The sequence below is a fragment of the Halomonas sp. NCCP-2165 genome (assembly GCF_023708045.1).
GTDB classification, from domain to species: domain Bacteria; phylum Pseudomonadota; class Gammaproteobacteria; order Pseudomonadales; family Halomonadaceae; genus Bisbaumannia; species Bisbaumannia pacifica.
This window is the reverse complement of the sequence record NZ_BRCY01000013.1, coordinates 1-52,096: the sequence shown is the minus strand read 5'-3', so window position 1 is coordinate 52,096 and position 52,096 is coordinate 1. Positions and strand designations below refer to the sequence as shown.

At 68.3% G+C, this 52,096-nt stretch carries 55 protein-coding genes and 5 tRNA genes; 31 read left to right on the top strand and 29 right to left on the bottom strand.

All coding sequences use genetic code 11. The annotated features are described in order from the left end of the window. Nucleotides 1-1,088, bottom strand: a 1,088-nt coding sequence (gene cfa / locus NFU04_RS08815) for a cyclopropane fatty acyl phospholipid synthase (RefSeq protein WP_251309087.1), incomplete at its 3' end; no start/stop codon positions are given. 113 nt (nucleotides 1,089-1,201) lie between these two features. Here cfa and NFU04_RS08810 point away from each other — a divergent pair. Both NFU04_RS08810 and fdhA read left to right on the top strand, forming a co-directional pair. Further along, nucleotides 1,202-1,504 carry an MTH1187 family thiamine-binding protein gene (locus NFU04_RS08810; protein ID WP_251309086.1) on the top strand — a complete coding sequence of 101 codons (303 nt, stop codon included), beginning with the start codon at nucleotides 1,202-1,204 and terminating at the stop codon, nucleotides 1,502-1,504. Nucleotides 1,505-1,613: 109 nt separating this feature from the next. Beyond that, the gene (gene fdhA, locus NFU04_RS08805; RefSeq protein WP_251309085.1) at nucleotides 1,614-2,807 is read left to right on the top strand and encodes a formaldehyde dehydrogenase, glutathione-independent; all 1,194 of its coding nucleotides are present in this window, start codon (nucleotides 1,614-1,616) and stop codon (nucleotides 2,805-2,807) included. Nucleotides 2,808-3,038: 231 nt separating this feature from the next. On the opposite strand, the gene NFU04_RS08800 is transcribed toward fdhA, so the two are convergent. Then, nucleotides 3,039-3,974 carry a LysR family transcriptional regulator ArgP gene (locus NFU04_RS08800; protein ID WP_251309084.1) on the bottom strand — a complete coding sequence of 312 codons (936 nt, stop codon included), beginning with the start codon at nucleotides 3,972-3,974 and terminating at the stop codon, nucleotides 3,039-3,041. A 96-nt stretch (nucleotides 3,975-4,070) separates the two neighbouring features. On the opposite strand from NFU04_RS08800, the gene NFU04_RS08795 reads away from it, so the two are divergent. The 6 genes from NFU04_RS08795 to NFU04_RS16385 all read left to right on the top strand — a co-directional run bounded on the left by NFU04_RS08795 (nucleotide 4,071) and on the right by NFU04_RS16385 (nucleotide 10,877). Continuing rightward, a complete protein-coding gene (locus NFU04_RS08795) occupies nucleotides 4,071-4,679 on the top strand; it encodes a LysE/ArgO family amino acid transporter (RefSeq protein WP_251309083.1) in 609 nt (202 codons plus the stop codon). Between the two features lie 233 nt (nucleotides 4,680-4,912). Then, nucleotides 4,913-6,019 carry a 4-hydroxyphenylpyruvate dioxygenase gene (gene hppD / locus NFU04_RS08790; protein ID WP_251309082.1) on the top strand — a complete coding sequence of 369 codons (1,107 nt, stop codon included), beginning with the start codon at nucleotides 4,913-4,915 and terminating at the stop codon, nucleotides 6,017-6,019. 160 nt (nucleotides 6,020-6,179) lie between these two features. Continuing rightward, a complete protein-coding gene (locus tag NFU04_RS08785; RefSeq protein ID WP_251309081.1) occupies nucleotides 6,180-7,640 on the top strand; it encodes a sodium-dependent transporter in 1,461 nt (486 codons plus the stop codon). Nucleotides 7,641-7,858: 218 nt separating this feature from the next. Next, nucleotides 7,859-8,725, top strand: a complete 867-nt coding sequence (gene cobA / locus NFU04_RS08780; RefSeq protein ID WP_251309080.1) for a uroporphyrinogen-III C-methyltransferase — start codon at nucleotides 7,859-7,861, stop codon at nucleotides 8,723-8,725. Nucleotides 8,726-8,918: 193 nt separating this feature from the next. Next, nucleotides 8,919-10,724, top strand: coding sequence for an acyl-CoA dehydrogenase C-terminal domain-containing protein (locus tag NFU04_RS08775; RefSeq protein WP_251309079.1), 1,806 nt, complete (start codon nucleotides 8,919-8,921; stop codon nucleotides 10,722-10,724). A gap of 24 nt (nucleotides 10,725-10,748) precedes the next feature. Beyond that, nucleotides 10,749-10,877, top strand: coding sequence for a hypothetical protein (locus NFU04_RS16385; protein ID WP_285835134.1), 129 nt, complete (start codon nucleotides 10,749-10,751; stop codon nucleotides 10,875-10,877). A 94-nt stretch (nucleotides 10,878-10,971) separates the two neighbouring features. Here NFU04_RS16385 and NFU04_RS08770 read toward each other — a convergent pair whose 3' ends face one another. The 4 genes from NFU04_RS08770 to NFU04_RS08755 are packed head-to-tail and all read right to left on the bottom strand — an operon-like array spanning nucleotide 10,972 to nucleotide 14,682. Beyond that, nucleotides 10,972-12,054: an ABC transporter substrate-binding protein gene (locus NFU04_RS08770; protein WP_251309078.1), complete on the bottom strand. Its 1,083-nt coding sequence runs from the start codon at nucleotides 12,052-12,054 to the stop codon at nucleotides 10,972-10,974. Continuing rightward, the gene (locus tag NFU04_RS08765; RefSeq protein WP_251309077.1) at nucleotides 12,051-13,427 is read right to left on the bottom strand and encodes a sensor histidine kinase; all 1,377 of its coding nucleotides are present in this window, start codon (nucleotides 13,425-13,427) and stop codon (nucleotides 12,051-12,053) included. The genes NFU04_RS08770 and NFU04_RS08765 overlap by 4 nt, the downstream gene beginning before the upstream one ends. Beyond that, the gene (locus NFU04_RS08760) at nucleotides 13,424-14,086 is read right to left on the bottom strand and encodes a response regulator transcription factor (protein ID WP_251309076.1); all 663 of its coding nucleotides are present in this window, start codon (nucleotides 14,084-14,086) and stop codon (nucleotides 13,424-13,426) included. Before NFU04_RS08760 ends, NFU04_RS08765 begins: the two co-directional genes overlap by 4 nt. Continuing rightward, a complete protein-coding gene (locus NFU04_RS08755; protein ID WP_251309075.1) occupies nucleotides 14,083-14,682 on the bottom strand; it encodes a helix-turn-helix domain-containing protein in 600 nt (199 codons plus the stop codon). Before NFU04_RS08755 ends, NFU04_RS08760 begins: the two co-directional genes overlap by 4 nt. 182 nt (nucleotides 14,683-14,864) lie before the next feature. On the opposite strand from NFU04_RS08755, the gene NFU04_RS08750 reads away from it, so the two are divergent. The 12 genes from NFU04_RS08750 (at nucleotide 14,865) to NFU04_RS08695 (ending at nucleotide 25,772) form a co-directional block, all read left to right on the top strand. After that, nucleotides 14,865-15,851: a Bug family tripartite tricarboxylate transporter substrate binding protein gene (locus NFU04_RS08750; RefSeq protein ID WP_251309074.1), complete on the top strand. Its 987-nt coding sequence runs from the start codon at nucleotides 14,865-14,867 to the stop codon at nucleotides 15,849-15,851. Next, nucleotides 15,851-16,303, top strand: coding sequence for a tripartite tricarboxylate transporter TctB family protein (locus tag NFU04_RS08745; RefSeq protein ID WP_251309073.1), 453 nt, complete (start codon nucleotides 15,851-15,853; stop codon nucleotides 16,301-16,303). Before NFU04_RS08750 ends, NFU04_RS08745 begins: the two co-directional genes overlap by 1 nt. Beyond that, complete coding sequence (locus tag NFU04_RS08740; RefSeq protein ID WP_251309072.1) at nucleotides 16,303-17,829, top strand: tripartite tricarboxylate transporter permease; 1,527 nt, start codon at nucleotides 16,303-16,305, stop codon at nucleotides 17,827-17,829. Before NFU04_RS08745 ends, NFU04_RS08740 begins: the two co-directional genes overlap by 1 nt. Nucleotides 17,830-18,129: 300 nt before the next feature. Beyond that, entirely contained in the window at nucleotides 18,130-19,017 is an 888-nt protein-coding gene (locus NFU04_RS08735; RefSeq protein ID WP_251309071.1) for an urease accessory protein UreD, read from the top strand. A gap of 19 nt (nucleotides 19,018-19,036) precedes the next feature. Continuing rightward, complete coding sequence (locus NFU04_RS08730; protein ID WP_251309070.1) at nucleotides 19,037-19,339, top strand: urease subunit gamma; 303 nt, start codon at nucleotides 19,037-19,039, stop codon at nucleotides 19,337-19,339. A 10-nt stretch (nucleotides 19,340-19,349) separates the two neighbouring features. Continuing rightward, nucleotides 19,350-19,745, top strand: coding sequence for an urease subunit beta (locus tag NFU04_RS08725; RefSeq protein WP_251309069.1), 396 nt, complete (start codon nucleotides 19,350-19,352; stop codon nucleotides 19,743-19,745). Continuing rightward, entirely contained in the window at nucleotides 19,745-21,460 is a 1,716-nt protein-coding gene (ureC, locus tag NFU04_RS08720; RefSeq protein WP_251309068.1) for an urease subunit alpha, read from the top strand. Before NFU04_RS08725 ends, ureC begins: the two co-directional genes overlap by 1 nt. A 23-nt stretch (nucleotides 21,461-21,483) precedes the next feature. Then, a complete protein-coding gene (gene ureE, locus NFU04_RS08715; protein WP_251309067.1) occupies nucleotides 21,484-21,999 on the top strand; it encodes an urease accessory protein UreE in 516 nt (171 codons plus the stop codon). Next, nucleotides 21,989-22,684 carry an urease accessory protein UreF gene (locus NFU04_RS08710; RefSeq protein WP_251309125.1) on the top strand — a complete coding sequence of 232 codons (696 nt, stop codon included), beginning with the start codon at nucleotides 21,989-21,991 and terminating at the stop codon, nucleotides 22,682-22,684. The genes ureE and NFU04_RS08710 overlap by 11 nt, the downstream gene beginning before the upstream one ends. Nucleotides 22,685-22,932: 248 nt before the next feature. Continuing rightward, nucleotides 22,933-23,574: an urease accessory protein UreG gene (gene ureG, locus NFU04_RS08705; protein WP_251309066.1), complete on the top strand. Its 642-nt coding sequence runs from the start codon at nucleotides 22,933-22,935 to the stop codon at nucleotides 23,572-23,574. 44 nt (nucleotides 23,575-23,618) lie between these two features. Then, complete coding sequence (locus NFU04_RS08700; RefSeq protein ID WP_251309065.1) at nucleotides 23,619-24,212, top strand: HupE/UreJ family protein; 594 nt, start codon at nucleotides 23,619-23,621, stop codon at nucleotides 24,210-24,212. 141 nt (nucleotides 24,213-24,353) lie between these two features. Beyond that, nucleotides 24,354-25,772 carry a phospholipase D-like domain-containing protein gene (locus NFU04_RS08695; RefSeq protein WP_251309064.1) on the top strand — a complete coding sequence of 473 codons (1,419 nt, stop codon included), beginning with the start codon at nucleotides 24,354-24,356 and terminating at the stop codon, nucleotides 25,770-25,772. A gap of 107 nt (nucleotides 25,773-25,879) precedes the next feature. On the opposite strand, the gene NFU04_RS08690 is transcribed toward NFU04_RS08695, so the two are convergent. The 6 genes from NFU04_RS08690 to bioB all read right to left on the bottom strand — a co-directional run bounded on the left by NFU04_RS08690 (nucleotide 25,880) and on the right by bioB (nucleotide 30,492). Continuing rightward, nucleotides 25,880-25,964, bottom strand: a tRNA-Leu gene (locus NFU04_RS08690). Between the two features lie 59 nt (nucleotides 25,965-26,023). Next, complete coding sequence (gene bioD / locus NFU04_RS08685) at nucleotides 26,024-26,728, bottom strand: dethiobiotin synthase (protein ID WP_251309063.1); 705 nt, start codon at nucleotides 26,726-26,728, stop codon at nucleotides 26,024-26,026. Nucleotides 26,729-26,766: 38 nt separating this feature from the next. Next, a complete protein-coding gene (locus tag NFU04_RS08680) occupies nucleotides 26,767-27,579 on the bottom strand; it encodes a methyltransferase domain-containing protein (RefSeq protein ID WP_459382076.1) in 813 nt (270 codons plus the stop codon). Next, complete coding sequence (locus NFU04_RS08675; RefSeq protein ID WP_251309062.1) at nucleotides 27,576-28,274, bottom strand: alpha/beta fold hydrolase; 699 nt, start codon at nucleotides 28,272-28,274, stop codon at nucleotides 27,576-27,578. Before NFU04_RS08675 ends, NFU04_RS08680 begins: the two co-directional genes overlap by 4 nt. Then, on the bottom strand, nucleotides 28,271-29,431 hold the full coding sequence (gene bioF / locus NFU04_RS08670; protein WP_251309061.1) for an 8-amino-7-oxononanoate synthase: 1,161 nt from the start codon (nucleotides 29,429-29,431) through the stop codon (nucleotides 28,271-28,273). The genes NFU04_RS08675 and bioF overlap by 4 nt, the downstream gene beginning before the upstream one ends. Beyond that, a complete protein-coding gene (gene bioB / locus NFU04_RS08665) occupies nucleotides 29,431-30,492 on the bottom strand; it encodes a biotin synthase BioB (RefSeq protein WP_251309060.1) in 1,062 nt (353 codons plus the stop codon). Before bioB ends, bioF begins: the two co-directional genes overlap by 1 nt. Before the next feature lie 77 nt (nucleotides 30,493-30,569). On the opposite strand from bioB, the gene NFU04_RS08660 reads away from it, so the two are divergent. Both NFU04_RS08660 and NFU04_RS08655 read left to right on the top strand, forming a co-directional pair. After that, complete coding sequence (locus NFU04_RS08660; RefSeq protein ID WP_251309059.1) at nucleotides 30,570-31,271, top strand: ComF family protein; 702 nt, start codon at nucleotides 30,570-30,572, stop codon at nucleotides 31,269-31,271. A 118-nt stretch (nucleotides 31,272-31,389) separates the two neighbouring features. Continuing rightward, a complete protein-coding gene (locus tag NFU04_RS08655) occupies nucleotides 31,390-32,385 on the top strand; it encodes a serine/threonine protein kinase (RefSeq protein ID WP_251309058.1) in 996 nt (331 codons plus the stop codon). A gap of 85 nt (nucleotides 32,386-32,470) precedes the next feature. Here NFU04_RS08655 and NFU04_RS08650 read toward each other — a convergent pair whose 3' ends face one another. Further along, entirely contained in the window at nucleotides 32,471-33,019 is a 549-nt protein-coding gene (locus NFU04_RS08650) for a TraB/TrbI/VirB10 family type IV secretion system protein (protein WP_251309057.1), read from the bottom strand. Nucleotides 33,020-33,368: 349 nt separating this feature from the next. Between NFU04_RS08650 and folE the strand changes: the two genes are divergently transcribed. From folE to NFU04_RS08630, 4 genes are all read left to right on the top strand, one after another. Further along, complete coding sequence (folE, locus tag NFU04_RS08645; protein WP_251309056.1) at nucleotides 33,369-33,926, top strand: GTP cyclohydrolase I FolE; 558 nt, start codon at nucleotides 33,369-33,371, stop codon at nucleotides 33,924-33,926. 14 nt (nucleotides 33,927-33,940) lie between these two features. Continuing rightward, nucleotides 33,941-34,357: a dihydroneopterin triphosphate 2'-epimerase gene (folX, locus tag NFU04_RS08640; protein WP_251309055.1), complete on the top strand. Its 417-nt coding sequence runs from the start codon at nucleotides 33,941-33,943 to the stop codon at nucleotides 34,355-34,357. An 88-nt stretch (nucleotides 34,358-34,445) separates the two neighbouring features. Further along, nucleotides 34,446-34,922 carry a hypothetical protein gene (locus NFU04_RS08635; protein ID WP_251309054.1) on the top strand — a complete coding sequence of 159 codons (477 nt, stop codon included), beginning with the start codon at nucleotides 34,446-34,448 and terminating at the stop codon, nucleotides 34,920-34,922. Between the two features lie 67 nt (nucleotides 34,923-34,989). Then, entirely contained in the window at nucleotides 34,990-36,447 is a 1,458-nt protein-coding gene (locus NFU04_RS08630; RefSeq protein ID WP_251309053.1) for an NAD-dependent succinate-semialdehyde dehydrogenase, read from the top strand. 125 nt (nucleotides 36,448-36,572) lie between these two features. Here the strand turns inward: NFU04_RS08630 and groL are convergent, their stop codons facing one another. The 3 genes from groL to NFU04_RS08615 form a co-directional block, all read right to left on the bottom strand. Further along, nucleotides 36,573-38,210 (bottom strand): chaperonin GroEL, encoded by a 1,638-nt coding sequence (groL, locus tag NFU04_RS08625; RefSeq protein ID WP_195859677.1) that lies wholly within the window; start codon nucleotides 38,208-38,210, stop codon nucleotides 36,573-36,575. Nucleotides 38,211-38,276: 66 nt separating this feature from the next. Beyond that, on the bottom strand, nucleotides 38,277-38,570 hold the full coding sequence (locus NFU04_RS08620) for a co-chaperone GroES (RefSeq protein WP_146802801.1): 294 nt from the start codon (nucleotides 38,568-38,570) through the stop codon (nucleotides 38,277-38,279). A 211-nt stretch (nucleotides 38,571-38,781) separates the two neighbouring features. After that, entirely contained in the window at nucleotides 38,782-39,288 is a 507-nt protein-coding gene (locus tag NFU04_RS08615) for an FxsA family protein (protein WP_251309052.1), read from the bottom strand. Between the two features lie 172 nt (nucleotides 39,289-39,460). Between NFU04_RS08615 and NFU04_RS08610 the strand changes: the two genes are divergently transcribed. Then, nucleotides 39,461-40,222 (top strand): SDR family oxidoreductase, encoded by a 762-nt coding sequence (locus NFU04_RS08610; protein ID WP_251309051.1) that lies wholly within the window; start codon nucleotides 39,461-39,463, stop codon nucleotides 40,220-40,222. A 142-nt stretch (nucleotides 40,223-40,364) separates the two neighbouring features. On the opposite strand, the gene NFU04_RS08605 is transcribed toward NFU04_RS08610, so the two are convergent. Then, nucleotides 40,365-40,631 (bottom strand): ComEA family DNA-binding protein, encoded by a 267-nt coding sequence (locus NFU04_RS08605; RefSeq protein ID WP_251309050.1) that lies wholly within the window; start codon nucleotides 40,629-40,631, stop codon nucleotides 40,365-40,367. Nucleotides 40,632-40,826: 195 nt separating this feature from the next. Between NFU04_RS08605 and pyrF the strand changes: the two genes are divergently transcribed. Continuing rightward, a complete protein-coding gene (gene pyrF / locus NFU04_RS08600) occupies nucleotides 40,827-41,528 on the top strand; it encodes an orotidine-5'-phosphate decarboxylase (RefSeq protein WP_251309049.1) in 702 nt (233 codons plus the stop codon). Between the two features lie 38 nt (nucleotides 41,529-41,566). Here pyrF and lapB read toward each other — a convergent pair whose 3' ends face one another. Genes lapB through NFU04_RS08585 form a run of 3 tightly spaced genes read right to left on the bottom strand, consistent with a single transcriptional unit; the run spans nucleotide 41,567 to nucleotide 43,402 of the window. Then, nucleotides 41,567-42,748, bottom strand: a complete 1,182-nt coding sequence (lapB, locus tag NFU04_RS08595) for a lipopolysaccharide assembly protein LapB (RefSeq protein ID WP_251309048.1) — start codon at nucleotides 42,746-42,748, stop codon at nucleotides 41,567-41,569. Then, on the bottom strand, nucleotides 42,749-43,054 hold the full coding sequence (locus tag NFU04_RS08590) for a LapA family protein (protein WP_251309047.1): 306 nt from the start codon (nucleotides 43,052-43,054) through the stop codon (nucleotides 42,749-42,751). A 51-nt stretch (nucleotides 43,055-43,105) separates the two neighbouring features. Then, nucleotides 43,106-43,402 carry an integration host factor subunit beta gene (locus tag NFU04_RS08585; RefSeq protein WP_146802808.1) on the bottom strand — a complete coding sequence of 99 codons (297 nt, stop codon included), beginning with the start codon at nucleotides 43,400-43,402 and terminating at the stop codon, nucleotides 43,106-43,108. Between the two features lie 191 nt (nucleotides 43,403-43,593). Between NFU04_RS08585 and NFU04_RS08580 the strand changes: the two genes are divergently transcribed. Further along, nucleotides 43,594-43,887 carry an FAD assembly factor SdhE gene (locus NFU04_RS08580; protein ID WP_459382075.1) on the top strand — a complete coding sequence of 98 codons (294 nt, stop codon included), beginning with the start codon at nucleotides 43,594-43,596 and terminating at the stop codon, nucleotides 43,885-43,887. After that, nucleotides 43,847-44,248: a protein YgfX gene (locus NFU04_RS08575; protein ID WP_251309046.1), complete on the top strand. Its 402-nt coding sequence runs from the start codon at nucleotides 43,847-43,849 to the stop codon at nucleotides 44,246-44,248. The genes NFU04_RS08580 and NFU04_RS08575 overlap by 41 nt, the downstream gene beginning before the upstream one ends. Here the strand turns inward: NFU04_RS08575 and nadB are convergent. From nadB to uvrY, 8 genes are all read right to left on the bottom strand, one after another. Next, on the bottom strand, nucleotides 44,245-45,816 hold the full coding sequence (gene nadB, locus NFU04_RS08570) for an L-aspartate oxidase (RefSeq protein WP_251309045.1): 1,572 nt from the start codon (nucleotides 45,814-45,816) through the stop codon (nucleotides 44,245-44,247). The two genes, NFU04_RS08575 and nadB, sit on opposite strands and share 4 nt — an antisense overlap. Before the next feature lie 49 nt (nucleotides 45,817-45,865). Next, entirely contained in the window at nucleotides 45,866-46,984 is a 1,119-nt protein-coding gene (locus NFU04_RS08565) for an FUSC family protein (protein WP_251309044.1), read from the bottom strand. A gap of 40 nt (nucleotides 46,985-47,024) precedes the next feature. Next, nucleotides 47,025-47,111 (bottom strand) — tRNA-Leu (locus NFU04_RS08560). A gap of 29 nt (nucleotides 47,112-47,140) precedes the next feature. After that, a tRNA-Cys gene (locus NFU04_RS08555) sits at nucleotides 47,141-47,214 on the bottom strand. 39 nt (nucleotides 47,215-47,253) lie between these two features. Next, nucleotides 47,254-47,328, bottom strand: a tRNA-Gly gene (locus tag NFU04_RS08550). A gap of 62 nt (nucleotides 47,329-47,390) precedes the next feature. Beyond that, nucleotides 47,391-47,939: a CDP-diacylglycerol--glycerol-3-phosphate 3-phosphatidyltransferase gene (gene pgsA, locus NFU04_RS08545; protein WP_146802813.1), complete on the bottom strand. Its 549-nt coding sequence runs from the start codon at nucleotides 47,937-47,939 to the stop codon at nucleotides 47,391-47,393. A gap of 62 nt (nucleotides 47,940-48,001) precedes the next feature. Continuing rightward, on the bottom strand, nucleotides 48,002-49,816 hold the full coding sequence (uvrC, locus tag NFU04_RS08540) for an excinuclease ABC subunit UvrC (protein ID WP_251309043.1): 1,815 nt from the start codon (nucleotides 49,814-49,816) through the stop codon (nucleotides 48,002-48,004). 117 nt (nucleotides 49,817-49,933) lie between these two features. Next, a complete protein-coding gene (uvrY, locus tag NFU04_RS08535) occupies nucleotides 49,934-50,584 on the bottom strand; it encodes a UvrY/SirA/GacA family response regulator transcription factor (protein ID WP_146802814.1) in 651 nt (216 codons plus the stop codon). Nucleotides 50,585-50,825: 241 nt separating this feature from the next. Between uvrY and NFU04_RS08530 the strand changes: the two genes are divergently transcribed. Continuing rightward, a tRNA-Ala gene (locus NFU04_RS08530) sits at nucleotides 50,826-50,901 on the top strand. A gap of 165 nt (nucleotides 50,902-51,066) precedes the next feature. Here the strand turns inward: NFU04_RS08530 and argF are convergent. Further along, nucleotides 51,067-51,987, bottom strand: coding sequence for an ornithine carbamoyltransferase (gene argF, locus NFU04_RS08525; RefSeq protein ID WP_251309042.1), 921 nt, complete (start codon nucleotides 51,985-51,987; stop codon nucleotides 51,067-51,069). Between the last annotated feature and the right edge of the window lie 109 nt (nucleotides 51,988-52,096).

Here is a 52,096-nt window from a genome sequence, read left to right as displayed (position 1 = left end):
TGGCGGGCGCGAAAGCCACCGGCGCAGGCGGACAGGTAGTAGCGGAACATCCGCCGGGTGCGCTCGTTGTAGTTGGCGGCGATCTCGTGCCAGCGTTCATCCACATTGGCCAGCCAGGCCATCAGGGTACGGTCGTAGTCGGCCCCGAAGTTCTGCCAGTCTTCCATCAACAGCCGGGCCTCGCTGGTGGCGGTGATATCCGCCGCGGAGGGCAGTACCCCATTGGGAAAGATATACTTGTTGATCCAGGGGTCGGCGGTGATCTCCGAGCTGTTGGAGCCGATGGTGTGCAGCAGGAAGAGGCCGTCCTCGGCCAGCAGGCGCTCCACGGTGGCGAAGTAGGTGGGGTAGTTGCGGTGACCGACATGCTCGAACATGCCGATGGAGACGATGCGCTCGAAGTGGCCCTCCAGTTCCCGGTAGTCCTGCAGGCGAATTTCCACCGGCAGCCCCGCGCAGCGCTCCCGAGCCAGGGCGGCCTGCTCCCGGGAGATGGTGATGCCGGTGACCTCGACGCCATGGTGGCGGGCGGCATGTTCGGCGAAGCTGCCCCAACCACAGCCGATATCCAGCACTCGCATCCCGGGGCGCAGCTCCAGTTTGCGACAGGCAAGCTCCAGCTTGGCCCGCTGGGCCTCGTGCAGGGTCTTGGCCTCTTTCCAGTAGCCGCAGGAGTAGCACATGGTGGGATCGAGCATGCGCTCGAAGAGGTCATTGCCCAGGTCGTAATGGGCCTCGCCGACGATATAGGCGCGGGCCTTGCTCTGCAGGTTGAAGAAGCCCGACTGCAGGCGATACATCAGCCGCTCGGTGGGGGTATGGGCGCGCTCGCCCAGGCCATGCAACAGCAGTCGGCAGGCCATCTCGTCGATGCGTTCGCACTCCCACCAGCCATCCATATAGGCCTCGCCGAGCCCCAGGGTGCCCTGATGCAGCACCCGGGAGAAGAAATCGGGGTGGTAGACCCGCAGGTCCCAGGGCTGGTTACCGTTGAGGGTGACGCCGGACCCGGCCAGCAGCTGCTCGACGATGCGTCTGGCGCGGGTATCGGGCAGGGTGAGGGGGGCGATGCGGCTATCACTGGTCATGGCGTCCTCCTGAGCCGGGTCGGCTGTACGGCTGCCGTCGACTTAGGATTGAGCATAGTTCAAGGCGCTAAGCCTTGGTAATCAAGGCACTTCCAACGTTAGGAGTAGTGAAAATGCATGTCATGGTGGACCTCTGTGTCGTTCCCCTGGGGGTGGGTGTCTCGGTGTCGCCCCAGGTGGCGGCCTGCCAGAAGGTGATTCGGGACGCCGGCCTGAGTCATCGTATGCACGCCTATGGCACCAATATCGAAGGGCCCTGGGACGAGGTGATGGCGGTGGTCAAGCGCTGCCATGAGGTGGTGCACGAGATGGGCGCGCCGCGCATCACCTCGACGCTCAAGGTGGGTACCCGCATCGATCGCGCGCAGAGCCTGGATGACAAGGTGGCCAGCGTGGAGGCGCTGCTCGAGCGCTGAGTGTCTCTTATGGATATGGCGATGCCTTATCCTGACACTGTCCGGGGGACGATAGTGGCTAGGCTGATGGCGCGGAAACCGCACTGACAACAACCAAAGGAAGCCAGCCATGAGTCAAGCCAACCGCGGAGTCGTCTACAAGGGCCCGGGTGAAGTCGCCGTCGAGTCTATTCCCTATCCGGAACTCGCCATCGGCAACCGCAAGTGCGATCACGGCGTGATCCTCAAGGTGGTCACCACCAATATCTGCGGCAGCGATCAGCATATGGTGCGTGGCCGCACCACCGCGCCGTCCGGCCTGGTGCTGGGTCACGAGATCACCGGCCTGGTGGTCGAGTGCGGTCGCGATGTCGAATTTATCCAGCCGGGCGACCTGGTCTCGGTGCCGTTCAATATCGCCTGCGGTCGCTGCCGCAACTGCAAGGAAGGCAAGACCGGGATCTGCCTCAACGTCAATCCGGCGCGGCCCGGCGCGGCCTATGGCTACGTGGACATGGGTGGCTGGGTCGGCGGCCAGACCGAGTACGTCATGGTCCCCTATGCGGACTTCAACCTGCTGAAGTTCCCGGACGCCGATCAGGCCATGGACAAGATCCGCGACCTGACCCTGCTCTCGGATATCTTCCCCACCGGCTTCCACGGCTGCGTGACCGCCGGCGTCGGGCCCGGCAGCACCGTTTATATCGCCGGTGCCGGCCCGGTGGGCCTGGCCGCGGCGGTCTCCGCCCAGCTGCTGGGGGCGGCCTGCGTGATCGTCGGCGACATGATCGAGGATCGCCTGGCCCAGGCCCGCAGTTTCGGTTGCGAGACCATCGACCTGACCCAGGACGGTGACATGGCCGACAAGATCGAGGTGATCCTCGGCGAGCGGGAGGTCGATGCCTTCGTCGACTGCGTCGGCTTCGAGGCCCATGCCTGCGGCTGCAACCATGGCAAGGAGGCGCCGGCCACGGTGCTCAACTCGGCCATGTCGCTGACCCGCGCCGGCGGCCAGATCGGTATCCCCGGCCTCTACGTGACCGAAGACCCGGGCGCCGCCGACGACGCCGCCAAACAGGGGGCGTTGAGCATGCGCTTCGGCCTGGGGTGGGCCAAGTCACACAGCTTCCACACCGGCCAGTGCCCGGTGATGAAATACCACCGGCCGCTGATGCAGGCGATCCTGTTCGGCAAGGTCAAGATCGCCGATGCGGTCAATGTCCAGATGATTACCCTGGATCAGGCGCCGCAGGGCTATGCCGACTTCGATGGGGGGGCGGCGAAAAAATTCGTCATTGACCCCCACGGCAGCGTGGCGGCGTAAGTCAGAGGCACCTGCGCCGAGGATGGCCCGCGCCGATGCGTGGCGCGGCCAGCTTATTCATAGGATTGACCCCCATGGCAGCGTGGCGGCGTAAGTCAGAGGCACCTGTGCCGAGGATGGCCCGCGCCGATGCGTGGCGCGGCCAGCTTATTCATAGGATCGACCCCCACGGCAGCGTGGCGGCGTAATTGCTTTAAGCCGCGTAATAAAGCGGGCGGTTTGACCGCCCGGTTATCGATGCCCCGCCCGGTGCGGGGCATCGTCGTTGGTGGACAGGGGTTCCAGGTGGTCGCCGGCCTGGCGCAGCAGATGTCGGGTCAGGGCCGCCAGGGTCTCGCCCCCCTGGCGCCAGTGGTGCCAATAGAGGGGAACCTCGATCCGGCGTGCCCGCGGTTCGGGGCTGGGCAGCTCCACCAGGCGACCCTCGGCCAGCTCGCGGGGCACCTGGCGTTCGGGAATCATGCCGTAGCCGAGCCCGGCCAGGGCCATGCCCACGAAGCCCTCGGAGGAGGGGCAGAGGTGGTGGGGAAAGGGCTCATGGAAATCGTGCCGGGCCAGGTAGCGATGCTGGAGGCGATCGTCCGGTCCATAGACGATGGCCGGGGCGCGGCGCAGGGCGGCGTGATCGAGGCCCCGGGCGAAGTGCCGGGCGACGAAGTCGGGGCTGGCCAGGGCGCGATAGTGCATCTGCCCCAGGGCATGACTGCGGGCGCCCTGGACCGGACGCGGGCTGTCGCAGAGGCAGCCCGCCACCTCGCCGTCGCGCATGCGCTTGAGCGCCACCTCCTGATCCTCCACCAGCAGCTCGAAGAGCAGTCGCTGTTGGTGACAGAAGCTGGCCATGCTGGCGGGCCACCAGGTGGCCAGACTATCGGCATTGATGGCCAGGCGCAGGCGCGTATCCGCCTCGCCCAGGGTCGGTACCTGATCCAGCAGGTCATGCTCCAGCAGGCGTACCTGGCGAGCATGGTTGAGCAGGCGCCGTCCCACCGGCGTGGGGGCGGGGCGGGGGCCGCGTACCAGCACCGCTTGGCCGAGGCGGGCCTCGAGCAGCTTGATGCGTTGGGAGACCGCCGATTGCGTCAGTCCCAACCGCTGGGCGCCGCGCTCGAAGCCGCCCTGGTCCACCACCGCGGTCAGGGCCTCGAGGAGTTTGTAGTCGAGCATCAGTTCGGCTTATTGAATATTCGGTGAATTAATTTCATTAATTTCAAGTCGCACTCTAGCCTCGGGGCCTTCGCTTTGCCATCGAGGAAGAGTCCGGTGTGGACGTCACTATTGCATGGGCTGGCGGTAGGCGCCGGCCTGATCATCGCCATCGGGGCCCAGAACGCCTTCGTGCTCAACCAGGGCTTGCGTCGCGAGCACGGTTACCTGGTGGCCGCGATCTGTGCCCTCTGCGACTGGCTGCTGATCGGCCTCGGCGTACTGGGCGTCGGCACCCTGCTGGCACAACAACCGGCACTGATCGCCGTGGCGCGCTGGGGCGGGGCGCTATTCCTGGCCTGGCAGGCGGGGCTGGCGCTGCGTCGAGCCGGCGCGGCCCAGGGGCTGGTGGGGCGGGGCGCGACGCCGCGTTCCCGCCGCATGGTGATCCTCACGACCCTGGCGGTGACCCTGCTCAATCCCCAGGTCTATCTCGACACCTTGCTGTTGCTCGGCGCCCTGGGTGCCCTGCAGCCCAGTCCCGGGGCCTTCGTGGTCGGCGCGGCCCTGGCCTCCTGTGCCTGGTTCTTCGGCCTGGTGGGGGCCGCCGCCTGGCTGGCGCCACGGCTCGCCAGCCCCTTGACCTGGCGGCTCGTCGACCTGGGCATCGCCGCCATGCTGGGCTGGATCGCCTGGCAGCTGGCCAGCGGGGCCCTGCTGGCTTAGTCCGTCATGTTTTCTTTACGCCCTGTCAGGGCAGCGCACCACCCGGGGGGCGGGATAGCGGTGGGGGGGTCGCCTGTCACGAAATATTTACACATGGTGGTCATCGGCCTGGGGGAGGGGCCGCCCCGCGGTGCCTTGGTGGCATTCCCGTCGCGCCTCCCTGGCCCTAGCCTGTAGCCATCCCGCCTGGCCGAGGGCCGGGTCAAGACGACACAACAACCGGAGGCTCCATCATGAACGCCGTGGCACAGACCCAGACGACCGCCGAGATCTCATCCCACAACCCCATCGGCACCAACGGTTTCGAATTCGTCGAATTCACCGCCCCGGATGCCGAGGGCATCGATGCCCTGCGCGGGCTCTTCACCCAGCTCGGGTTCACCGAGACCCGCAAGCACCGCTCCAAGCAGGTCTTCCTCTTCCAGCAGGAGGGCGTGAACTTCGTGCTCAACGCCGAGCCGGGCAGCCATGCCGCGGAATTCGCGCGCATTCACGGTCCCAGCGCCTGCGCCATGGCCTGGAAGGTGGCCGACGCCAAGCAGGCCTACGAGCACGCCCTGGCCAACGGCGCCGAGGCGGCGGAGAATCCGGTGGGCCCCGGCGAGGTGGGCATCCCCGCGGTCAAGGGCATCGGCGGCTCGCTGCTCTATTTCGTCGATGACAAGCTCGACGACCAGGGCCGCAGCATCTATGACATCGACTTCGCGGCCATCGATGGTCGCACGCCCCAGGACAACAGCGTCGGCCTCAAGGTGCTGGATCACCTGACCCACAACGTGGATCGCGGCCAGATGGACGTCTGGGCGGGCTTCTACACCCGTATCGCCAATTTCCGCGAGATCCGCTACTTCGATATCGAGGGCAAGATGACCGGGCTCTTCTCCCGGGCCATGACCGCCCCCTGCGGCAAGATGCATATCCCCATCAACGAGTCCGCCGACGACAACTCCCAGATCGCCGAATTCCTGCGCGAATACAACGGCGAGGGGATCCAGCACCTGGCCATGGCCACCGACGACATCTATGCCACCGTCAAGGCCCTCAAGGCCAAGGGCGTCAAGTTCCTCACCACCCCGGACACCTACTACGAGAAGGTCGACGCCCGGGTCCCCAACCATGAGGAAAACGTCGATGACCTGCGCGAGCTGAGCCTGCTGGTCGACGGCGCCCCGGATCAGGGCGTGCTGCTGCAGATCTTCACCGAGACCGTGATCGGCCCGATCTTCTTCGAGATCATCCAGCGCAAGGGCAACGACGGCTTCGGCGAGGGCAACTTCAAGGCCCTGTTCGAATCCATCGAGGAGGATCAGATCCGCCGCGGCGTGCTCAAGGGCGAGTAAAGCGATACCGCCGCCTCGACTCGAGGCGGCGTTTTTGCTACAAGACAGGCCTTAGTGTCAAGCCTGGCGAAAAAAACAGACTTTCCATTTGGTCTAATGGCTAGATAGCAACAAATAACGCTAGAATTCCCGACAACAACAAGCGCTGTAAGGTATCCCGATGACGACGACAAATGACGCTCCCAAGACCCTCTGGCTTGGGCGATGGGGCTTCGTGCTGGCGGCCACCGGTTCGGCGGTAGGCCTCGGCAATATCTGGAAGTTTCCGTATATCACCGGCGAGTTCGGTGGTGGCGCCTTCGTGCTGGTCTACCTGGCCTGTATCCTGGCCGTGGGCGTGCCCATCATGATGGCCGAGATCAGTTTCGGACGCCGCGGCCGCGGTAGTCCCATCGATGCCATCCGGCGGGTGGTACAGGAGTCCGGCGGCAGTGGCTTCTGGTCGCTCTTCGGCTGGATGGCCATGCTCTGCGGCTTCATGATCCTGACCTTCTATGTGGTGGTGGCCGGCTGGTCCTTCTCCTACCTGTGGAAGATGCTCAGCGGCGGCCTGGTAGGCTCCAGCGTCGATGACATGGCGGCGATCTTCGGCGCCAACAACGCCAACCCCTTCAACTTGGGGGCCTGGAGCACCCTGGTCACGGTGCTGACCATGCTCATCGTCGGCAAGGGCGTGCAGGCGGGTATCGAGCGCAGCGTCAGCTGGATGATGCCGGGCATGGTGGTGATGCTGGCGATCCTGATCGGCTACGGCGTCTATTCCGGCGGCTTCGGCGAGGCCTTCGCCTTCCTGTTCTCCTTCAATACCGAGGGCCTGAGCAGCGAAGGCTTGCTGGCGGCCCTGGGCCATGCCTTCTTCACCCTTTCCCTGGCCTCCGGTGCCATCCTCACCTACGGCGCCTACCTGCCCAAGGGTCACTCCATCGCGCGGACTACCTTCAGCGTGGCCATCGCCGATACCGTGGTGGCGCTGATGGCCGGCCTGGCGATCTTCCCGATCATCTTCGCCAATGGCATGAGTCCGGGCAGCGGCCCGGGGCTGATCTTCATGAGCCTGCCGCTGGCCTTCCAGGCCATGCCTTTCGGTACCCTGTTCGGCGTGCTGTTCTTCCTGATGCTCTCCATGGCGGCCCTGACTTCCTCCATCTCGATGATCGAGGCCACCGTGGCCTGGCTCACCGACAACAAGGGCGTCTCGCGCAAGCAGGCCTCCTGGGGCGTGGGGATCCTGCTGTGGGTGGTCAGCACCCTGGCGATGCTCTCCTTCAATATCGGTGCCGACTGGACCCTGGGCGGGCGTAACTTCTTCGACTGGCTCGACTACCTGACCTCGCGCTGGATGATGCCCCTGGGTGGCCTGGGCATGGCGCTGATGGCCGGCTTCCTGCTGCGCAACGAGCTGTTCAAGGAGGAGCTGGGACTCTCCAACGCCCAGCACGCCCTGTGGCTGTTCATGGTCCGCTACGTCAGCCCCCTGGGCATCGTGCTGATCTTCGTCGATGCCCTAGGCCTGGCCAGCCTCAACCTGGCCGCCCAGTGGCCCTGGCTGCTGGCCCTGCTGATCGCCATCACCCTGGTCGGCGAGTTGGCCAGCCCGCGACTCAAGCGCCAGTTCTCCTGAGTCTGACGCTTACCCCGGACGCCTGGCGTCCCGCGACCCCCGCCCGGTGCGGGGGTCGTTCGTTTTAGGGCTTCGTCCGAGCACCTCGTCCAAGCACTCGGCCGCGACGACGGGGGGATTGGCCGGCAGGGACACGAGACCTTATATTTGGCTATAAGAAATCCTCTCTATCGATTAAAATAGAATATCTCGTGCCGTTATTTTCAGGAGCCCGCCCCATGATCGCCAGCGATGAGTCCCCTGCCGATGCCCAGCGCCTGGCGCTGCTGCGCGACTTTCCCCGGGGGCAGGTGAGCCTGGTGGGCGCCGGCCCCGGCGATCCGGAGCTGCTGACGCTCAAGGCCCTCAAGCGGCTGCAGGCGGCGGAGGTGATCCTCCATGATCGCCTGGTCAGCGCCGAGATCCTCGCCCTGGCCAATCCCCAGGCGCGACGCCTCTATGTGGGCAAGGCGCGCTCGCAGCACAGCCTGCCCCAGGAGGGGATCAACCAGGCCCTGGTGGAATGGGCCCGCCAGGGCAAGCGGGTGGTGCGCCTCAAGGGCGGCGACCCCTTTATCTTCGGTCGCGGCGGCGAGGAGCTGGAGACCCTGGTCGAGGCCGGCGTGGCCTTCGAGGTGATCCCCGGCGTCACCGCCGCCGCCGGCTGCGGCGCCTATGCGGGGATTCCCCTGACCCACCGCGACCATGCCCAGTCGGTGCGCTTCGTCACCGGCCACCTCAAGGACGGCAGTTGCGACCTGGACTGGCCGGCCCTGGCGCGGCCGGGGCAGACCCTGGTCTTCTATATGGGGCTGGGCAGCCTGGAGATTATCCGCGCCCGGCTACAGGAGCATGGCCTGCCCGGCGACACCCCCTTGGCCCTGGTGGAGCAGGGCACCACGGCGCGCCAGCGGGTGCACCGGGGGACCCTGGCCAGCCTGCCCGAGGCACTGCGCTCGGGGGCGGTGCGCCCGCCGACGCTGATCATCGTCGGCAGCGTGGTCCGCCTCCATGACCGCCTCGCCTGGTTCCGCGGCGAGAGCGCCAGCCAGGGCTGGGACGAAGGCAAGCACCCCACGCCGCGAGCCGGTAGCCGGAGCGCCTGAAGGGGGGCGTCTCGCTCGCCCGCGGGACCATCGAGGAAAGGCCACGACGGGGTCGCGCTTAGCGCGGCCCCGTTATCGTTTGGGCCCGCTGCCTTAGGCCAAGGTCGGTATGACAGTGGCGCTCGGGGACGCTATGATTTAAAACAGTTGTTTTAAATCATCCATTGCTTTCAACCGCTCCGAGGAGAGTTCCATGGCCAGCTACCGTGCCCCGCTTCGCGATATGCGTTTTATCCTCAACGAGGTCTTCGCGGCGCCCGAGACCTGGGCCGCCATGCCCGCGACCCAGGCCCTGGATGCCGACCTGGCCGAGGCGATCCTCGAGGAGGGAGCCCGGGTCACCGGCGCCGAGCTCTTGCCCCTCAACCAGAGCGGCGACGCCGAGGGCTGTCGCTTCGAAGACGGCGAGGTGCATACCCCGGCGGGCTTCAAGGAAGCCTTCGCGACCCTGGCCGAGGGCGGCTGGTTCGGCCTGGGGGGCAATCCGGAGCATGACGGCCAGGGTATGCCCAAGCAGCTCACCGTGGCCTTCGAGGAGATGCTCTACGCCACCAATACCGGCTTCGCCCTCTACCCGGCGCTGAACAGCGGCGCCACCCTGCTGCTCGACAGCCACGCCGATGCGGCCACCAAGGCGTGTTATCTGCCGAAGATGTATGCCGGCCAGTGGCTGGGCACCATGTGCCTCACCGAGCCCCACTGTGGCACCGACCTGGGATTGATCAAGACCCGCGCCGAGCCGCTGGATGAGCGGCGCTACGCCATTACCGGTACCAAGATCTGGATCACCGGCGGCGAGCACGACCTGGCCGAGAATATCGTCCACCTGGTGCTGGCCAAGCTGCCGGACGCCCCGGCGGGCTCCAGGGGCATCTCGCTGTTCCTGGTGCCCAAGTTCAGGGTCGACGAGCGGGGCGAGCTCGGCGCGCGCAATGCCCTGAGCTGCGGCGGCCTGGAACACAAGATGGGCATCAAGGGCAGCGCCACCTGCGTGATGAACTTCGATGGCGCCGAGGGCATCCTGATCGGCGAGCCCCACCAGGGCCTGGCCGCCATGTTCACCATGATGAACTACGAGCGCCTCTCCATCGGCATCCAGGGCCTGGGCCTCGGCGAGGTGGCCTACCAGAGCGCCATGGACTTCGCCCGGGAGCGGCGCCAGAGCCGCGCCCCGAGCGGGCCCGCCGAGCCCGAGGCCGCCGCCGATCCCATCCTGGTGCATCCCGATGTGCGGCGCATGGCCCTGGACGTGCGGGCCTGGAACGAGGGGGGCCGGGCCTTTACCGCCTTCGTCGCCGGCCAGCTCGACCTGGCCAAGTTTCACCCCGAGGCGGCGGTGCGCGACCAGGCCGATGAGATGGTGGCGCTGCTGACCCCGGTGGCCAAGGCCTTCCTCACCGATCGCGGCTTCGAGGCCACGGTCACCGCCCAGCAGCTCTACGGCGGCAACGGCTACTGCGTGGAGTGGGGCGCCGAGCAGTATGTGCGCGACGCGCGCATCGCCATGATCTACGAGGGCACCAACGGCATCCAGGCCATGGACCTGGTGGGGCGCAAGCTGGCCCGCAATCGTGGCGCCTACCTGGCCCGCTTCGCCGCGGCCATGCGCGCCGACCTGGCGGAGGGGGGCGACGCCGAGATCGCCGATTTCCGCGATGCCGCCACCCGGGCCCTGGCGCGTCTGGAGGCGGTCGTCGACGGCCTGCTGGCGCGCGCCGGCGACAATCCCGACGAGCTGGGCGCCGCCGCCACCGATGTCCTGGAGCTGCTGGGCCTGGTGGCCTACGCCTGGATGTGGTGGAAGATGGCCCGGGCGGCGCGTCACGGCCTGGCCGCTGAGGGCGCCAGTGGCGAGGCCCTCTATCGCGCCAAGCTGGCGGTGGGTCGGTATTTCCTCTCCCGCCAGCTGCCCAAGACGCTGAGCCTGGAGGCGCGCATCCGCGGCGGCGCCGAACCGCTGATGAGCCTGACCGAGGAGGCCTTCTACCCGGTCGATTGATGCGGGACTTACCAGGAGCGTCCCTTGTGGGCCGGCTCTTTATCTGGCCTCTCCCGCCAGCTGCCCAAGACGCTAAGCCTGGAGGCGCGCATCCGCGGCGGCGCCGAGCCGCTGATGAGCCTGACCGAGGAGGCCTTCTACCCGGTCGATTGATCGGGCCCCTGGTGCGCCGCTCGGCGATGGCGGCCCAAGCGAGACACGCCGATGCCCCGCCTGGTGCGGGGCATCGGCGTGTTGGGTTCTGGGTTCAGGGAGAGGGGGCGGTATCGATACCGCGGGAAAACTCCCGGCGCCAGCGGGCCAGCAGGGCCTGGCGCTTGAGGTCGTCCAGGGTAGCCAGCAGGCTCGGCCCCAGCGGGATGGGGTGCAGCGCCTCACCGTGGGCATCGCGCAGGGCCTCGGCGGTGCCGGGGCCGCGCAGCGAGGGGTGCAGGGCCCCCAGCGGCGTGGCGTCGGCGATCACCCGCTGCCCCGGCTCGCCGATCAAAAAGTTCAGGAAGCGCCGGGCCTGCCGTGGGTGGGGGGCCTGCCGCGGGATCAGCGCCAGGCGCCGGGTGACCAGGGTGTAGTCGCTGGGAATCACCAGGGTGAGCGCCGGGTTCGCCGCCACGGTGGCGCTGGCATAGCTGCCCAGCAGGTTGTAGCCCAGCCAGTAGCGCCCCTCGTCGAGTCCCCTCAGCATCTCGCCGGTGGTGGTCGCCAGGACGCTTTGCGCCTCGCCCAAGGCCGCCACCAGGTCCCAGTAGCGGGGCGAGCGGCGCGCCTCCTCGATGGCATAGGAGTAGCCCGCCCCGCTGCGCCTCGGGTCATAGGTGACGACCCGGCCACGCAGGGCGTCGCCGTGACGCTCCAGCAGCTCGAGCAGGGCGGCGTGGCTGTCGGGGCGCCCGAAGCGCTCGATCAGTTCCCGGCGCACCACCATGACCACCGGCTCGAAGGTGAAGGCGAACAGCTCCTGGCGCCAGCGGGCCCAGCGCGGCCAGGCCGCGGCGGCGTCGCTCTCCAGGGCCTGCGCCTGACCGTCGTTGGCGAGGTGATACTGCCAGGGCATGGCCGAGGAGATCAGCAGGTCCGCCTCGTCCGGGGCCGCCAGGAAGCGCTGGTGCAGCGTCAGGGTATCGAGATTGCGGTAGGTGAGGGCGATCTCCGGGTGGCGGGCGTGGTAGGCCTCGAGGAGCGGGCGCATATAGGGCAGGTCCAGGGCGCCATGCACGACCAGGGCGTCGTGGGCCGGGCTCCCGGCCTCGGCCGGATAGTGGAGCGACTCCTCGGCGAGGGCGAAACGCCCCAGCAGGAGCAGCAGCAGGCAGGCCGTCGCGAGGGGCTTCATGGCGTGCCTCCCGGGAAGCGCAGGCCGATTCTCAGGCCCCGTCCCGCATCGCCATCCTCCATAAAGAGGCGCGCCTGGTGGCGGCGGGCGATACCGTCGACGATGGCCAGTCCCAGCCCCGACCCATCGCCGCCGCCGTCGCCGCCGCGATGGAAGGGGCGCAGCATCAGCAGGCGCTGCGCGGCAGGGATGCCCGGCCCGTCGTCTTCCACCTCCAGGGTCGGCGGGCTGGCATGGACCCTCAGGGTGATGCGCCGGGCGCCGTAGCGTCGGGCATTGTCGATCAGGTTGCTCAGCGCCTCCTCGAGTTGCCAGTCGATGCCCGAGATCATCACCGCCGTCTCCGGACTCTCCACGCCCAGGTCGATGCCCTCCCGGTGACAGCCGGTCCAGTGGTGGCGTACCGCCTCCCGGGCCAGGGGGACGAGGTCGAGGCGGACCCGCTCCGGGTGGTATTCGGGGTTGTTGAGTCGCGTCAGGGAGAGCAACTGGACGGCCAGGCGCGAGATGCGGTTGCCGCTGGCCCGGATCGCCTCCAGGGCCTCCCGCCAGCGCTCGGGGTCGTCCTGGCGCAGGGCCAGCTCGGCCCGCGCCGTCAAGCCGGCCAGGGGGGTGCGCAGCTGGTGGGAGGCATCGCCGATAAAGCGCTCCTGATTGGCGCGGACTCGGCGCATGCGCGCCAGCAGCTCGTTGAGCGTCTCCCGCAGCTCCGCCAGCTCCCGGGGCAGCGGCAGCTCCAGGGGCGCCAGGGTGCGCGGATCCCGGGCCTGAATCGCCCGGCGCAGGCGGGTCAGCGGCGCCAGGGCGGCGCGGATCGCCAGCAGCAGGATGGCCACCGCCAGGGCCGCCATGCCGAGGATATAGGCCAGGCTGGAGCGCAGCAGCTCCCCGGCCAGGCGTTCGCGCCCCTCGCGACTATGGGCGACCCGCACCTCGAAACGCTCGCCGCGGCGCCAGTCCTCGAGCCGCACACGGCCCACGCCCTGGCGAAGGGGCAGCTCCCCCCGCTGGATATCGCGATACAGCGGGCCGTCACCCTCGGGTGGCGGATCCCGGGGATCCCCGGGCAGGGGGGCGTTGCCGGTGATGAAGTTGTCCTCGGCGTCATAGAGGGCATAGAAGACCCGCTCCTCGGCATCGGTGGCCAGCATCTCGAGGGCCGCCGGCGGCAGATCGAGCCACAGGCGGTCGTCCAGCCACTGCACCTGCTCGGCGATCGCCAGGATGGCCGCCTCCAGCAGGCGGTCGTGGGCACGGTCGGCGGTGCGCCGGGCCTCGACCCAGGCCTGCAGGATCATTATCCCGCCCAGGGCCAGCAGCGGCAGCAGCAGCCAGGTCAGCAGGCGGCGGTAGAGGCTGTCGCGGCGAATCACCGGGCCTCCAGCAGGTAGCCGAGGCCGCGCACGGTGCGCACCGCGATCTCCTCGTGTGCGAGGCGCTTGCGCAGGCGATGCACATAGACCTCGATGGCATTGTCGCCCATGGCTTCTCCCTGGAAGGCCTCCTCGGCGAGGCGCGCCTTGTCCACCGGCTCGCCGGCATGGCGCAGCAGGCAGGCCAGCAGGCGCTGCTCCCGGGGCGGCAGCGCCAGCGTCTGCCCCGCCAGGGTGAAGCGCTGGGCCAGGGCGTCGAAGTGCAGCGGGCCCAGTTGCAGGACCTGGCCACGCTCCCGGCGGCGCAGCAGGGCGCGGACCCGGGCCTCCAGTTCGTCGAGGGCGAAGGGCTTGGCCAGGTAATCGTCGGCGCCCAGGTCGAGGCCGCGGACCCGGTCCTCCACCGCCCCGCGGGCGGTGAGGATCAGCACCGGGGTGTCGCCGTCATGGCGGCGCAGGGTGGCCAGCACCTCCAGCCCGCCGCAACCGGGCAGGTTGAGGTCGAGCAGGATCAGGTCCTGACCATGGTCCGCGGTGTCGAGGCGGGCACGGGCGGCGTTGCCATCCTCCAGCCGCTCGACCCGGTGTCCCTCCAGGCGCAGGGCATCGCCCAGGGTCTCCGCCAGCAGGGGGTCGTCTTCTATCAGCAGGAGTCTCATGGGGTCGCCTCCGCGTCGCCGGCGAGGGCCCGACAGGCCGTGGCCAGGGCCCGGCGCGCCGCCTGGGGAGCCAGCCGGCCGGCGGGGCCGGAGAGCGACAGCCACAGCGCCTCGGCGCCCAGCGGCTCGGGAAGCGCCTGGCAGATCATGGTGCCGCCGGGCAAGGCGAGGCGCGGGTCGTCCGGCGCGGGCAGCGGCCAGCGGCGCCCGGGACTGAGCTCATGGCGCAGTTCCTGATTCGGCAGCGCCACCAGGCGGCACTCGGCCTCGTCGCCGCGACTCGCCAGCAGGGCGGCGGTCTCGCCGGTGGTGGCGGCCAGCCGGTCCAGCGCGGGCTGGATGCGCGCCGCCAATTCCCGGGAAGGGGCATGACGCCGGGCCAGGCGCGCCGGGCTGGCCCCCAGGCGCCAGCGGCCATCGGCGTTGCGCTGGACATAGTCGAAGCGCTCTAGCGAGCCCAGCAGGCGCAGCAGGGTGCTCTTGTAGAAGCCGGTGACCTGGGCGAGTTCGGCCAGGCTCAGCGTCTCTCGGTCGGTGTCGAAGGCCTCGAGCGCCGTCAGCGCCCGCTCCACGGCCTCCACGCGATCCTGTGCCATGACGACGTCTCCGGGGCAAGGGGTGCAACTTTGGTCGTAAATTCACGGCGCGGCGTTGACCCCGTCGAAGGGGACGCCTAGCTTTCTGTTCTGAGGAATGAGGTTCTGCCTTACAGAATTGTAAGCTAGCCCGTTCGATTCGACAAGTGCCATCTCAGGCGCATCCAAGGGAGACCACAACAATGTCCAAGACCACGCCACTCAAGCTCTTCGCCATCGCCGCTCTCACCGTTAGCGCCGGGGCCGCCCAGGCCTTCGAGCCCCAGGGACGGGTCGAGTGCATCGCTCCCGCCGATCCCGGCGGCGGCTGGGACTTCACCTGCCGCAGCGTGGGCAATGTGCTGGAGGCGCTGGACCTGGTGCCGGCCAGCGTGCAGACCATCAACATGGCCGGTGCCGGCGGCGGCGTGGCCTTTGCGCATACCGTGAGCCGGCGGGCCGGCAACGAGCAGTTGCTGGTGGCGGCCTCCACCGCGACCACCACCCGCCTGGCCCAGGGGCAGTTTCCGGGCATGACCGCCGAGATGGTCAACTGGATCGGTGCCCTGGGGGCCGACTACGGGGTCATCGCCGTGGCCACGGACTCGGAATACGACGACCTGCCCGAGCTGATGGCCGCCATCGATGAGGACCCGCGCAGCGTCAAGTTCGCCGGGGGCAGTGCCAAGGGGGGCTGGGATCACCTCAAGGTGCTGATCGCCGCCCAGGCCGCCGGCGTCGATGAGCTGCCGCGCATTCCCTACCTGTCGTACAACAACGGCGGCGAGGCCATGACTCAGGTGGTGGGTGGCCATGTGGATGCCTTCACCGGGGATATCACCGAGGCCCAGGGCTTTCTGGAGTCCGGCGACCTGCGCGTGCTGGCGGTGCTCTCCGAGGAGCGACTGCCGGGGGAATTCGCCGATATTCCCACCGCCCGGGAGCAGGGCATCGATGCCCTCGGCCCCAACTGGCGTGGCTTCTACATGCCGGCGGAGATCTCCGCGGAGGCGCGGCAGTACTGGATCGATGCCATGGACACCCTCTACGCCAGCCAGGAGTGGCAGGACGTCATGACCAATAACGGCCTGATGCCCTTCCATATGAGTGCCGGCGAGTTCGAGCGCTTCGTGACCGAGCAGATCGACGATATCCAACAACTCTCCCAAGACATCGGGCTGATTCAGTGATGACCTTCAACGACCGCATCTTCGGGGTGCTGCTGATCGTCCTGGCCGTTGCCTACGGCTGGGGCGCCACCCAGTTTCCCGAACCGTTCGGCGGGGCCGAGGGCGTCGGCCCCGAGACCTTCCCCTACCTGCTGGCCGCGGTGCTCGGGGTGGCGAGCCTCTACCTGATCGTGCGCCCCGACCCGGATAACGCCTGGCCCTGGAGCCGCACCGGAATCGAGATGGTCATCGCCGTGCTGGTGCTGATCGTCTACACCGCGCTGCTGCAGCCGCTGGGCTTTATCCTCAGCACCCTGCTGGCGGTGGGCACCCTGTGCTGGCGCATGGGGGCCACGCCGATCCGGGCCTATGTCACCGGCGGCATCGCCGGGGTGGTGGTGTTCGTGATCTTCAATTATGCCCTCCACCTCGCCCTGCCGCTGGGCCTGCTCTCCTTCCTGGAGGTGAACTGATGGAAACCCTGGGCTATCTGATCGACGGCTTCGGCGTGGCCCTGGCGCCACACAACCTGATGTTCGCCCTGCTGGGGGCCTTCCTGGGGACCCTGATCGGCGCGCTGCCCGGGCTGGGCCCGGCCAACGGCGTGGCGATCCTGATCCCGCTGGCCTTTACCCTGGGGCTGGCTCCGGAGACGGCACTGATCATGCTGACCTCGGTCTATGCCGGGGCCATGTATGGCGGGCGGATTTCCTCCATCCTGCTCAATATTCCCGGCGACGAGCCGGCGATGATGACCTGCCTGGATGGTTACCCCATGGCCCAGCAGGGCAGGGCCGCCGAGGCGCTGGCGATCTCCGCCATCGCTTCCTTCATGGGCAGCCTGATCGCCACCGTGGGCCTGATCCTGCTGGCGCCGATCCTCGCCGACTTCGCCCTGACCTTCGGTCCCGCCGAGTACTTCGCGCTCTTCCTGCTGGCCTTCGCCACCCTCGGCGGCATCACCGGCAAGAACCCCGTCAAGACGGTGGTCGCGGCCTGCCTGGGGCTGATGATCGCCACCATGGGCATCGACAACACCGGGGTGCAGCGTTACACCTTCGGCGTGCTCGAGCTCTACGAGGGCGTCGACTTCATCATCGCCATCGTCGGGCTCTTCGCCATCTCCGAGCTGCTGTTCTTTATCGAGGAGAAGGCGGGGGGCGGCAAGGAGAAGATGGCCGTCAACAAGCTGTCGCTCTCCTGGGCGGAGATTCGCGGGATCATGCCCTCGAGCATCCGCGGCGGCGTGCTGGGCTTTATCGCCGGCGTGCTGCCGGGCGCGGGCGCCTCCCTGGGCAGCTTTATCGGCTATACCCTCGAGAAGAAGATGGTGGGCAGCAAGGGCTACTTCGGGAAGGGCGACCCGCGTGGCGTGGCCGGCCCCGAGGCCGGTAACAACGGCGCCTCCAGCGGTGCCCTGGTGCCCATGCTGACCCTGGGCGTGCCGGGCAGCGGCACCACCGCGGTGCTGCTGGCGCTGCTGATCTCGATGAACATCACCCCGGGGCCGCTGATGTTCACCCAGAACGCCGATATCGTCTGGGGTGTGATCGCCGCCCTGCTGATCGGCAACTTCCTGCTGCTGGTGCTGAATATCCCCCTGGTGGGAATCTTCGTCAGGCTGCTGTCGGTGCCGCCGAAGTACCTGTTGCCGATCGTCACCATGATCGCCTTCGTCGGCATCTACTCGATCAGCAACACCACCTTCGATCTCTACTTCATGGTGGCCTTCGGCGTCGCGGGTTATGTGCTGCGCAAGCTGGAGATTCCCCTGGTGCCGGTGATCCTCGGCCTGCTGCTGGGGCCGGAGATGGAGAAGAACCTGCGCCATGCCCTGGATATCTCCGGGGGCGACTGGGGCATCTTGTGGAACAGCGGCCTGGCCGTCGGCCTCTGGGTGTTCGCCGGCCTGGGCCTGATCCTGCCCTACCTGGTCGGTCCGCTGCTGCGCCGTCGCATGAAGGTCGCCACCGGTAGCGGCGGCCCCGAAGGGGACTGATAACGGAAGCAATATTCCGTCGCCTCGGGGGCATCGGCAGCGCCGATGCCCCCTTTTCTTGCCTGCTTCTCCGGCGTGGGTCGAGGTGCCCAGCCAATAGGCGCCACCATGGTGCAGGCCGCCATGGCGACGCCCTCCGTTGGTGCCGTGCCCCGCGGGAGGGCCCCTGCCGAGGCCCTGGTGTACGTCATCGTATACAAAATAACTATTTGTTTATCATTAATAAATTAGAGAATTTGCGTGCTCTGGTATGGGCCTTGCCTGGTGTGGGGTAACGCCACCAGCCAGGAAGCCTCGCCGATGCCGGCCCGCCTCGATCTCAGCGCCCCTTGCCCCGATTCGGGGCACCGTTTCGATGCCGGCCGCCGCTGGATGGCCTCGCTGGAGCTCGGCTTCGCGGCGCGCCAGGGGGCCACGCGGATGGTCGGGGCGCGTCACCAGGGCCCCCTGCGGGTCCAGCGTCCCTTCTATCCGGAGGGGCGGGGCGAGGCCTGCCATGTCTACCTGCTGCACCCTCCCGGTGGCCTGGTCAGCGGCGATGCCCTGACCATTCGGGCCCGAGTCGAGGCGGGGGCCCGGGCGCTGCTGACTACCCCGGCGGCCAACAAGCTCTACCGGGCCGACAGCCATGGCGTGGCCTGGCGGCAACATACCCAGCTCGAGGTGGCCGATGGCGGCGTCCTCGAATGGCTGCCCCAGGAGACGATCGCCTTCGATGGCTCCTGGGGCGAGCAGGCCACCAGGGTCGACCTCACCGGCAATGCCCGCTGCCTGGGCTGGGAAGTGCTGGCGCTGGGGCGTCCGGCGAGCCACCTGCCCTACGTCAGCGGGCGCATCGAGCAGCGCTTCGCCCTGCGCCGGGACGGTCGGCCGTTGTGGCTGGAGCGCCAGCCGCTGGACCCGAGGCATCCGCGCTTTCGCGGGCGCTGGGGGCAGGGCGGCGCCAGCGTCCAGGCGACCCTCTGGGCGGTGGGGCTCGACGACGAGGCGCGCGCCGTGGAGGCGCTGCGCGAGGCCCTGCCGGCCGCTCCTTGCTGGGCGGTGACGCTGCGCCACGGGGTGCTGCTGCTGCGCTACCTGGGCCAGGAGCGCAACGCGGCCTGGGCGCTCTGCGAGACCGCCTGGCGAGTGCTGCGGCCACGGCTTATCGGCCGCGAGGCGCATCCGCCACGCATCTGGTTTACCTGACACCTACCCGGAGAGGCCCATGGAACTCACCCCCAGAGACAAAGACAAGCTGATGCTCTTCCTGGCCGCCCAGTTGGCCGAGCGGCGCCGCGCCCGTGGCCTGAGGCTCAACTACCCCGAGGCGCTGGCGCTGATCAGTTTCGAGATCCTGGAAGGCGCCCGGGACGGGCGCACGGTGGCGGAGCTGATGAGCCATGGCCGCGAGATCCTCGGCCGCGACGAGGTCATGGAGGGGGTGGCCGAGATGGTGCAGGAGGTGCAGGTGGAGGCCACCTTCCCCGATGGCACCAAGCTGGTCACCGTCCACGACCCGATTGTGTAAGGAGTGTCCGATGATTCCTGGCGAATATCAGTTAAGGGATGCCGAGATCGCGCTCTGCGAGGGGCGCGAACGGCTCGCCGTCGAGGTGGCCAATAGCGGCGACCGGCCGATCCAGGTCGGCTCCCACTACCACTTCGCCGAGGCCAATCCGGCGCTGCTCTTCGATCGTGCCAAGGCGCGCGGCCACCGCCTGGACGTGGCCGCCGGCACGGCGATCCGCTTCGAGCCGGGGCAGACCCGGGAGGTGATCCTGATTCCCTTCGTCGGCCGCCGGCATATCTATGGTTTTCGCGGCGAGATCATGGGCGGGCTCTCTACCGCGCCCGACGCCGCGCGAAGGTCGTCTACCGCGCCCGACGCCGCGCGAAGGCCGCCTTTGGGTGATGCAGATCAAGGAGGGCAGTAATGACGTCTCCCACTACCATCAGCCGCCAGGCCTATGCGGAGATGTATGGCCCCACGGTGGGCGACCGGGTGCGCCTGGGCGATACCGAGCTGTGGATCGAGGTGGAGCGGGATGCCACCCACTACGGCGAGGAGGTGAAGTTCGGCGGCGGCAAGGTGATCCGCGACGGCATGGGCCAGAGCCAGCGCCATGACGCGGCCGTGATGGATACCGTGATCACCAATGCCCTGATCCTCGACTGGTGGGGCATCGTCAAGGCCGACGTGGGGCTGCGGGGCGGGCGTATCGCCGCCATCGGCAAGGCCGGCAATCCGGATACCCAGCCCGGCGTGGAGCTCGTGATCGGCCCGGGCACCGAGATCATCGCCGGCGAGGGCAAGATCCTCACCGCCGGCGGCATCGACGCCCATATCCACTTTATCTGCCCCCAGCAGGTGGAGGAGGCGCTGGCCAGCGGCATCACCACCATGCTGGGCGGCGGCACCGGCCCCGCCACCGGCTCGAATGCCACCACCTGCACGCCGGGGGAGTGGCACCTGGGCAAGATGCTCCAGGCCGTCGACGACCTGCCCATGAATATCGGCCTGCTCGGCAAGGGCAACGCCAGTCTGCCGGAGGCCCTGGCGGCGCAGCTCGAGGCCGGGGCCATGGGCCTCAAGCTTCACGAGGACTGGGGCACCACCCCGGCGTCGATCGATACCTGTCTGGCGGTGGCCGAGCAGTACGATGTGCAGATCGCCATCCACACCGACACCCTCAACGAGTCGGGCTTCGTGGAGGACACCCTGGCCGCCTTCAAGGGGCGCGGCATCCATACTTACCACACTGAGGGGGCCGGGGGCGGCCATGCGCCGGATATCCTCACCGCCTGCGCCAAGCCCTATGTGTTGCCGTCCTCCACCAATCCGACCCGCCCCTATACGGTCAACACCATCGACGAGCACCTGGACATGCTGATGGTGTGCCACCACCTGGACCCGAGCATCCCCGAGGACGTGGCCTTCGCCGACTCGCGGATCCGCCGCGAGACCATCGCCGCCGAGGATATCCTCCAGGACCTGGGGGTGATCTCGATGATCGCTTCCGACTCCCAGGCCATGGGGCGGGTCGGCGAGGTGGTGTGCCGCACCTGGCAGACCGCTCACAAGATGAAGGTGCAGCGGGGCCTGCTGCCGGAGGATCAGGCGCTTGGCGCCGACAACTTCCGCGCCCGGCGCTATATCGCCAAGACCACCATCAACCCGGCGATCACCCACGGCATCGCCCACGAGGTGGGCTCCATCGAGGTAGGCAAGCTCGCCGACCTGGTGCTCTGGAGCCCGGCCTTCTTCGGCGTCAAGCCGGCGCTGATCCTCAAGGGCGGCATGATCGCCATGGCCCCCATGGGCGACCCCAACGCCTCGATCCCCACGCCCCAGCCGGTGCACTACCGGTCGATGTTCGGCGCCCTGGGCCGCGCCGCCAGCCAGACCCGGGTCAGCTTCGTCAGCCAGGCGGCACTGGAGGGTGGCATCCGTGAGCGGTTGGGCCTGCAGAGCCGGCTGGTGGCCTGCCGCGATGTCAGAGGGGTCAGGAAGGGGGATATGAAGCTTAACGACGCCTGCCCGGAGCTTAGCGTCGATCCCCAGACCTACGAGGTGCGCTGCGATGGCGAACTCTTGACCTGCGAGCCGGCGACGGAATTGCCGCTGGCGCAGCGTTACCACCTGTTCTAGCGCGCCGAGGAGCCAAGAGAATCATGTTGAAACTGACCGAACGCCTGGGGCCCATCCCGGCGGACCAGGCCACCGATACCCTGACGCTGCCCTATGAGCGGCGGGTGCTGGGCCGCTTCAAGGCGGAAAGCGATAGCGGCCGCGCGCTGGGACTGTTCCTGGCGCGTGGGCCGGTGCTGCGCGATGGCGAGGGGCTACGCGCCGAGGGCGGCGAGATCGTGCGGGTAAGGGCGGCCGATGAGCCAGTGGTGACCGCCCGGGTCGCCGCCGGCCTGCCCCTGGCGCGCCTCGCTTACCACCTGGGTAACCGCCATGTGCAGCTGGCCCTGGGCGAGGACGCGCACTCTTCACAAGGCCAGGGGTACGTGCGCTTCCCGCCGGACCATGTGCTGGAGGCACTGGCCGAGCGGCTGGGCGCCAGCCTGGAGCGCCACGAGGCCCCCTTCGATCCGGAGCCCGGGGCTTACCAGCAACTGGATGGTCATTCCCATGCACCTGGGCATCACCACCAGGAGCATCGGCATCACCATGCTAACTGAGCCGGGGAGCGGGCAGGGCGACGACCTGGCGCTGCTGGGCCTGCTGCAGCTGGTCAGCCCGGCGCTGCCGATCGGCGCCTTCGCCTTCTCCCAGGGGCTGGAGAGCGCCTTCGAGCTGGGCTGGGTCAGCGACGAGGCGAGCCTCGGCGACTGGCTCGAGGGCGTGCTCGCCGATGGGCTGACCCGCTGCGAGCTGCCGGTGCTGGCGCGCCTTTATGCCGCCTGGGCCGAGGGCGATCACCAGGCGCTGGTGGCCTGGGACCGGTGGCTCGCCGCCAATCGCGAGACGGCGGAATTGGCCGCCGAGGATCACCGTCTGGGGGCGTCGCTGGCGCGGCTGCTGGGCAGCCTGGGGCAGTTACCCGATGAGCCGACGCTTCCGGCGGAGGCGGGCCATGTGACGGTCTTCGCCTGGGCGGCCCGGGGGCGCGGCATCGCCCCGCGCCAGGCGCTGCTCGGCTTCGCCTGGGCCTGGCTGGAGAACCAGCTGGCGGTGGCCTGCAAGGCGTTGCCCCTCGGCCATACCGCCGCCCAGCGACTCGTCGAACGGCTGCGCCCGGCCCTGATCCACGCGGTGGACGAAGCGCTCTCGCTGGGTGATGACGAGCTCGGCCCGGCGCTGCCCGGCCTGGCACTGGCCAGCGCCCTGCACGAGACCCAGTACTCGCGGCTGTTTCGAAGTTGACAGATAACCTGCCCGGGCCAGCTCGCTGCACTCACCACGCACGCGTCCGAAACCCTGGCACCTCGGCCGGTCTCCCGCGGTCGGAGAGACGGTACTTCCCTGTACCGACTCTCCTTGATCTTCATCCTTGAAGATCAACCGCGTCGCCTCGACCGAGTCGCCAGCGGCCGCGCGAAGTGGATTCGGCAGCGACTGGCCTGGCATCGCAAACCTGACGGCGCCGCCCTGGCGGCCAAGGAGAGATCGATATGACCCATTGTTTACGCGTTGGCGTCGGCGGCCCGGTGGGCTCCGGCAAGACGGCGCTGCTCAAGCAGCTCTGCCTGGCGCTGCGCGACCACTACGATATCGCCGTGGTCACCAACGATATCTATACCCGCGAGGACGCCGACTTCCTGCTCAGGCACGAGGCGCTGGCCGCGGATCGCATCCTCGGCGTGGAGACCGGCGGCTGTCCACACACCGCCATTCGCGAGGATGCCTCCATGAATCTCGCCGCCATCGACGAGCTGCAGGCGCGCCATCCGGGCCTGGAGTTGGTGCTGGTGGAGTCTGGCGGCGATAACCTCTCGGCCACCTTCAGCCCCGAGCTCTCGGACCTGACCCTCTATGTGATCGATGTCTCCGCCGGCGACAAGATCCCCCGCAAGGGCGGGCCGGGCATCACCAAGTCGGACCTGCTGATCATCAACAAGATCGATATCGCCGACCGGGTGCATGCCTCCCTGGAGGTGATGGAACGCGACTCCCGCAAGATGCGCGGCGAGCGCCCCTTCGTTTTCACCAACCTCTACGACGGCATCGGGCTGGAGACGATTATCGGCTTTCTCCTCGACCGGGGCATGCTCCCGGAGCGCCGGCCGCCGGAGCGCCGCCCAGAGTCCGCCTAAGACGTATGACCGACACAGCCCCCCCGGCAAGGAGATATGCCACCATGTTGAACGTTTCCCCCTCTCGCCGTGCCGCCCTGGTCGCCGCGCCCCTGTTGCTGTTGTTCGTCGGGTCGGCCCTGGCGCATCCGGGCCATGATCATGCCCATGGCGGCGGCTTCGTCGCCGGCCTGGCCCATCCCCTGCTGGGCCCCGACCACCTGCTGGCCATGCTCGCCGTGGGGCTGTGGAGCCGGCATCAGCCTGGCGGGGGCCTTATGCCCCTGCTGGCCGTGGCCGGCATGCTGCTGGGGGCGGGCCTGGCCTGGTCCGGCATCGCCCTGCCCGGAGTGGAGCTCGGCATCGCCCTGAGCCTGCTGCTGGCGGGCGTGCTGGTCGCCGCCCTGGTGCGCCTGCCGAGCCTCGTCGGTGCCGGGGTGATCCTGCTCTTTATGCTCTTCCATGGCCATGCCCATGGTAGCGAGATGCCGCTTGGCGCTTCCCTGATCGCCTATCTCGTCGGCTTTACCCTGGCAACCCTGGCGATCACCTTAGCCGGGCGCCTGGCGGGGGGCTGGCTGATGGCCCGCGATAACCGGATTCTGCGTGGGCTGGGCGTCGCCCTGGCCGGCGTTGGGGCGCTATTCGTCGTCGGTTAAGCGCTATCTGCACCCAGGCGTCGCGCGCCCGGCCTTGGCCGGGCGCGCTGCGTTTCGGCTCGGAAGCGGCTATGCTGGCGCCGCGGCAGTGAGTCGCAGTCGTTGGGTAGGGAGACCGGAATGGAAAAGCGGAGGCGGCCTATGTGGCCCTGGGTACTGGGGGCAATCCTGCTGGCCTGGATGGCCATGGGGGTCTGGCAGAGCGTCAAGCCGCTGCCGGAGGGCATCGGTCGGGCCTGGCCGGAGCGTGGCGTCGAGGAGGTCCGCTTCCTGGCGGATCGCACCTGGTATGACGCCGAGGGACGGCGCCATCAGGAGCAGGCGATCTTCGACGAGGTGCTGGCGATGATCCGTCAGGCCCGGCGCTTGGTGGTGGTGGACATGTTCCTGTTCAATGATTTCGCCGGCGAGGCCGCGGGGGCGGGGTTTCGGCCGCTCTCCAGCGAGTTGAGCCAGGTCCTGCTGGCGCAGAAGCGTCGCTATCCCGAGCTCGAGGCGGTGGTGATCACCGACCCGCTGAATACCCTCTACGGGGGCCTGGCCCTCGAGCACCTGGAGGCGCTGCGCGGGGCAGGCATTCGGGTGGTGGAGACCGAGCTGACCCGGCTGCGGGCCTCCAATCCGCTGTGGTCCGGAGGCTGGCACCTGGGGCCCCGCTGGTTCGGCAACAGCATTGAGGCGGGCTGGCTGCCCAATGCCATGGGCCCTGGCCGTGTCACCCTGCGCAGCTACCTGAGCCTGCTCAACTTCAATGCCAACCATCGCAAGACCCTGGTGGTGGACAGCGGCGATGACTGGCTGGGGTTGGTGACCTCCGCCAACCCCCATGATGCCAGCAGCCGGCACGGCAACGTGGCCCTGCGCTTCCGCGGCCCGGCGGCGCTGGATCTGTTGGCCAGCGAGCGGGTGGTGGCGGCCTGGAGCGGGGTGAGCCTGCCCCAACCGGCGCCGGTCGCCGAGCCGGCGTCGGCACTGGGCCTGCAGCTGTTGACCGAAGGCGCGATCGGTGACGCCCTCCTGGCCACCATCGCCGCCGCCGAGGCGGGGGATCGCCTCGATCTGGCGGTCTTCTATCTCGCCCACCGCGGGGTGATCGAGGCCCTCGCGGCGGCCCAGGCGCGAGGGGTGAGGGTGCGGGTACTGCTGGACCCCAACCGGGACGCCTTCGGCTTCGCCAAGAACGGCATTCCCAACCGGCCGGTGGCCCAGGAGCTGGCCGCGGCCGGGGTCGCGGTGCGCTGGTGCCTGACCCGCGGCGAGCAGTGCCACAGCAAGCTGCTGCTGCATCGCCCCGCCGACGCGGGGGAGGCGACGCTGATCCTCGGCTCGGCCAACTTTACCCGCCGCAACCTGGATAACCTCAACCTGGAGACCAGCGTGCGCCTGACGGGGGCGCCGGAGGCCCCGGCCCTGGCGGAGGCCGCCGCCTTCTTCGAGGCGCGCTGGGACAATGGTCCGCAGCGACGCACCAGCCAGGCCCTCAACGGCGAGGATCGGGTCGGTCTCTGGGGCTATTGGCGCTACCGGCTGATGGAGGCCACCGGGTTATCCACTTTCTAGCCTTCGCAAAAGACAACGCCCCGCTACAAGCGGGGCGTCATCGAGTGTTCGAAGCCGTCGAGCAGACCGTTAATGCTTAGCTAAGGCTTTGAAAAATTAAGCTTAAATGGTGCGGATGGGGAGACTTGAACTCCCACGCCCGAAGGCACCAGAACCTAAATCTGGCGTGTCTACCAATTCCACCACATCCGCAGGGTGAACGCAGTCGGATGACTCGTCGACAGGGCCCCATATTCTAGGTGAATAGTGCCTCAAGTCAAGGCGTTATTGGCCTCGCCGGGCAGCCGCAGATGCGCCGCGGCGGCACTCGCCAGGGCCTGGGGCGAGCCTTCCCCCAGGGGCGGTACCACCCCCAGGCAGGGCTCGGGCAGGTGACGGCGCAGGCAGGCCAGGTTGGCGGCCTGCTCCTGCATCTCGGCATCGATGCCGTTGGCCACCCAGCCGGCCAGGGTCAGGCCGTCGGCGCGGATCGCCTCGGCGCTGAGTCGGGCATGATTGATGGCGCCCAGCTTGAGACCCACCACCAGGATCACCGGCAGCGCCAGGCGCGAGGCCAGGCCGGCCAGGTCTTCCCGGTCGTTGAGGGGCACCCGCCAGCCGCCGGCGCCCTCCACCAGGATCAGGTCCCGGGGCAGGGCCAACGGCGGGGCCAGGCACTCCGCCAGCCCGGCCAGGGTCAGGGACTCGCCGGCGCGCTCGGCGGCCAGGTGGGGGGCGATGGCCGGGGCATAGGCGTGGGGGTTGATGCCCGCATAGTCCATGGCCGGGGCGCTGACCGCCTGCAGGGCCAGGGCGTCGGCGTTGCGCAGGCCCTGTGGCGTCGTCTCGCAGCCGGAGGCCACCGGCTTGAGGCCCAGGGTGGTGAGGCCGGCGGCCTGGGCCCGGGCCAGCAGGCCGGTGGCCACCAGGGTCTTGCCGGCGTCGGTGTCGGTTCCGGTAACAAAATAAGCACGCATTTTTGACTCACCTATCGAGCGTCGGCCCCGGGGCCGACTTATCTATCGAGAATTAGGGTCAGGCGCTGGTAGCTGACCGGCAGGCCGGCGGGTTCGCGCAGGGCCTCGAAGCGGGCCTCGGCCCGCTCCAGGTCGGCACGGCCCAGTCGCGGCGCGCCGTCCTCCGGGGCCACCTGGGCGCCGACGCCCTTGATGGAGGCCATCACCGCGGCCAGGTCCGGGTAGAAGAAGCGTTCCCGGGCGCGCTCCAGGCGCACCCGGGCGAAGCCCGCCCGCCGCGCCGCCGCCTCCAGGCGCCCGGCATCGACGAAGTCGAGCAGGGCAGCCGGGCGGCCGGGCCGTGACCAGGCCTGGGCGACCTCGGCCAGGGTGCCCGGGCCCAGGGTATTGATCAGGGCGCGGCCGCCGGGACGCAAGACGCGACGCGCCTCGACGAGCACCGCCTCGAGGTCGGGGCACCACTGGATCGCCAGGTTGGAGAAGAGCAGGTCCAGGTGTTGGTCGGCCAGCGGCAGGGCGGCGGCGTCGCCGCGTACCCAGGCGATGGTCTCGGGATGGTGGCGGCGGGCCTCGTCGAGCATGGCCGCGGCCAGGTCGAGGCCGATCACCCGGGCCGCGGGGTAGTGGCGCGCCAGGCGGGCGCTCCACTGGCCGGGGCCGCAGCCCAGGTCGAGGAGGGTCTCGGCGCGCTCCGGCAGATGGGCCCAGAGGCGCTCGCCGAGGGCGGCCTGGGCCGCGGCGCGCCGGCAATAGTGGGGGGCGGCGCGGCCGAAGGCCCGGGCGACGCGGCGGCGCCAGGCGCGATCGTCCGTGGCCGTGAGTTCGCTGGCCGCAGGCATCGGCATGCTCATGGGCCCACCTCCAACGCCAGGGATTCCAGGTGGCGCGCCAGGGCCGCCGGTTGGCTGAGTTGGGGGCAGTGGCCGGCTCCCTCGAGCACCCGCTCCTCCGGCCGCGGGGCCGGCAGCAGGGGGTCTCGGGCGCCGCGCAGTCGCCGGATGGGGCAGGGCGGGGCGTCGAGCGTCGCGCCGATATCCAGGTCAGCCAGTTGCTCCAGGCCGGCCGCCAGGGTGGCGTCGTCGGCGGGCGGGACGCTCCCCAGCAGGGCGCGCAGTTCGCCGAGGGCCTGGCGCGGGGCCGGCTCGCCGCTTAGCTGGTGGCGCAGGAAATGCCGCCAGGTGGCCTGCGGGTCTCGGTCGAAGGCGCGACGAAAATCGCCCAGCGCGTCGGGAGAAACCGGGCCGTCGGTAAAGCGCGTGGCGCAGCCCAGCAGCACCAGGCCCCGGGGCGGGGGCAGTCGCTCCAGCAGGCTGGCGGCGAGCAGGCCGCCCAGGGACCAGCCCACCCAGAGCGCTTCGCCGGGCAGGCTCGGGGCCATGGCCGCGGCGAGGGCGTCGAGGCAGGCGGGGCTGGCCAGGGCCGGCGCCTGGCCATGGCCGGGCCAGTCCGGCGTCGAGAGCGTCACGCCCGCCGACCAGTGGGGCGCCAGGGGGCGCCAGATGCGCGCATCGCAGCCCCAGCCGGAGAGCAGTACCAGATGGCTCACGGCAGCGGCTCCGGGTCGGCGGCGAGCAGCTCGGCGAGGCGTTCCAGCAGCTCGTCGATATCGGCCCGGCGGTGGCCGCCGGAGAGGGTGATGCGCAGCCGCCCCTGGCCCTGGGGCACGGTGGGGGGACGGATGGCCCCGACCATGAAGCCCGCCTCGCGCAGCGCCAGGCTCCAGCGCATTACCCGGGCGCTATCGCCGAGCAGCAGGGGCTGGATGGGCGTCGGCGAGGGCAGCAGCGGCAGCCCCAGCGCCTTGGCGCGGGCGCGGAAGTGGTCGAGGTGCTCGTGCAGTCGCCGCCGGCGTTCCGGCTCCGTCTCGAGGAGATCCAGGGCGCGCAGGGTGGCCATGGCCACGCCGGGGGGCTGGGCGGTGGTATAGATATAGGGGCGAGCGAACTGGATCAGGGTATCGATCAGGAGGTCGTCGCCGGCGACGAAGGCACCGGCGGTGCCCAGGGCCTTGCCGAGGGTGCCCACCAGTACCGGCACTCGCTCGGTAGCGAAGCGCCGCCCCACGCAGCCATCGCCGTGCTCGCCCAGCACGCCCAGGCCGTGGGCGTCGTCGATCATCAGCCAGGCGTCGTGACGGGCGCAGGTCGAGGCCAGGCCGTCGATATCCGCCACGTCGCCGTCCATGCTGAAGACCCCGTCGCTGATCACCAGGCGCGGCCCGTCCTCCGTGGCTCGCCCGAGGAGGCGCTCCAGGTCGGCCAGATCGCCGTGGTGGTAGCGCCGGCTGCGGGCCCCGGCGAGTCGTGCGCCATCGAGCAGGGAGGCGTGGTTGAGGCGGTCCTGAAAGAGATGAGTCTGGCGGTCGCAGAGCGCCTGGAGGGTGCCGAAATTGGCCATGTAGCCGGTGGAGAAGAGCAGCGCCCGCGGGCGGCCGGTCAGCTCGGCCAGGCGCTCCTCCAGCAACTGATGGGGCAGCAGATGACCACTGACCAGGTGTGAGGCGCCGGCGCCGGCGCCGAAGCGCCGCGTCCCCTCGGCCTGGGCCTCGGCCAGTCGCGGGTCCCGGGCCAGGCCCAGGTAGTCGTTGCTGGCGAAGTCCCGCACCCGGCTGCCCGGGGCCGGCGTCATGGTCAGGCGGGTGCGCCACAGCCCGGCCTCGCGTTGGCTGGCGAGGCGGGCCGAGAGTCGTTGCCGCCAGGTCATCAGGCCACCGTGGCGTCGTAGTAGAGGCCGGCGCTGGCCTGGCGACGCATGGCGTCTTCCAGGGCCGCGGCCTGGTGGGTGTCGTCGGCGCAGGCCTCGCGGCGCTCCGGGTGCAGGCCGAGGCGCTCGAAGAGGCGCTTGTCCCGCGCCGCCTCGGGATTCTCGGTGGTCAGCAGGCGCTCGCCGTAGAAGATCGAGTTGGCGCCGGCCAGGAAGGCCAGGGCCTGGGTGCTGTCGTCCATCTGTTCGCGTCCGGCGGAGAGTCGTACATGACTGCGTGGCATCAGGATACGCGCCACGGCGATGGCGCGCACGAATTCGATGGGGTCCAGGTCGTCGACGCCTTCCAGGGGGGTGCCCGGCACCTTGACCAGCATATTGATCGGCACCGACTCCGGGTGGGGGGTGAGGCGAGCCAGCTGCTGCAGCAGGGCGGCGCGGTCGCGGCCCGATTCGCCCATGCCGAGGATGCCGCCGGAACAGATCTTCATGCCGGCATCGCGAACATGCCCCAGGGTCTCCAGGCGGTCGGCATAGCTTCTGGTGGTGATGATCTCGCCGTAGTACTCCGGGGAGGTGTCCAGGTTGTGGTTGTAGTAGTCGAGACCGGCCTCGGCCAGGCGCCGTGCCTGGGCGTCATTCACCATGCCCAGGGTCATGCAGGTCTCCAGGCCCAGGTCCTTGACCCGCTTGACCATCTCCAGCACCACCTCGAGGTCCTTCTCCCGCGGGCTGCGCCAGGCGGCGCCCATGCAGAAGCGGCTGGCGCCGGCGGCCTTGGCGGCCTCGGCCTGGGCCACCACCTTCTCGATCTCCAGCAGCTTCTCCTTGTCCAGCCCGGTGGTGTAGTGCCCCGACTGGGGGCAGTACTTGCAGTCCTCGGGGCAGGCGCCGGTCTTGATCGACAGCAGGGTAGAGACCTGCACCGCATTGGCATCGAAGTGGGCGCGATGTACCTGCTGGGCCTGGAACAGCAGGTCATTGAAGGGCAGGGCGAAGAGCGCCTCGATCTCCTCCACCGTCCAGTCGTGGCGGGGTGGGGTGGGGCTGGCTAGAGTCATGGGTAGGGCTCGCGGCTGACTTGGTTAACTATATGAATCACTTTAGGTTGACCACGATGATAGGGCGTGGTCACGCCTTGTCAACTTCGATCGTGCATTGGGTTGACCATGCCCTGCGTCGGGCCCTGCCGGGGCGCTGCGCCTTCTGCCTGGGCCCCGCCGAGCGCCAGGCGCCCTGGTGTCATGACTGCCTGCTGGCCCTGCCCTGGAACCTGCCGGCCTGTCCCCGCTGCGGCGAGCCCCAGGCGGGGCAGGGGCTCGGCAGGCCCTGCGGCGCCTGTGTGAGGCGTCCCCCGGCCTTCGACCGGACCCGGGCGCCGCTGCGCTACGCGGGGGCGGTCGAGGGGCTGGTGCGGGCCTTCAAGTTCCATGCCTCGCCGCGAGCCGGCAGCGTGCTGCTGGAGCTCTTCCTGCGCGATCTGACGCTGCCCCCGGTGGCGGCGCTGGTGGCCGTGCCGCTGCATGATCGGCGGGCGCGACGGCGCGGCTTCGACCAGGCGGACTGGCTGGCCCGGCGCCTGGCGCGTCGCCTGGAGCTGCCGTTGATCGAGGCCCGACGTGTGCGCGACACCCCGAGCCAGCGCGGCCTCGACCGCCCGGCCCGACGCGCCAACCTGCGTCGGGCCTTCCGCATCGACTCGGCGCTACCGGCGCGGGTCGCCCTGGTCGATGACGTCATGACCACCGGGGCCACCCTGGAGGCCCTGGCGCTGGCCTGTCGACGGGCCGGGGCCGAGACGGTCGAGGCCTGGGCCATGGCGCGCACGCCCCTGGAATAAGCCGCGGGCGCTCCTGGAATAAGCCGCGGGCGCTCCTGGAATAAGCTGCGATTGACGGTCCCGGGACTGCTATGATGCCCACTGTCGATCTTCGCAACGCACCAGCAAAGGACGCGCCATGACTCCGGATCCACACCCCTTCGAATCCCTCTCTCCGGCCCGGGTGGTCGAGGCGGTGGAGTCCCTGGGCTTCTGGCTGCCCGGCGAGCCCTTCGCGCTGAACAGCTACGAGAACCGGGTCTTCCAGCTGCATGACGAGGAGCGGCGCCGCTGGGTGGTCAAGTTCTACCGTCCCCAGCGCTGGACGGACGAGGCGATCCTGGAGGAGCATGACTTCCTCACCGAGCTGTTGGCCGCGGAGGTGCCGGTGGCCGCGCCCTGGCGGGATGCCCGGGGCGTCAGCCTGCACCGCCATCAGGGCTTCCGCTTCGCGCTCTTCCCGCAGCTGCCGGGGGGCGCCCCGGAACTCGACAATCCGGACCATCTGTTCGCCCTGGGAGAGCTGATCGGCCGCCTGCATGCGGTGGGCGGGCGCGGCGAGTTCGTCCATCGCCGGCGCCTCGAGCCCGGTCCCCTGGCCGAGGAGAGCCGCGCCATCGTGCTGGCCGGGCCCTGGCTCAATGCCCGCCAGCGGCGCGCCTACGAGCGCATCAGCGGCGAGCTGGCGGCGGCCATCCTCGAGCAGGCCTGGCCCGGGGCCTCGATGATTCGCGCCCATGGGGACTGCCACCTGGGCAATATGCTCGGCCGCGACGGCGACTTCGCCCTGGTCGACTTCGACGACTGCCTGATGGCGCCGGCGGTGCAGGACCTCTGGATGCTGCTCAGCGCCCAGCATGAGCAGGAGTGGCAGATGCAGCTCTCGGAGTTGCTCGAAGGCTATGAGCAGGCCTGCGATTTCGATCGCCGCCAGCTGCGCTGGATCGAGGCGCTGCGTGGCCTGCGGCTGATGCGCCACAGCGCCTGGCTGGTGGCGCGCTGGGAAGATCCGGCCTTCCCGCGGGTCTTTCCCTGGGTCGCCGAGTCGGGCTACTGGGACCAGCATATCCGCGACCTGGAGCAGCAGTGCCTGGCCTTGACGAACCAGCCGCGCTGGCTGGCGGGTCCCGGTTGAGGTCGGAGGCCGCCATCCGACGCGAGAGGCCCCGCCATTGGCGGGGCCTCTTCGTTGCGACGAGCGCAGGCGTGACGCGGCGGCGTCAGGGGGTGTCAGGGGCGTCGCCGCCGCTCGCCTGACGGCGCTCCTCGTTGATCCGCGCCGAGGGGTTGTCCTTGGGTTCGAGGGTCAGGTCATGGCCCAGGCGCATGATAAAGGCGCGGGAGGGCACCAGGCGCGCCTCGTGGCACTCGGCATCGACGCAGGCATCCAGGCCGAAGCGGCCGTCGGCATCGTAGGCGGTGGCGGACATCTCGCCGCTGAAGATCTCGCTCTCGCCGCCATCGGTGGCGATGCAGGTCAGGGTCTTGGCCGAGACGCGCAGCCGGCTGCTATCCAGCAGGCCATCGGCGGTGATCAGGCAGTGGGAAGGCAGGGCAATATCGCCGGCGGCGTTGGCCACCGGGCGCAGCAGCATATCGCCGCGGCGCGGCGCCTCGGGAGTAAAGGCCGTGGACTCGATCACGGCGACTTCGATGATCGCCTCGTTGGGGAGATGCAGGGGCTCGGCCTGGGCCATCCCGGTACTCAGCAGCAGGGAGGCCGACAGGCCGGTGAGCAGGGAGGTGAGCCGAAGGGTGCGTTGTGCCATGGCGGGACTCTTGATCAATAGCTGACGATAGCGGGCGATAACGGCCGAGCAGCGTGTTGCTAGGCCCCCATGCTAGCACAGCCGGGAGCGCTTCCGCCGGGCCCGCGTGACATTATGCCACGTTGCCGTGGCGCGGCTCGGCGCCGTGGGCCGATGGCGCATCAGGACCTGCGAGACGGGCGCCCATGCGCTAGAATCGCCCCTTTGCCCGGATATGATGCGAGACTCGCCGTGCGTGACTCGCCGTAATCGAGACGCTGGCAGGCATACCCGGGCAAGGATTTGATTGTACAAGACATGTACCAGCTGCAATAATTTGTAGCAATTTATTCGACAAGTGGGCCACACCATGACCGAAGCACTCGCCGAACACTATCGCCAGATCATCCTGGGCCTCGGGGAAGACCCCGAGCGGGAAGGGCTGCGCGACACCCCCAAGCGTGCCGCCAAGGCGATGCAGTTCCTGACCCGGGGCTACGAGCAGTCCCTGGAGACCCTGGTCAACGGTGCCGTCTTCGAGTCCGAGACCGATGAGATGGTGCTGATCAAGGACATCGAGCTCTATTCCCTGTGCGAGCACCATCTGCTGCCCTTTATCGGCAAGTGCCATATCGCCTACCTGCCCAGCGGCAGGGTGCTGGGGCTCTCCAAGTTCGCGCGCATCGTCGATATGTATGCCCGGCGCATGCAGATCCAGGAGAACCTGACGCGCCAGATTGCCGAGGCGGTGCAGCAGGTGACCCAGGCGCGTGGCGTGGCCGTGGTGATCGAGGCCAAGCATATGTGCATGATGATGCGCGGCGTGGAGAAGCAGAATTCGAGCATGACCAGCTCGGTGATGCTGGGCGCCTTCCGTGAGAATGCCCCGACCCGTCAGGAATTCCTGACCCTGATCAACGGTCGCTAAGCCGGAGCCTTGCCATGCCCATGCACTCCCTGAATGATCAGCACCTCGATCATGATCTGGCCACCATCCGCATCAAGAACCTGCGGCTGCGCACCTATATCGGCATCAAGGAAGAGGAGATCGCCAACCGCCAGGACGTGGTGATCAATGCGGTGATTCGCTATCGGGCCGCCCGGGCGGTGCAGTTCAACCATATCGATCAGGCTCTCAACTACCGCACCATCACCAAGCATGTGATCGCCCATGTGGAGGAGAATCGTTTCCTGCTGCTGGAGCGCATGACCCGCGAGGTGCTGGATATCATCATGTCCTATGATCAGGTGCTGACGGCCCAGGTGGAGATCGACAAGCCCCATGCGCTGCGCTTCGCCGATTCCGTCTCCATTACTCTCTCCGACTCTCGGGAGCTTCCTGCCCGCCGTCCCGAGTAGCGTGATCGAATCGGCGCCTTTCGGGGTTGGTGCCAGGGCCGATTCGTCTTAGCATGGGGGGAGAAGCCCCTATCCAAGGAGACTCGCCTTGAATGGCGACATCATTGCCTTCGACGACGCGACCCAAGAGGGCGAGATCGCGGCCAGTGACGGCCGCCACTACCTCTTCGACCTGAGTGGCTGGCGAGGCAGGGGCCTGCCCGCCGCCGGCCAGGAAGTAACCTTTACCCCCCGTGATGGGCAAGCGGTGCAGGTGATCCTGCGTCCCGCGCCTCAGTTGCGTGCCCGAGCCGCCCAGCGAGAGGAGGGGGCGGGGCGCCCCCGCTATTCCGGCTGGAGCCTGGGCGGTCTGCTGCTGGCCTTTCTCTCCCTGTTTCTCGACGGACAGGTGCCACTGCTGGCCGCCGCCGCGGCGGCCTGTGCCTGGTGGGGCCTGCGCCAGGTCCAGCGCGATCCGGTCCGCTATCGGGGCCGGCTGTTCAGCTGGCTGGCGATTGCCCTGGCACTGCTGGTGGCGGTGCTGGGCGCCCTGGTCGCCCCCTCTGCGGCGGTGCCGGTAAGCTAGGCGCCGCCGGAATCCCCTTTTCTCTCGGCGGCCTGGGTCGCCGGCTTCCCGGGAAGGAGCAAACACGATGCAATCCCTGCAAGAGAGTACCCTCTATCGACCCTTCGCCTATATCGACGGCAGCTGGGTGGCCGCCGACAGTGGCGAGCAGATCGCCGTGACCAACCCGGCCACCGGCGAGCAGATCGGTCAGGTACCCCGCCTGGGGCGCGGCGAGACCGAACGCGCCATCGAGGCCGCCGAGGCGGCCTTTCCCGCCTGGCGGGCCCTGACCGCCCTGGAGCGTGCCGATATCCTGATGAAGTGGCACGACCTGATGCTGGAGCATCAGGACGAGCTGGCCTGGATCATGACCCTGGAGCAGGGCAAGCCCCTGGCCGAGGCCGCCGGCGAGATCGCCTATGCCGCCAGCTTCCTGCGCTGGTTCGCCGAGCAGGCGCGGCGGGTCTCCGGCGAGACCCTGCCCGCCGCCAAGCCCAATCAGCGTATCCTGGTGACCAAGCAGCCGGTGGGGGTGGTGGGGGCCATTACCCCCTGGAACTTCCCCGCCGCCATGATCACCCGCAAGGCCGGTGCCGCCCTGGGGGCGGGCTGCCCCATCGTCATCAAGCCGGCCAGCCAGACGCCTTTCTCGGCCACGGCCCTGGCGCTGCTGGCGGAGTGGGCCGGGGTGCCCCGGGGCGTCTTCAACGTGGTGCCGGGCAAGGCCAGCGAGATCGCCGCGGCCCTGACCGACTCCCCGGCGGTGCGCAAGATCACCTTCACCGGCTCCACCGAGGTGGGACGCACCCTGATGGCCCAGGCCTCCCGGCATATCCAGAAACTCTCCCTGGAGCTGGGTGGCAATGCGCCCTTTATCGTCTTCGAGGATGCCGACCTGGATGCCGCCGTCGAGGGCGCCATGGCCGCCAAGTTCCGCAACGCCGGCCAGACCTGCGTCTGCACCAACCGCTTCCTGGTCCAGACCAGCGTGATCAACGCCTTCTGCGAGAAGCTGGCGGCGGCCATGAACAGCGAGCTCAGGGTGGGTGACGGCACCGAGGAGGGCGTCAATATCGGGCCGCTGATCGATGACAAGGCGGTGGCCAAGGTCTCCGAGCATGTCCACGATGCCGTGGACAAGGGCGCCGAGCTGCTGCTGGGGGGCAACCCCCACCCGCTGGGCGGCAACTTCTTCACCCCGACCCTGATCAACTTCGCCAGTGCCGAGATGACGGTGGCCAGCGAGGAGACCTTCGGGCCCCTGGCGGCGGTCTTCCCCTTCGAAGACGAGGAGGACGCCGTGGCCCAGGCCAATGACACCGAGTATGGCCTGGCGGCCTACTTCTACTCCCGGGACCTGAGCCGGGTGTGGCGGATCGCCGAGGCCCTGGAATACGGCATGGTGGGCATCAATACCGGGCTGATCTCCAATGCCGCGGCGCCCTTCGGCGGGGTCAAGGCCTCCGGCCTGGGTCGCGAGGGCGGCCATCAGGGCATGGAGGAGTTCCTGGAGACCAAGTACCTGTGCATGGAGCTGGAGTAACTCCCTAGTCACTTGATATTTCAGAAACGCAGCAGGCCCCCACTCGGGGGCCTGCTGCGTTTCAGGGCATAAAAAACCCCGCCGGCGAACCGGCGGGGTCGATCAGGCGGGTTGCCCGGGTCGGCTTACATCATGCCGCCCATGCCACCCATGCCACCCATGTCCGGAGCGGCGGCTTCTTTCTCTTCCGGATCATCGGCCACCATGCACTCGGTGGTGATCATCAGGCCAGCCACGGAACCGGCGGACTGCAGGGCAGAGCGGGTCACCTTGGCCGGATCCAGGACGCCCATCTCGAAGAGGTCGCCGAATTCACCGGTCTGGGCGTTGTAACCGAAGTTACCCTCGCCGTCCTTGACGCGGTTGATGACCACGGAGGCCTCTTCGCCGGCGTTGGTGACGATCTGACGCAGCGGGGCTTCCATGGCGCGCAGGGCCAGGGTGATACCGTGGGTCTGGTCGTCGTTGTCACCGGTCAGGCCGGCCACCTTGGTCAGCACGCGCACCAGGGCGGTACCGCCACCAGGCACCACGCCTTCCTCGACGGCGGCACGGGTGGAGTGCAGGGCGTCTTCGACGCGAGCCTTCTTCTCCTTCATCTCCACTTCGGTGGCGGCACCGACGCGGATCACGGCGACACCACCGGCCAGCTTGGCGACGCGCTCCTGGAGCTTCTCACGATCGTAGTCGGAGGAGGTCTCCTCGATCTGGGCGCGGATCTGGTTGACGCGGGCTTCGATATCGCCCTCGGCACCGGCGCCATCGATGATGGTGGTGTTCTCCTTGGACATGGTCACGCGCTTGGCGCTGCCCAGGTGGTCCAGGGTGGCCTGCTCGAGGTTCAGGCCCACTTCCTCGGAGATCACGGTGCCGTTGGTCAGGATGGCGATATCCTGCAGCATGGCCTTGCGACGATCGCCGAAGCCCGGCGCCTTGGCGGCGGCGACCTTGACGATGCCGCGCATGGTGTTGACCACCAGGGTGGCCAGGGCCTCGCCTTCGATGTCCTCGGCGATGATCACCAGCGGCTTGCCGGCCTTGGCGACGGCTTCCAGCACCGGCAGCAGTTCGCGGATGTTGGAGATCTTCTTGTCCACCAGCAGCAGGAAGGGATCTTCCAGCTCGACGGCCATGGTGTCCTGGTTGGTGACGAAGTACGGGGAGAGGTAGCCGCGATCGAACTGCATGCCCTCGACGACTTCCAGCTCGTCTTCGAAGCCACGGCCCTCGTCGACGGTGATCACGCCTTCCTTGCCGACCTTCTCCATGGCCTCGGCGATGATCTCGCCGATGCGTGCGTCGCCGTTGGCGGAGATGGTGCCGACCTGGGCGATCGCCTTGGAGTCGGTGCAGGGCACGGCCAGGGCCTGGATCTCCTTGACCGCGGCGATCACGGCCTTGTCGATGCCGCGCTTGAGGTCCATCGGGTTCATGCCGGCGGTCACGCCCTTGAGGCCTTCATTGACGATGGCCTGAGCCAGCACGGTGGCGGTGGTGGTGCCGTCGCCGGCCACGTCGGAGGTCTTGGAAGCGACTTCCTTGACCATCTGCGCGCCCATGTTCTCGAACTTGTCCTTGAGTTCGATCTCCTTGGCCACGGAGACGCCGTCCTTGGTGACGGTGGGGGCGCCGAAGGACTTCTCCAGCACCACGTTGCGGCCCTTGGGTCCCAGGGTGGCCTTCACGGCGTTGGCGAGGACGTCCACGCCACGAGCCATGCGCTTACGGGCGTCGTCGGAAAACTTGACCTGTTTCGCTGCCATTTTCGTTACTTCCTATGCATCGGTTGTCAAACAAGAACGCAAACGTCGTTTGGCGGGCTCTGGGGCTTAGCCTTCCACCACGGCGAGGATATCGGACTCGCTCATGATCAGGACTTCTTCGCCGTCGATCTTCTGTTTCTCGACGCCGAAGCCCTCCTTGAAGATCACGGTGTCGCCGACCTTGACGTCCAGGGGGCGCACTTCGCCGTTATCGAGAATCCGGCCGTTACCGACGGCGAGAACCTCGCCACGTGTCGGCTTTTCCTGGGCGTTGCCCGGAAGCACGATGCCGCCAGCGGTCTTCTGTTCTTCTTCCACGCGACGGATGACGACGCGATCGTGCAGAGGACGGATGTTCATTGCTCACGTACTCCTGATGGTTGGCTATGTCACGCCTGGCGTGACGGTGGTCGTTATCGGCTCCGCAGCGGGGCCGCGAAGTGAAGGCGAATGCCTTCCGTGTCATTGGCCCGGCGCCGGGGCGCCGAGCCGAAACCGTTGCTAGCCCAACAGTGGGGGCGGGCGAATGGCTTTCAAGGCCCCGGAGGAAAATTTTTTCATCCGAGCGCACTCAGCGGCGCGCGTCGCCCCGGGGAATAAAGTCACCCTCCAGGGGGCCGTCCTCGGGGGTGGTCCGCGCACTCTGCTCGCCGCTATCCCGTCCGGCCTGGTGCCAGTCGTCGGCCGGGCGGCGCTGGTGGCCGCCGGCGCCCATCGAGGCGGCCTGGAAGCGCAGCCCGAGACGCGCCAGTCCCTTGCCGAGCAGTCGCCGGGCATCGGGGATCAGGCACAGCAGGCCCAGGCCGTCGGAGACAAAGCCCGGCGCCATCAGCAGGGCCCCCCCGAAGATCAGGGCCGCCCCGGTGAGCAGCTCGCCGGTGGGGACTTCGCCGCGAGCGAAGCGTTCCTGGGCTCGGGCCAGGGTGGCCACGCCCTCGCGGCGGATCAGGTGCAGGCCGATAACGCCGGTGGCCAGCACCATCAGTAGGGTGGTCAGCAGGCCGATCTGGCTGCCCACCGAGAAGAGGATCACGAAGTCGAGCAGGGCGAAGAGGGTAAAGAAGAGCAGAAACGGCATGGGGCCTCCGGGCATCGCAATAGCCAGGAGATGGGGGGAGGCGTGAGGGTTTTCAAGGCGCCGCCTGGGCGATCTCACCTGGGCGTGCTAGCTTATATAGGTTGCTGCATTGCACAAAATTACGGGCGGGCGGGTTCCCCCGCGCCGCTCCCTGACGATGAGGAGAAGACGGATGTCGACGGACAAGACGGTGATCGCCATTACCGGTGGCGCACGCGGGCTGGGGCTGGCGATGGCCCAGCGGCTGGGGCGCCAGGGGGCGCGACTGGCGCTGCTGGATCGCGAGGCCGAGACCCTGGATAGCGCCGTGGGGGCGCTGGCCGAGTCGGGTATCGAGGCCCAGGCCTTCGTCGCCGATGTGGCCGACGAGGCCTCGGTGACCCAGGCCTTCGCCGATATCGCCGAGCGGATGGGCCCCGTGCAGGGACTGGTCAATAACGCCGGTATCACCCGCGACGGCCTGCTGATCAAGGCCAGGGACGGCAAGGTCGAGAAAGGCCTCTCCCTGAGCCAGTGGCGGCAGGTAATCGATGTCAATCTGACCGGCGTCTTCCTGTGTGGCCAGGCGGCGGCCCTGCAGATGGTCGAGGCGGGCCGGGGCGGGGTGATCGTCAATATCTCCAGCATCTCCCAGGCCGGCAACATGGGCCAGAGCAATTATGCCGCGGCCAAGGCCGGGGTGACGGCGCTGACCGTGACCTGGGCCAAGGAGCTGGCCCGTCACGGGGTGCGGGTGGGCGCCGTGGCGCCGGGCTTTATCAAAACCGAGATGACGGCGGCGATTCGCCCGGAAATGCTCGAGAAGATCGCCCGCGGCATTCCCCTGGGCAAGCTGGGGCAGCCGGAAGATATCGCCGAGAGCGTGGCTTTTATCTTCAATAATGCCTACTTCACCGGTCGGGTCATCGAATGCGATGGTGGCCTGAGGATCTGAGCTGTTTGCGAGAAATTGCCGAGGATCTTCGATACCGCTGGCTCTTTACCGGCTACCGGCCGGCTTATCGAAGGCGATGATGGCCTGAGGATCTGAGAAAGAAGGAAGAAGAAGCCCGGGGGCTGGTGCCCCCGGGAGCGGCTCAGAAGGCGAGCTGATCACGCATGGCCTCCACGGTGGCCGGACCGATGCCGCTGACCCGGGTCAGGTCATCGGGGTCGCTGAAAGGACCGTTGGTCTCGCGATCCTCGATGATGGCCTGGGCCTTGCTGGGCCCGATGCCGGGCAGTTCGGCCAGCATCTCCGCATCGGCCTGGTTGACATTGATCGGGGCCATCTCCTGGGCCAGGCTCAGCGGGGCCAGGCCCAGGAGCAGGGCGAATACCAGCCCCTTGAGGGTTGCGTTCATTGCCCATCCTCCCTAAGGGTTAGAGGGTTTGTGTAACCGACAGGTTACAAATTAACCCTAGCGCCTGACCTCTCCGGTGCTGTCAGCCTTTGGCGGTTTCTCCTATCGGCGATTGGCGGTGTCTGTCGGCCGACGCGGTCCGGTGCGGCTGGTATACTGAGGCGCCCATCAACGCGCCGAGGAGACGCCCGCCCCATGTCCACCGACTCCCCCCTGATCATCGCCCTGGATTTTCCCTCTCTGGATGCCGCCCTGTGCCTGGCGGACCGGCTCGACCCGAGCCGCTGCCGGCTCAAGGTGGGCAAGGAGCTGTTTACCCGCAGTGGCCCGGATGTGCTGGAGGCCCTGCATGGCCGCGGCTTCGAGGTGTTCCTCGATCTCAAGTTTCACGATATTCCCAATACCGTGGCCGGCGCCGTCCAGGCGGCGGCGGAACAGGGTGTCTGGATGGTCAATGTGCATGCCGGCGGCGGGCGCCGCATGATGGAGGCGGCTCGCGAGCGCCTCGACCGGCACGGTCTCGCGACTCACCTGATCGCGGTGACCGTCTTGACCAGCATGGAGGCGGCCGACCTCGCCGAGGTGGGGGTGAGCGTCGCGCCGGCCGAGCAGGTCGAGCGCCTGGCGCAGTTGGCTCAGGCCAGCGGCATGAACGGTGTGGTCTGCTCGGCCCAGGAATCGGCGCGGCTGCGGGAGCTATGCGGCGAGGCGTTCCTCAAGGTGACGCCGGGGATTCGTCCCAGCTTCGCCGAGGCGGGGGATCAGCGGCGCATCCTGAGCCCGGCCCAGGCCATGGCGGCGGGCAGTACGCACCTGGTGGTGGGGCGGCCGGTGACCCAGGCCGAGGACCCCATGGCGGCCCTGGCCGCTATCGAGGCCGAACTGGCCGAAGCCTGACGCCGTCCCTTCGTTACTCCCCCTCGGTGCCGGTGCAGTCACTCTCCCTCGATACCGGTGACCGGTTTGGTGGTGCCCCAGTCGCGGCAGCTGGGGCATTGCCAGTGCAGGCGCTCTCCCGAGAAACCGCAGCGCCGACAGCGGAAACGCGGGTGCCGGGCCAGCAGCGCCTCGGTGTGCTGCTTGAGCAGCTCGACGCGCTCGCGTTCCTCGGCGTCGGCGCTGCGCGCATAGAGATCCATCAGGTAGTCCAGCGCCCGCAGGCTGGGAGTCCGCAACAGCTGCTCGCGAATCAGTGCCTCGGCGGCGGCATTGCCCTCGTGGTGCTGGCGGCTCCTGGCGAGGGCCAGCAGGGCGCTGGTAAAGGGCGCGCGTTCGATCAGGGTCGTGAGGTAGTCCTCGAATCCCCGGGGATCTGCCAGGCGGCGATAGGCCTCCGCCAGGGGCTCCAGGATAATGGGGCTGAAGTCGAGGTCCTGGTCGGGGATCCGCTTAAGCAGCTTGGCCTCGGCCTTGTAGTGCCCGGTGTCATGCTCCAGCCGGGCGAGTAGCCAGGTGGCGCGCACGCATTGTGGGTCAATGCCGAGCGCCTGGCGCAGCTGCTTGCGAGCGGGGCCGGGGCTGGCCTGCTGGAGTGCCTGCTCGGCCAGCTCGCAGAGCCAGTGACCGGCGGCGCGGCGCAGCTCCTCCTGCTCGCGGACCAGTTCCGGTACCGCCACCTCCAGGGCCGCCTGCCAGGCCTTCTCCCGTTCCAGCAGGTCGACCAGTAAGCGCTTGGCGGCCAGGCGCAGTTCTGCGTCCTGAGCCTCGCGGGTGATCCCCTGGAGCAGCCGCTCGGCGCGGTCGTGCAGGCCGAGCTTGAGGAAGTCCCGGGCCAGCTCCAGCTGCACCCGTTGCCCTTGAGCGGGGGTCAGGGCGGGGCGGGCCAGCAGGTTCTGGTGAATCTTCACCGAGCGATCGGCTTCGCCCCGGGCGCGAAACAGGCTGCCCAGGGCGATATGGGTGTCGATGGTGTCGCTGTTGACTTCCAGGGCGCTGACGAAGGTCTCGATGGCCCGGTCGGGCTCTTCGTTGAGCAGGTAGTTGAGGCCCACGAAGTAGTCACGGGAGAGGCGTGTCTGGGAGGCCGTCTCGTCGTTGCCAGCCACGCTGCGCCGGCCCAGCCACCAGCCGATGGCGACCGCTGCCAACAACAGGGCCAGCAGCAGAAGGTCCATCATTTACGGCAGTTCCTTGAGCTCCTGGACGCGCAGCTGGTCCAGCTCCTTGCGTTGCTGCTGGTTGTGTCGCTGGGCGCGGGTCAGCCGAGTGCGCAGGCGCAGGTAGACGCCACTCATGGCCAGCATGCCCAGCAATACGCCGCAGGTCAGGGCGGCCAGCAGCCAGACCGACAGCGAGGCGGGCGGCAGGTCGAGCCAGATCAGGTTGAGGGGCACGGCCTGCTGGTTATTGACGGCAAAGAGAATGCCGACCAGCAGCACCAGGATCAGGATGACGGCTAGGATCACGCCTTTTATCCAACGCATGGAGCTTCCTTCGATCTTGTCTGTCGTCATGGCGCGGGGCGCCCTTCGCCCTCAGTACCCCAGGGCACGGCTGGCATTGACCTGCTCGCGCAGCTCCTTGCCGGGCTTGAAGTGTGGCACGAATTTACCGTCCAAGGCGACCGGGTCGCCGGTCTTGGGATTGCGGCCGACGCGTGGCTCCCGGTAGTGCAGGGAGAAGCTGCCGAAGCCGCGGATCTCGACCCGCCCCCCGTCGGCCAGGGCATTGGTGATGTCGTCGAGAATGATGCGTACGGCGGCCTCGACTTCCTTGATCGACAGCTCTGGCTGTCGCATGGCGATCTGCTCGATCAACTCGGACTTGGTCATCGGCGATTCTCCAAGGGCAATGCCGGGTCTGCGGTTCTTGTTTGTTCTCAGCATACTGTGCAAATCGTGATAAAACAACGAACTACAACACAGTGGTCGAGGTGGGCCGGCGGCGGTCGGGTTTCTGCTTGTCGGCGCCACCTCGGTTATACTGTCGCCACACCCATCGAAGACTTGTCCGAGGTTCTCCCTTGAGCGAAGTGACCCCCTCCGAAGACGTCGAACGCAAGCGGCTCCATTGGCACTCCCGGCGTGGGATGTGGGAGCTGGATCTGCTGCTGCTCCCCTTTCTCGAGGCCCGCTATGACGGCCTGGATGCCGACGACCGCGCCGCCTACCGGGCCCTGCTCGAGGAAGAGGATCAGGATCTGTTCGTCTGGCTGATGCGCCGCGAGCCTCCCGAGGCGCCGGCGATGCGGCGCATCGTCGCGCAGATCATCGAGCATGCCGAGCTCGGCGATCGCGATCAGTTTCGCGCCCTCTAGGTGGGCGCTGCTGCCGCCGCTGCTGAGCGGCGGTGGCGTTCTCCTGCTGTTGGTCTGGCAAGCGCCGCCGGGGATCGTCGCCCTGGCGGCGCTGTCGTTGGTGGTCGGGCTGGGGTGGCTGGCCCGGCGGCGGCCGCGGGGGCGGCTGCGCTTCGTGCCGCTGGGCCATGGCGGGGAGTGGCAGTGGGCCGAGCCGCGGGGCGAATGGCGGCGAGTCCGCCTGGACTGCGACTACCTGGGGCCCTGGTTGATCGGCCTGCGCCTGGGGGCGCGACGGCTCTGGGTATGGCCGGATAGCGCCGCCCCCGAGGCGCGGCGTCGGCTGCGGCGGTGGCTGGTCGTGCGTCGCGGGATGAGCTAGTCGAGCGCGTCCAGTCCGATAAAGGAGGGCCGGGGGTCGGCGGCGCCGCTCGGGCAGTCGCGGTTGTAATGCAACCCCCGGGATTCCCGGCGTGCCTGGGCCAGGCGCACGGTAAGGCGGGCCAGGCGCAGCGAGTGCCAGAGGCTGGCCAGGGCCACGGTGGGGGCATGATGCCGCCACTCGGCGCTCACCCGCTCGCCGAGTTCACGCAGCCGCGCCTCGGCCTCGGCCAGGCCGGCGTCGTCGCGAACGATGGCCACGCGCCGGCTCATGATCTCGCCCAGCTCGCCCTGGAGGGCGGCGACACGTGACGCCGCGGGGGGCTCGCCGCGGGAGGACGCCGCCGGTCGTGGCGCCTGCCATTCACGAGGCGCTCGGCGCAGGACCCGAGCCGCGGCCCGGGCGAACACCAGGCACTCCAGCAGCGAGTTGCTGGCCATGCGGTTGGCGCCGTGCAGGCCGGTGGCCGCCACCTCGCCGATGGCATAGAGGTGGACCACCTCGGTGGCGCCATTCAGGTCGGTGACCACGCCGCCGCAGCTGTAGTGGGCGGCGGGCACCACCGGAATCGGCGCCCGGGTGATATCCAGGCCGCGGGCCAGGCAGTGCGCCTGGATGGTGGGAAAGAGGCGGCGGATCGTCGCGGCCGGCAGGTGGCTGATATCCAGCCAGACATGCTCGCCGCCTTCGCGTTGCATCTGGGCGTCGATGGCCCGGGCGACGATATCCCGCGGTGCCAGCTCGGCCCGATCATCGAGGGCCGGCATAAAGCGTTCGCCGGCCAGGTTGCGCAGGATGCCGCCCTCGCCGCGCACCGCCTCGCTGATCAGGAAGGGGGCGCCCTGGGGGTCATAGAGGCAGGTGGGGTGGAACTGCTGAAATTCCAGGTTCATCAGCGGGGCGCCCAGCTCGGCGGCCATCAGCATGCCCTCGCCCCGGGTCGGGGCGGGGCTGGTGGTGTGACGATAGAGGCCGCTGGCGCCACCGCTGGCCAGCACCGTGTCGCCGGCCAGCAGGAGGGTCTCTTGTCCTCGATCGTCCAGGCAGCGGGCGCCGCGGCAGGCGCCGTGGGCGTCCCGAAGCAGGCCGATGGCGGTGAGCGACGGGCACAGGGTGATGCGCGGGTGGGCCTGGGCCCGGGCGACCAGGGTCTCGATGACCGCGCGTCCGGTGGCGTCCGCGGCGTGGATGATGCGCCGGGCGCCGTGGCCGCCTTCGCGGGTCAGGTGGTAGGGGTAGGGGGCCTCGGGGCGCGGGTCCGGAGTAAAAGGCACGCCGAGGGCGAGCAGCCAGTCGATGGCCTCGGGCCCCTGGGTCACGGTGAAGCGCACCGCGGCCTCGTCGCACAGGCCGGCCCCCGCCACCAGGGTATCCGCCACATGGGATTCGATATCGTCGTCGGGGGCCAGCACGGCGGCGATGCCACCCTGGGCCCAGCGGCTGGCGCCGGCGTCATCGCTGGCCGGTCGCAGCAGGGTGACCGGGCGATGATCGGCCAGGTCCAGCGCCAGGGCCAGGCCGGCGACGCCGCCGCCGATGACCAGGACGCGTTCCGCGGGCGTCGTCATGGGTGGCCCTCCGTCTTGTCGATGACCGGGACGCATTCGGCGGCTGTCGTCATGGGCGGCCCTTCGTCCTGTCGATGATCTGGGGATGCCGCGCGGCGCGTCGCCGCAGGCGTCGGCTGGGGAGTCGCCGCAGCTTGCCTAGCTCCTCGGCCAGGGTCTGGGTCAGGCGCGCCAGTTCGCGATTCAGCCACAGGTAGCCGCTGGGGCTGAACAGCAGGCGGCCATCCTCGGTGCGTCCCCCCTGGGCCTGGTCGCCGTAGCGCTGCAGGTCGAAGGTGATGTCGTCCACCTGAATGGACTGACCGGTGCGCACCTGATAGGCCAGGCTGCCGAGGACCCGCGCCAGGCTATGCTGGGTTTCCCTGAGGCCCGTCATGGCGTCGATGCGCTCATGCCCCGAGCGGGTGTTCCAGTGACTCTCCAGCAGCAGCTCGATGGTGGAGAGCATACGCCGTTGCAGGGAGATCAGGTTGTCCAGATCGCGACGTCGCAGGCGCCCCTCGCTATGAATGGCATCGATCAGGCCGCGCTGCTTGACCAGCAGGCCGCTGGTGGTCTTGAGGGCCTCCCGGGCGGAGGGATCGACCCCGGCCGCGGCGCCGGTGTGGGCCTGGTAGAGCCGGGCCATGGTTTCCAGGTTGTCGGCCATCAGGAAGCGCAATACATCGGTGGCCTTCTGGGGCAGCAGCAGCAGGGTCACCGTCAGCCCCACGCAGGTGCCCAGCAGCACATCGAAGCCCCGCCACAGGGCCAGGGTCAGATCCTGGTGGCCGTCGCCGGCCACCAGCAGCAGGCTGATGGTAAACATCAGGCCGCCGTAAGCGTGACGCTTGCCGAAGGTGATATAGGTGGCCAGGGCGATGCCCAGCAGCAGCCAGCCGAGCAGCAGGCCCGGGGGCGGGTCGGGGATCAGGGTGATCAGGACGCCCCAGCCGACGCCGGTGACGGTGCCCAGCAGGCGTTGCTTGGCCTTGTCCAGGACGCCGCCGATATGCGGCAGGTTGCCCATCACCATGGCGGTGCTGACCAGGGCCCAACTGCCGTGGGGGATCGGCAAGAGCGTGATGGTCAGGTAGGTGATCGCTACCGCGGCGCAGATTCGCAGCGCATGAATGGGCCGTCGATGGCGGTAGTTGACGTAGGGGTCGCGAAGGCGAAACGATCTCATCGAGGAGTGCCCCGGAGCGAATGGCTCATCGAATCGATGATGGTGCCCGGAGCCGGGCTCGAACCGGCACGGTGTTGCCACCGAGAGATTTTAAGTCTCTTGCGTCTACCAATTTCGCCATCCGGGCGGGAGGTTCGAGCAGGGAAAATCAAGAAATGGAGGCTGGAGTCGGAATCGAACCGGCGTACACGGAGTTGCAGTCCGCTGCATGACCACTCTGCCATCCAGCCTCACTGAGTCGGGCCATTTCCATCACGCTTGCGTGAAAATGGAGCGGGAAACGAGATTCGAACTCGCGACCCTCGCCTTGGCAAGGCGATGCTCTACCACTGAGCTATTCCCGCCTGACTCGAGAGCGAATTATACGGATAACTGCGTGTCTGTCAAACAGTTATTGCGATCTTTCTTACATCGAGCGGCTCAGGTGCGGCCAGGCGGCACGCAGGTACTGGGCCATGGACCACAGGGTCAGGGCGGCGGCGGCATAGAGGGTCACGACCCCCAGCTGAGCCACCGGTGAACCGGGGAGGAAGCCCAGCAGCAGCAGCAGGGCCACCATCTGCAGGGTGGTCTTGACCTTGCCGATCCAGGAGACGGCCACCAGGCCGCGCTTGCCCATCTCGGCCATCCACTCCCGCAGCGCCGAGATGACGATCTCGCGGCCGATGATCACCAGCGCCGGCAGGGTCAGCCAGAGGCTCTCGTAGCGCTCGATCAGCAGGGCCAGGGCCACCGCCACCATCAGCTTGTCGGCCACCGGGTCGAGGAAGGCGCCGAAGGGGGTGGCCTGGTCCCAGCGCCGGGCCAGGTAGCCATCCAGCCAGTCGGTAATCGAGGCCAGGGCGAAGAGGGTCGCCGCCAAGGGCAGGCTCCAGCCATAGGGCAGGTAGAAGATGACCACCAGCAGGGGGATAAACGCGATGCGGGCCAGGGTGAGTAGGTTGGGGATATTCATCGTCGGGTCGCGTGTCCTTGCCGGAGAAGTCGAAAGGGCCATTCTACCCGCGGGGGCGGGGATCATCCATGCAGGGCCTGATAAATGGTCTCGGCGAGGGCGTCGCTGATGCCGGGCACCCGGGATAGCTCGTCGCGACTGGCCTGGCGGACGCCTTGCAGGCCGCCGAAGAAGCGCAGCAGCTCGCGACGCCGCTTGGGGCCCACGCCGGGGATCGCCTGCAGGGTCGAGGTGCGACGGGCCTTGTCGCGCTTGGCGCGATGGCCGGCGATGGCGTAGCGGTGGGATTCGTCGCGAATATGCTGAATCAGGTGCAGGGCCGGGGAGTCCGCCTCCAGGGCCAGGGGGCGCTCGGCCCCTTCCAGGAAGAGGGTCTCCAGTCCCGCCTTGCGGGTGCTGCCCTTGGCGACCCCCAGCAGGCGAATCTCGCTCAGGCCATGCGCCTCCAGCACCTCGCGGGCCATGCGCAGTTGCCCCTTGCCGCCATCCACCACCAGGAGGTCGGGGCGCTTGCCTTCGCCCTCGGCCAGGCGCTTGAAGCGCCGGCTCAAGGCCTGATGCATGGCGCCGTAATCGTCCCCGGGGGCGATGCCTTCGATGGCGTAGCGGCGATAGTCGGAGGTCAGCGGGCCATCGGGGCCGAAGGCCACGCAGGAGGCGATGGTCGCCTCGCCCTGGCTATGGCTGATATCGAAGCACTCCAGGCGGGTGGGGGCGGCCGCCAGGCCGAGGGCCTGGCGCAGGGCCTCGAAGCGTCGCGCCAGTTCCGTCTGGTTGGCCAGTTGAGTGGCCAGGTGCTGTTCGGCGTTGGTCTGGGCCAGTCCCAGCCACTGGGCGCGGTGGCCACGCACCTGATGGGTCAGGCGCACCCGGCGTCCGGCTTGCTGGCTCAGGGCGGCCTGGAGCAGGTCGGCATCCGGCAGGGCCAGGCCGGTGATCACCTCCTCGGGGACCTCCCGGGCGGAGCCCAGGTAATACTGGCTGACCAGCTCGCCGAGCAGCGCCTCCGGAGCCAGATCGAGGCCATTACCGGGGGTGTGGTGATTGACCCCCAGCATGCGCCCCTGGCGGATGGTGAGTACCGCCACGCAGAGCCCGCCGGGACGCTCCGCCAGGGCGAAGAGGTCGGCGTCGCCGCCACCGGTGTCCACGTACTGGCGGGCCTGGAGGCGGCGTAGCTGCTGAATCTGGTCGCGCAGTCGCGCCGCCTCCTCGAAGGCCAGCGCCTGGCTGGCGGCCTCCATGGCGCGAGTCAGTTCGTCGGTGACCTGCTCGCTCTTGCCGGAGAGGCAGAGCACCGCATGCTCCAGGTCGCGGCGGTAGCTGGCCTCGTCGATCAGCCCCACGCAGGGGGCGCTGCAGCGCTGAATCTGGTACTGCAGGCAGGGGCGCGAGCGATGGGCGAAGACGCTGTCTTCGCAGTTGCGGATGCGGAAGATCTTCTGCATCAGCGACAGACTCTCGCGCACCGCGCCACTGCTCGGATAGGGGCCCAGGTAGCGGCCGTCATCGCGGCGCCGCCGGGCGCGCTTGTACTCCAGTGCCGGATAGGGGTGGCGGTCGCTGACGAAGACGAAGGGGTAGGACTTGTCGTCCCGCAGCAGGATGTTATAGGGCGGACGCAGCTCCTTGATCAGGGTCTGCTCCAGCAGCAGGGCCTCGGTCTCGCTGTGGGTCAGGGTGACCCGGATATCGGCGATACGTGCCACCAGGGCCTGGGTCTTGGCGTTGAGGGTGCCACGGAAATAGCTGGCCAGCCGCGCCCTCAGGCGTTTGGCCTTGCCCACATAGAGGGTGTCGCCGGCGTCGTCATACATGCGGTAGACGCCGGGGCCCTGGCCGATGGTCTTGAGAAAGCGCTGGGAATCGAAACTCATGGAGGTCATGCCGCTGTGTCTGCGGCCAGCATACCAGAGTCGGAGACCTCGTGGCCTGTCGGTGCTGGCCGCTGGCTCGGCAGGCGCCGCTCCCGAGCCCCTGGATCGGCAAACAGCCTAGGAGTCGTTGGTCTGGTAGCCCTCTACGAGGCCATAGCGCAGCCCCAGGTGGGTCAGCTCCACGTCGGAGTGCACCTCGAGCTTCTCGAAGATGCGATAGCGGTAGGTGTTGACCGTCTTGGGGCTGAGGAAGAGGCGATCGGAAATATCGCTGACCTTGTGACAGTTGACGATCATCATCGCCACCTGCAGCTCGCGCTGGGAGAGCTGGTCGAAGGGGTTGTCCTGAATGCTGATCCGCGACAGGGCCAGGCGCTGGGCCATTTCCGGGCTGATATAGCGCTGACCGGCGAAGACGCTGCGCACGGCGTTGACCATCTCCGGCAGTTCGGTGCCCTTGGAGATAAAGCCGCTGGCGCCGGCATCCAGCAGGCGCTGGGCGAAGGCGTCTTCGAGGTAGGCGGTCAGCACCAGGACTCGGATATCGCTCATCCCCTTGATGATCTTGCGGGTGGCCTCTAGCCCGCCGATACCGGGCATGCGGATATCCATCAACACGATATCGGGACGGTGTTGACGGGCCTGGGCGATGGCTTCCTCGCCGTCGGCGGCTTCCGCCACCACCGTGATGCCCTCTTCGGCATCCAGCATCCGGGCGATGCTGGTGCGCACCAAGTGATGATCATCTGCGACAATGACCCTGATCAAAGCGTTACCCCGATGGCAGTTGAGTCGTCTCGATGACGGGCGTGTCGCGCCTCGTCCATGAAAGCCCAAGCTTAGCTTCATTTAGGGGCGCTATCTAGCAGGGGGAGGCCCCAAGATCAGCAAGTGACGATTAATTCCGAAAAAGGGGTTGACGGTTTCAGGAGGGGGGCGTAATATTCGCCTCGTCGCTGAGGGAGACGCCAGCAGCGACAGCCCGAATGACGCTACAGACATTCAGTGTGGGGCCTTAGCTCAGCTGGGAGAGCGCAACACTGGCAGTGTTGAGGTCAGCGGTTCGATCCCGCTAGGCTCCACCAACCGAATAGAAGAAAAGCCACCGCCTAGCGCGGTGGCTTTTTTCGTTGTTTCTGCTTTTGGCCGTTGCGATTCAGTGGGCGAGGCGCCAGGAGCGAACCAAGCAAGAGGCCGGCCCCTGCTAGGCAGGGGCCGGCCTCTTGCGTTACGGAGGGGGTGAGGCCTGTCTAGCCGTCCACCTTGCCCAGCAGCAGGAACTCCAGCAGCGCCTTCTGGGCATGTAGCCGGTTGCCGGCCTCCTGCCAGACCACGGCGCGGGGGTCATCGAGCAGGGTCTCGCTGATCTCCTCGCCGCGGTGGGCGGGCAGGCAGTGCAGGAAGAGGGCGTCCGGCTTGGCCAGATCGAGCAGCGCCTCGGTGACCTGGAGGTCGGCGAAGTCCCGCTCGCGCTTGGCCTGCTCCTCCTCCTGGCCCATGGAGGCCCACACATCGGTGGTCACCAGGTCGGCGTCAGCCACCGCCTGGCGAGGGTCGCGAACCAGGCTGACCCGGTCGCCGGCGGCGGCGAGGATATCCTCGCGGGGCTCGTAGCCTTCGGGGCAGCAGATGCGCAGCTGGAAGTCGAACTGGCGGGCGGCGTTGATCCAGGAATGGCACATGTTATTGCCGTCGCCGACCCACACCGCGGTCTTGCCGCGCACGTTGCCACGCAGCTCGGTCCAGGTCATCACATCGGCGAGCAGCTGGCAGGGGTGGTAGTCGTCGGTCAGGGCATTGATCACCGGCACGCTGCTGGCGGCGGCGAAGGCCTCCAGGCCCTGGTGGGAGAAGGTGCGGATCATCACCGCATCGACCATTTCCGAGAGCACCCGGGCGGTGTCGCCGACCGGCTCGCCACGCCCCAGTTGGGTGTCGCGGGACGAGAGGAAGAGGGCGTGGCCACCGAATTGCGCCATGGCGGTCTCGAAGGAGACCCGGGTGCGGGTCGAGGACTTCTCGAAGATCATCGCCAGGGTGCGGTTGGCGAAGGGCGTATAGGTGGGGCCCTGGGTCTTGAGGCCGGTCTTGATGGAGATGGCCCGACGAATCAGGTAGGCGAGCTCCTCGGGGCTCAGATCCAGCAGGGTCAGGAAATGGCGTGCCGCCATGGTGTCTCTCCGCGTAAAACGACCATCCTAGCTAGCCGGACGGTGTGGCGCAACGCGTGGGGGCAGGGTCATCGCCGTCGGAGTCGCTGAGGGGCGCTGGGGGCAGGAT

Coding starts and splice junctions, on each gene's coding strand:
- NFU04_RS08810 (WP_251309086.1), top strand. CDS start 1,202: ATGCATGTCATGGTGGACCTCTGTGTCGTTCCCCTGGGGGTGGGTGTC.
- fdhA (WP_251309085.1), top strand. CDS start 1,614: ATGAGTCAAGCCAACCGCGGAGTCGTCTACAAGGGCCCGGGTGAAGTC.
- NFU04_RS08800 (WP_251309084.1), bottom strand. CDS start 3,974: ATGCTCGACTACAAACTCCTCGAGGCCCTGACCGCGGTGGTGGACCAG.
- hppD (WP_251309082.1), top strand. CDS start 4,913: ATGAACGCCGTGGCACAGACCCAGACGACCGCCGAGATCTCATCCCAC.
- NFU04_RS08785 (WP_251309081.1), top strand. CDS start 6,180: ATGACGACGACAAATGACGCTCCCAAGACCCTCTGGCTTGGGCGATGG.
- cobA (WP_251309080.1), top strand. CDS start 7,859: ATGATCGCCAGCGATGAGTCCCCTGCCGATGCCCAGCGCCTGGCGCTG.
- NFU04_RS08775 (WP_251309079.1), top strand. CDS start 8,919: ATGGCCAGCTACCGTGCCCCGCTTCGCGATATGCGTTTTATCCTCAAC.
- NFU04_RS08770 (WP_251309078.1), bottom strand. CDS start 12,054: ATGAAGCCCCTCGCGACGGCCTGCCTGCTGCTGCTCCTGCTGGGGCGT.
- NFU04_RS08760 (WP_251309076.1), bottom strand. CDS start 14,086: ATGAGACTCCTGCTGATAGAAGACGACCCCCTGCTGGCGGAGACCCTG.
- NFU04_RS08755 (WP_251309075.1), bottom strand. CDS start 14,682: ATGGCACAGGATCGCGTGGAGGCCGTGGAGCGGGCGCTGACGGCGCTC.
- NFU04_RS08750 (WP_251309074.1), top strand. CDS start 14,865: ATGTCCAAGACCACGCCACTCAAGCTCTTCGCCATCGCCGCTCTCACC.
- NFU04_RS08745 (WP_251309073.1), top strand. CDS start 15,851: ATGACCTTCAACGACCGCATCTTCGGGGTGCTGCTGATCGTCCTGGCC.
- NFU04_RS08740 (WP_251309072.1), top strand. CDS start 16,303: ATGGAAACCCTGGGCTATCTGATCGACGGCTTCGGCGTGGCCCTGGCG.
- NFU04_RS08735 (WP_251309071.1), top strand. CDS start 18,130: ATGCCGGCCCGCCTCGATCTCAGCGCCCCTTGCCCCGATTCGGGGCAC.
- NFU04_RS08730 (WP_251309070.1), top strand. CDS start 19,037: ATGGAACTCACCCCCAGAGACAAAGACAAGCTGATGCTCTTCCTGGCC.
- NFU04_RS08725 (WP_251309069.1), top strand. CDS start 19,350: ATGATTCCTGGCGAATATCAGTTAAGGGATGCCGAGATCGCGCTCTGC.
- ureC (WP_251309068.1), top strand. CDS start 19,745: ATGACGTCTCCCACTACCATCAGCCGCCAGGCCTATGCGGAGATGTAT.
- ureE (WP_251309067.1), top strand. CDS start 21,484: ATGTTGAAACTGACCGAACGCCTGGGGCCCATCCCGGCGGACCAGGCC.
- NFU04_RS08710 (WP_251309125.1), top strand. CDS start 21,989: ATGCTAACTGAGCCGGGGAGCGGGCAGGGCGACGACCTGGCGCTGCTG.
- ureG (WP_251309066.1), top strand. CDS start 22,933: ATGACCCATTGTTTACGCGTTGGCGTCGGCGGCCCGGTGGGCTCCGGC.
- NFU04_RS08700 (WP_251309065.1), top strand. CDS start 23,619: ATGTTGAACGTTTCCCCCTCTCGCCGTGCCGCCCTGGTCGCCGCGCCC.
- NFU04_RS08695 (WP_251309064.1), top strand. CDS start 24,354: ATGTGGCCCTGGGTACTGGGGGCAATCCTGCTGGCCTGGATGGCCATG.
- bioD (WP_251309063.1), bottom strand. CDS start 26,728: ATGCGTGCTTATTTTGTTACCGGAACCGACACCGACGCCGGCAAGACC.
- NFU04_RS08680 (WP_459382076.1), bottom strand. CDS start 27,579: ATGAGCATGCCGATGCCTGCGGCCAGCGAACTCACGGCCACGGACGAT.
- bioF (WP_251309061.1), bottom strand. CDS start 29,431: ATGACCTGGCGGCAACGACTCTCGGCCCGCCTCGCCAGCCAACGCGAG.
- bioB (WP_251309060.1), bottom strand. CDS start 30,492: ATGACTCTAGCCAGCCCCACCCCACCCCGCCACGACTGGACGGTGGAG.
- NFU04_RS08655 (WP_251309058.1), top strand. CDS start 31,390: ATGACTCCGGATCCACACCCCTTCGAATCCCTCTCTCCGGCCCGGGTG.
- NFU04_RS08650 (WP_251309057.1), bottom strand. CDS start 33,019: ATGGCACAACGCACCCTTCGGCTCACCTCCCTGCTCACCGGCCTGTCG.
- folE (WP_251309056.1), top strand. CDS start 33,369: ATGACCGAAGCACTCGCCGAACACTATCGCCAGATCATCCTGGGCCTC.
- folX (WP_251309055.1), top strand. CDS start 33,941: ATGCCCATGCACTCCCTGAATGATCAGCACCTCGATCATGATCTGGCC.
- NFU04_RS08630 (WP_251309053.1), top strand. CDS start 34,990: ATGCAATCCCTGCAAGAGAGTACCCTCTATCGACCCTTCGCCTATATC.
- groL (WP_195859677.1), bottom strand. CDS start 38,210: ATGGCAGCGAAACAGGTCAAGTTTTCCGACGACGCCCGTAAGCGCATG.
- NFU04_RS08620 (WP_146802801.1), bottom strand. CDS start 38,570: ATGAACATCCGTCCTCTGCACGATCGCGTCGTCATCCGTCGCGTGGAA.
- NFU04_RS08615 (WP_251309052.1), bottom strand. CDS start 39,288: ATGCCGTTTCTGCTCTTCTTTACCCTCTTCGCCCTGCTCGACTTCGTG.
- NFU04_RS08610 (WP_251309051.1), top strand. CDS start 39,461: ATGTCGACGGACAAGACGGTGATCGCCATTACCGGTGGCGCACGCGGG.
- NFU04_RS08605 (WP_251309050.1), bottom strand. CDS start 40,631: ATGAACGCAACCCTCAAGGGGCTGGTATTCGCCCTGCTCCTGGGCCTG.
- pyrF (WP_251309049.1), top strand. CDS start 40,827: ATGTCCACCGACTCCCCCCTGATCATCGCCCTGGATTTTCCCTCTCTG.
- lapB (WP_251309048.1), bottom strand. CDS start 42,748: ATGATGGACCTTCTGCTGCTGGCCCTGTTGTTGGCAGCGGTCGCCATC.
- NFU04_RS08590 (WP_251309047.1), bottom strand. CDS start 43,054: ATGCGTTGGATAAAAGGCGTGATCCTAGCCGTCATCCTGATCCTGGTG.
- NFU04_RS08585 (WP_146802808.1), bottom strand. CDS start 43,402: ATGACCAAGTCCGAGTTGATCGAGCAGATCGCCATGCGACAGCCAGAG.
- NFU04_RS08575 (WP_251309046.1), top strand. CDS start 43,847: ATGCCGAGCTCGGCGATCGCGATCAGTTTCGCGCCCTCTAGGTGGGCG.
- nadB (WP_251309045.1), bottom strand. CDS start 45,816: ATGACGACGCCCGCGGAACGCGTCCTGGTCATCGGCGGCGGCGTCGCC.
- NFU04_RS08565 (WP_251309044.1), bottom strand. CDS start 46,984: ATGAGATCGTTTCGCCTTCGCGACCCCTACGTCAACTACCGCCATCGA.
- pgsA (WP_146802813.1), bottom strand. CDS start 47,939: ATGAATATCCCCAACCTACTCACCCTGGCCCGCATCGCGTTTATCCCC.
- uvrC (WP_251309043.1), bottom strand. CDS start 49,816: ATGAGTTTCGATTCCCAGCGCTTTCTCAAGACCATCGGCCAGGGCCCC.
- argF (WP_251309042.1), bottom strand. CDS start 51,987: ATGGCGGCACGCCATTTCCTGACCCTGCTGGATCTGAGCCCCGAGGAG.